This window comes from Achromobacter colocynthidis (assembly GCF_057334535.1).
On record NZ_JBHFIZ010000038.1, the window covers coordinates 245,643 to 301,603 of the forward strand.

A 55,961-nucleotide genomic window follows, 5' to 3' on the forward strand; every position below is an offset into this window, starting at 1 on the left:
GCCCTGGCGCCCCCCCCCCCCCCACCACGCCGCAGGAATCGTCATGACCGCTGCAACACACGCTGCAAACACCGCTGCCCCCAACGCCGCCGCCGCCCCCAACGTGCTGCTGGACGTGAACGGCATCGAGGTGATCTACAACCACGTGATCCTGGTGCTCAAGGGCGTGTCCCTGCAAGTGCCGGAAGGCAAGATCGTGGCCTTGCTGGGCGCCAACGGCGCGGGCAAGACCACGACGCTGCGCGCCGTTTCAAACCTGCTCAAGGGCGAACGCGGCGATGTCACCAAGGGCCATATCCAATACCGAGGCCAGCGCATCGAACGGCTGTCGCCCTCGGAACTGGTCAAGCGCGGTGTCGTGCAGGTGATGGAAGGCCGGCACTGCTTTGCCCACCTGACCATTGAAGAAAACCTGCTGACGGGCGCCTACACGCGCAACATGAACCGCGCCGACACCGCCGCGGCGCTGGAACGTGTGTACCAATACTTCCCGCGCCTGAAGCAGCGGCGCACCAGCCAGTCCGGCTACACCTCGGGCGGCGAACAGCAGATGACCGCCATCGGCCGCGCGCTGATGGCCAACCCCAACATGATCCTGCTGGACGAACCCTCTATGGGATTGGCGCCGCAGATCGTGGAAGAAATCTTCGAAATCGTGCGCGACCTGAACCAGCGCGAAGGCGTGAGCTTCTTGTTGGCGGAGCAGAACACCAACATTGCGCTGCGCTATGCCGACTACGGCTACATCCTGGAAAACGGGCGCGTGATGATGGACGGCGCCGCGCAGGACCTGGCCCAAAACGAGGACGTGAAGGAGTTCTACCTGGGTATTTCCAGTGGCGAACGCAAGAGCTTTCGCGAAAACAAGTTCTACCGCCGCCGCAAACGCTGGCTGGCCTGATCCCTGGAGCGGCCGCGCCGGCACACACGGCGCCGCCGCCGGCAACGACACCGCAGTACGGCACACGAGAGGGTGCGATCCCATGTCCGAGTTTTTCGATGTCCTGGAAACCCGAGCGCCCGAGCAACGCGAGCGCGAGCTGATGGCCGCCTTGCCCGCCGCGATTACCCGGGCGATAGCCCGCGCGCCGGCCATTGCCGAGCAACTGCGCGGCGTCGACCCCGCCACCATTACATCGCGCGAGGCGCTGGCGCGCCTGCCGGTCTTGCGCAAGCATGAACTGCTGGAACGCCAGCAGCACAGCCGCGACGACGCCGCCGCCCCCTCCGGCCCCGGCAAGACCTTCGGCGGCTTCTCGGCCATCGGCTGGGGCGAGGCGATGCGCGTCTTCCCCCCCCCCGGCCCCATCTATGAACCGGAAAGCGCGCGCGCCGACTACTGGCGTTTTGCCCGCGCTCTGTACGCAGCGGGATTTCGCGCCGGTGAGCTGGCCTACAACTGCTTTTCGTATCACTTCACGCCGGCCGGCTCCATGATGGAAACGGCGGCGCACGCCGTGGGCTGCACCGTGTTTCCGGGCGGCACCGGCCAAACCGAACAGCAGGTGCGCGCCATTCAGGACCTGGCGCCCAGCGGCTACACGGGCACGCCCAGCTTCCTGAAGATCATCCTGGAAAAGTCGGACGAACTGGGCGTGAAGCTGGATTCATTGCAGCGCGCACTGGTGTCGGGCGAAGCCTTCCCGCCGTCGCTGCGCGACTGGCTGGCGGCGCGCGGCATCGAGGGCTATCAAGCCTATGGCAGCGCCGACCTGGGCATGATCGCGTTCGAAACGCCCGCCCGCCAAGGGCTGGTGTTGGGCGAAGACATCATCGTGGAGATCGTGCGCCCCGGCACCGGCGAACCGGTGCCCGACGGCGAGGTCGGTGAAGTCGTCGTGACCACCTTGAACCCGGACTACCCGCTGGTGCGCTTCGGCACGGGCGACCTGTCGGCGGTCCTGCCCGGCATTTCGCCTTGCGGGCGCACCAACACGCGCATCAAGGGTTGGATGGGCCGGGCCGATCAAACCACCAAGGTGCGCGGCATGTTCGTGCACCCGTCGCAGGTGGCGGACGTGGCGCGCCGCCATCCGGAAATCTTGCGGGCGCGGCTGGTCATCAGCGGCAGCACCGGGTCGGACCGCATGGTGCTGAAAGTGGAATCGCGCGTGCGCGGCGACGATCTGTCCAAGCGCATCGCGGACTCGGTACGCGATGTGACCAAGCTGCGCGCGGACGTCGAATGGGTGGACGCCGACGGCCTGCCCAACGACGGCAAAGTCATCGACGACGTGCGTACCTACGAATAGGAGCGGCGCCGCCGCTTTACAGGCAGGAACAGCGCAGCCCTTCTGCAAGCCGGCGGGCCAGCTTGGCCTACCGGCTTCTGAACGCTTCAAGCGCGGAATAGATCGCCATGCCGACCAGCATGGCGGCCACGAAGATCGACGCCTGCGGCACGCCCGCCGCCGCGGCCACCAGCGCCGGCCCCGGGCAGAAGCCCGCCAAGCCCCAGCCTGCCCCAAACGCCAGACTGCCCAATGCCAGGCGCAGGTCGATGCGGGTAGCGGTAGGCCAGCGCAGCGGCTCACCCGTCAGGCTGGCGCGGCGACGGCGCAGCACGGCGAAGCCCACGGCTGTGATCAGCACCGCGCCCCCCATCACAAACGCCAAGGACGGGTCCCATGTACCCGCCAGGTCCAGAAAGCCCAGCACCTTGGCCGGGTTGGCCATGCCGGACACGATCAGGCCCAAGCCAAAGACCAGACCCGACGCGAAAGCGATCAGTGCAGTCATGTCATACCCCCATCAGATGCCGCGTGGCATAGACCATGGCAAAGCCCGCCGCCATGAAGAGCGCGGTGGCGGCCAGCGAGCGCGGCGATCCGCGCGACAGCCCGCACACGCCATGGCCGCTGGTGCAGCCCGACGCGTAGCGCGTGCCGATGCCCACCAGCAGGCCCGCCACGATCAGGCGCGGCGTGCCGGCCTCGACCACGATGGCGGGCGGCGCGCTGCCCAAGGTGTATAGCCAAGGGGCGGCACACAGCCCCAGCAGGAACGCCAGCCGCCACGCGCCGTCGCGTTGCGGCGGCAGCAGGCCGCCCAGGATGCCGCTGATACCGGCGACACGGCCCGCGCCCGCCATCAGCAGCACGACGGCGGCGCCGATCAGCAGGCCGCCAAGCGTGGCTGTGACAGGAGTGAAGGAAGACCAGTCCAGATTCATGTGAGTGACTCCATCGCGCGGCCGCAGTACAAACTGGATAGCGTTTTCATGACCTGGCTGACTTCGAAGCTGGCCATCCGGTAGTAGACGTACTTGCCCTCGCGGCGCGTGGACACCAGGCCTTCATCGCGCAACACACCCAGTTGCTGGGACAAGGTCGGCTGGCGGATGCCGGTCAGCGATTCCAGTTCACCCACGTTGCGTTCGTTCTGCACCAACTGGCACAGCAACAGCAAACGATCTTCGTTGGCCAGCGCCTTCAACAGCGTGCAGGCCTGGGCGGCGGATTCTCGCAAGGCGGCAAGCTCGCATTCGGTCAAGGAGGCGTTCATGGCGGTAGGCTGGAAATGAAAAAATCGAGCAATCATTATATTTACAGATAAACTATTCAGCAATATTATTTAAATACATAGATTGATATTCACGGGCCGCCATGAATCCACATATCCAAGCCTTTTTCGACGCCGTCACCGCCACCGTTACCTACGTGGTGCACGACGGCAGCGCCTGCGCCATCATCGATTCCGTGCTGGACTACGACCCGAAGTCCGGGCGCAGCGGCACCGCCAGCGCGGACCGGGTGGTGGACTACGTGCGGGAGCACGGGCTGGACACGCAATGGCTGCTGGAAACGCATGCCCACGCCGATCACCTGTCCGCCGCGCCCTATCTGCAGCGCAAGCTGGGCGGCGTCATCGCCATCGGGCAAAGCATCCGCACCGTGCAGGGGGTGTTCAAGCAGATCTTCAACCTGGAGCCCGAGTTCCAGCTTGACGGCTCGCAGTTCGGCCGCCTGTTCGCCGACGGCGAAACCTTCCAGATCGGCAAGCTTGAGGCCACCGCCATCCATGTGCCGGGCCACACGCCGGCCGACATGGCCTACCTGATCGGCGACGCAGCCTTTGTGGGCGACACGATGTTCATGCCCGACGTGGGCACCGCGCGCTGCGATTTCCCGGGCGGCAACGCGCACGAGCTTTATCGTTCGATCCAGCGCCTGCTGAGCCTGCCCGGCGATACCCGGCTCTTCATGTGCCACGACTATCCGCCCAATGGCCGCGACGCCAATTGGCAGACATCGGTGGCCGAGCAACGCAACGCCAATATCCATGTCCGCGACGGCATCAGCGAAGACGACTTTGTCGCCATGCGCACGCGGCGCGACGCCACGCTGTCCATGCCGACGCTGATTCTTCCCGCCATCCAGGTGAACATCCGCGCGGGCCATTTCCCGCCGCCCGAAGACAACGGCGTGCGCTACCTGAAGATTCCGGTCGACAGCTTGTAGGCCCCCACGGGGCGCGTTCCGTACTTGCGCGGCGCGGGCGAATCCCTCAAGATCGGCCGTTTCCCAGCCGACCAGGCAGATCCCCATGTTCGCAGAAGCCGAAGCCGACCCCAGCCTGTCCAAGGACGAGTTCAAATCGTTGGAGACGCGGCTGCGCGTCGCCCTGCTCAATGCGCAATACCAGCGCCTGGAAAAGGCGGACAAGACGCTGCTGGTGGTGGTGGCGGGCATCGACGGCGCCGGCAAAGGCGCCACGATCAATCTGCTGAACGAATGGATGGACCCGCGCCACATCAAGACCCTGGCGTATGGCCCGCCCGAAGGCGAAGAGCTGGAACGTCCGCCGTTCTGGCGCTATTGGAAAGACCTGCCGCCCAAGGGCAGCACCGGCATCGTGTTTGGGTCCTGGTATGCGCCGCTGGTGATCGAGGCGGCCCGCAAGAAGCCCAACCAGGAGTACATCGACGCGCATGCCGCCGCCATCCGCCACTTTGAGGCCATGCTGGCCATGGAGGGCGTGCAGATCGTCAAGCTGTGGTTCCACCTGTCGGCCGAGGCCCAGCATGAACGCGCGCAGCGTCTGCTGGCCAGCCCCGAAACCTCGTGGCAGGTCAGCCCGGTGGATTTGAAGGTCTACAAAAAATACGACCGCGTGCGCAACGCCGGCCAGGTGGTGCTGAACCACACGGACAGCGGGCATGCGCCCTGGGTCGTCATCCCCAGCGCCGACGAGAACATGCGTTCGGCGCGTACGGCCGAGGCCGTGCTGGCGGCCATGCGCCAGCGCAGCGTGCCGCGCATCCCGCAATCGTTTCTGGCGCATTCCCGCCCCGCCCGCATCGTCGACCGCCTGGGCAAGCTGGATTACGACGCCAAGATCGACAAGGACGACTACGAATCCGAGCTTGGCCTGTTGCAAGGCCGGCTGGCGCGCGCGGCACGGTCCCAGAAATTCCTGGATCGTTCGCTGGTGCTGGTCTTCGAAGGCCAGGACGCCGCCGGCAAGGGCGGCGCCATCCGGCGCGTGACGCACGCGCTGGACGCCCGCCAGTTCGACATCACGCCCGTTTCCGCGCCCAACAGCTACGAGCTGTCGCGCCCCTACCTGTGGCGCTTCTGGCGTCACCTGCCGCGCCACGGCCGCATCGCCATCTTTGACCGGTCCTGGTATGGCCGCGTGCTGGTCGAGCGCGTGGAAAAGCTGACCGCGCCCGCGCAGTGGCGGCGCGCCTATGGCGAGATCAACGACTTCGAGGAACAACTGGTGGCAAGCGGCGCGATCGTGCTGAAGTTCTGGCTGGCGGTGACGGCCGACGTGCAGCTTGAACGCTTCAAGGAACGCGAAAAATCGCCCTTCAAGAACTTCAAGATCACGCCTGATGACTGGCGCAATCGCGAAAAATGGAAGGACTATGCGGCCGCCGCCAACGAGATGCTGGCGCGCACGGACATCGGCCATGCGCCTTGGCATCTGGTGTCGGCCAACGACAAGCGGTACGCTCGTGTGCAGGTGCTGCGACACATCGTCCAAGCCTTGGAAGACCAGCTCTGAACCCGAACCCGAATCCAAATCCGCCAGGAGATCCCGCGCAATGAGCACCCTTGAAATCCGCCCTGTCGTGGCCCCCGCCTTTGACGTCTGGCTGCCGTTGTGGAAGGGCTACCAGGAGTTCTACCGCGTCAACATCGATGACGCCATAACCCGCAACACCTGGGCGCGCCTGCTGGACCAGGCCGAACCCATGCATGCCGCGCTGGCCTACAGCGGTGGCCGCGCCATCGGCATGGTGCACTGGATTTTTCATCGGTCCACCTGGACGGCGGGCGACTACTGCTACCTGCAAGACCTGTACGTGGACGCGGATGTGCGCGGCACCGGCGCGGGCCGCGCGCTGATCGAACACGTCTACGCCGAAGCCGCCGCCGCGAACGCTTCGCGGGTGTACTGGCTGACTCACGAAACCAACGCGTCCGCGATGCAGTTGTACGACCGCATCGCCGACCGCTCCGGCTTCATCCAGTACCGCAAGGTGATGGCATGAGCGCTCGCGACCCGAACTGTCCGCTATGCCTGGAGGACGGCGGCTCGCTACTGTGGCGCGGGCCGCACCTGCGCGTCATCGAGGTCAACGACGCGGACTATCCGGGTTTTACCCGCGTGATCTGGAACGGTCATCTGGCCGAAATGACCAGCCTGTCCACGCATGGCCGCGACCTGCTCATGCGCGCGGTGTACGCGGTGGAAGAGGCGCAGCAGTCGGTGCTGGCGCCTGACAAGATCAATCTGGCGTCGCTGGGCAACATGGTGCCCCACTTGCACTGGCATGTGATTCCGCGGTGGCGCGGCGACCGCCACTTTCCGGACCCGATCTGGGCCGCGCCGCGTATCGCCGCCGGCGCGGAGCCTGCGGAATGGACCGATCGCCAGGCGCGCACGCAGGCCCTGCTGCCGCGCTACCGCAATCGCGTGGTCGAAAGCATGAACGCGCTGCTCATGCATTGAGTGTTGGGCCGGGCGGCGGGCCTTGGTAAACCGGTTCGGTCCGTTCTGCCCATTCGGCCCGCTACGCCCATACGCCCATTACGTACCTACGCTGACCGCGCCTCGCGGCTCGGGCGTCCTCGTTCAGCCAGCCACGACGTATAAGCGTGCTCGACCTGCCCCGCGATGCGCTCGGCGGAAAACAATCCTTCGCCGCGGATGCGTTCCCGGCCCGCGTCGCCCATCTGGCGCCGCAAGACCGGGTCATCCAGCAGCGATGCCAGCGCCGCCGCCAACGCGGCGGGATCGCGCGGCGGTACCAGCAGGCCGGTCACGCCAGCTTGCATGGTTTCAGGAACGCCGCCCACGTCGGTACCAATGACGGGCAAGCCCATGGCCGCGGCCTCGATGAACACGGTGCCCAAGGCCTCGCGGTGTGTCGCCAGCGCAAAAACGTCAAACGCCATCAACACATTGCCGATGTCGTGGCGCCGACCGGTGAAATGCACCCGCTGCGCCAGGCCCAGCGCCGCCACCTTGGCCTGTAGTTGCTCGAAGAGCGGCATGCCGTCGCCCACCAGCACCAGGTGCGCGGTCGGAAAGCGGGCGGAAATCTGTTCGAACGCGTCGATCAGGTCGCCATGGCCCTTTTCGGCGCGCATGACGGCCACGCAACCCACCACCAGCGCATCTTGCGGCAAGCCCAGTTCCTGCCTCAGGCTTACGCCTTCGCGCACCTGCGGCAGCACCACCGGCGAATGGATCGTCGCAACGGATTCCGGCCGCGCGCCGCCATCCAGCAATTGCTTGCGCACATACCGGCTGACGGCGATGACGCGATGCGCCAGCCAGGTATAGGCATAGAGCGAATTGATGGGCTTGGCCAGATGCCGCGTGCGCACGATCAGCGGCGTACCCGCCAGCCGCGCGCCCAGCGCCGCCAGCACGGTGTCGCGGCGGCTGTGCGTGTTGAGGACATCGAAGCGCTCGCGCCGCAACAAGCGGCCCCACGAACGCCACGCCACGCAGGAAATTGCCGGGGCCGTCCATCACGATGCGGTGCACCGTGAACCCCGCCTCGCTCAGTCGGTCACCCAGTTCCGCGCCGGGCTGGCAGACCAGTTCCAGATGGTGGCCACGGTCGCGCATCGCGACCATCTCCTTGTAGATGCAGAACTCCTGCCCACCGAACGAGGTGGCAGCCTCCGTATGCAGGATGCGCAAACGGGCGCCGGCATTGCCGGTCGGCGAATCAAAGACAGGTGGGGTCATCAGAGCGTGGGTTTCCCGGGCGAGTCGGAATTATTCCATGCGCGGTCACGGGCCAAGAGATAGGCCTCCAGATAGGCCACGTCGTCGTGCTCAAGCGGTGAAACGCCATGCGTGCGGCAGTCATCGGCGCACTCGGACGCCGCCAGCCTCTGCTCGGCCCACACCTGGATTCGGCCGGTGCAAGACAAATCAAAGCGCGCGCCCTCACGCCGCCACGTCAACAGGCGCATGCTGGGCGTCAGGCGCAGCACTTCGTACGTGCCGTGCGAGGCGGATACGGGCGGAGGCGTCAGCGCGCTACCGATGTCCACTAGGCGGCGGACGCTGGAGTCTGCTGGCTGGTACATCAACACAGAAAGAGGATTAAGCGGCATGGGAGGCTAGCGAAGGTTGCCAGCCGGCTGATGCTGGCCAGGATCGGGTCAAGATGTTCAAGAAAAATCTGGATCTAGAAATTAATTGACACTTTTATTACAAACAGACGCACGACGGATCGGAATTTAGTTGAAATCCGGCAAGATGTCATCCGTACCGACCGCAGGTAAAGGCCTCAAGACGTGCCGCCCATCGCACCGACGCTTCCGCCCCCGTTGCACGCCGTTTACTCAGAAATTCCTGAGAAAGAATGGAATTTCGCCGACGTTGGCATACAGTTGCTCCGCTTTTACCAAGCCCGCGCCGCCGTGCGCGCGCCTGCCTGACAGGCTATTCAGGTAAAATTCAGCACAATTTCCGATGTTAACAAATCACACAAAGGACGCCCATTGACCCAGCAGGCCACGCCCCACCGCCCCGTTTCCTTCCTCCAGGCGTTCCTGCGTTCAGAAGCGTTGGGCGGTTATGTGCTCATGGCCGCCGCACTGGTCGCCTTGATCATCGCCAATAGCCCGGCCGCACCCGTTTACTTCGATGTGCTGGGGACCAAGCTAGGCTTCGAAGCCGGCCCCGTCGTGCTCAAGGAAACGGTGCTGCATTGGATCAATGACGGCCTGATGGCGGTGTTTTTCCTGTTGGTGGGCCTGGAGATCAAGCGCGAGGTCATGGACGGCCAACTGCGTGGCGTCGGCCGCATCGTGCTGCCGGGCGTTGCCGCCATCGGCGGCATGGCCGTGCCTGCGCTGATCTATGTGCTGATCAACCTGGGCAGCCCCGAGACCCTGCGCGGCTGGGCCATTCCCGCCGCGACCGACATCGCGTTCGCGCTGGGCATCCTGGCCCTGCTGGGCAGCCGCGTTCCGACGTCGCTGAAAATCTTCCTGACCGCGCTGGCCATCCTGGACGACCTGGGCGCCATCGTCATCATCGCCTTGTTCTATACGTCCGAATTGCAGGTGTTCGCGCTGGGCATGGCGGGCGCGCTGCTGGCCTGCCTGTTCTGCCTGAACCGCGCCGGCGTGCTGCGCCTGACGCCTTACCTGCTGATCGGCGCCGTGCTCTGGTATTTCGTGCTGAAGTCCGGCGTGCATGCCACCTTGGCCGGCGTCGCGCTGGCGCTGACCATCCCGCTGCGGCCGCGCAACCAAGGCAAGCCCGAAGCGCATTCCCCCCTGCATGACCTGGAGCACGTCCTGCACAAGCCCGTGGCGCTGCTGATCGTGCCGATCTTCGGATTCGCCAACGCGGGCGTGTCGTTCGCGGGCATGGGCTTGTCCAGCTTGGCGCAACCCGTGCCCATGGGCGTGGCGCTGGGCCTGTTCCTGGGCAAGCAGTTGGGCGTGTTCGGCTTCGCCTGGCTGGCCATCAAGAGCGGCATCGCCAGCCTGCCGCGCCATGCCACGATGAAGCAGGTGTACGGCGTGTCGATGCTTTGCGGCATCGGTTTCACCATGAGCCTCTTCATTGGCGCCCTGGCCTTCACCGATGCCGCCACCGTCGACGCCACCAAGATCGGCGTGCTGACCGGCTCATTGCTTTCCGCCGTGCTGGGCTTCCTGCTGCTGCGCATGAGTGGTGCGCCGGCAGCGGAAATTGCCGCGACCGAGGCCGCGCGTTAAGGCCCGAGGCTGGTGCGCGCTATGCCAAAATCGCGCCCATGCCGATTGATAACCGCCTGACTCCCCACGCCCTTGCCGCCCAGACGGCTGAACTTCCCGCCGCCTGGGCTGCGGCTTTCACGCCGCGCGCCGTGGCCGACGCACTGGCATCCGCCACCGCTCACGTGGAAAAGCGCCTTGCCGACGGCGCGGTCGTGTACCCCGCCCCGCCGTTTCGCGCCCTGCACGGCCTGGCGCCATCGGATGTGCGCGTGGTGATCCTGGGGCAAGACCCCTACCACGGCCCCGGCCAAGCCCAAGGCTTGGCATTCTCGGTGCCCGACGACTGCAAGCGCCCGCCCAGCCTGCGCAACATCTTCAACGAAATCGCGCAGGAATACCCGGGCACCGCCCTCCCCGCCGGCAACGACCTCAGCCCCTGGGCGGAACAGGGGGTGTTGCTCTTGAACACCTGCCTGACGGTGGAAGACGGCCAGCCCGCCTCGCACGCCAAGCGCGGCTGGGAAACGGTGACCGATGCGCTGATCTCATTGGTTGCGCGCGACCCCGCGCCCAAGGTGTTCATGCTGTGGGGCGCGCACGCCCAGGCCAAGCGTTTGTTGCTGCCGGACAACAATGGCCACCTGGTGTTGATGTCCAACCACCCCTCGCCGCTGTCCGCCCGCAGGCCGCCCGTGCCTTTCCTGGGCTGCGGGCACTTCCAGATGACCAATGCATGGCTGGTGAACCAAGGGAAAAACCCTATTGATTGGGGACTGGACAAAAAAGTAATTCCCTTGCAAGGCGAATTCGGGTTATGATCGCCGCACTGCACAAAACGAGTTCGGCATTTACCGCTTTGATTTAGCGGCATTTTTTGCAGTCCGCCGGGCCACCTAGCCCGGGCCCCATGCCGAACTATCATCGATTCCTGACCTCCTTTCCTTTCGCCCTGCGTTCCAATCTGTACAAGAGAACGCGCCACGCGCACGGTTGATTCGGTCGGCACGATGCTCCATCAACCGTCGCCTGGATCCGGCCGCCTAATCCCCTGGCCCGACCAAGCACTGCGTCGCATTGTCTGCGGCAAGGGAAAGTAATGTCTTTCGAAAACCTGGGTCTTGCACCCGCTCTGTTGTCGGCCGTTCAAGAAGCTGGCTTCAATACCCCCACCTCGGTCCAAGCTGCCGCCATTCCGCAAGCGCTGGCCGGCCACGACCTGATGGTGTCCTCGCAAACGGGTAGCGGCAAAACCGCCGCCTTCATGCTGCCGGCCCTGCACCGTATTGCCCAGATGCCCGCCAACAAGGGCGTCGGCGTGCAAGTGCTGGTGCTGACCCCGACCCGCGAACTGGCCCTGCAAGTCACCGAAGCCACGGCCACCTACGGCCGCAAGCTGGCTGACCTGCGCACCGCCACCGTCGTCGGCGGCATGCCCTACGGCGCCCAATTGAAGGCCCTGTCGCGTCGCGTTGACGTGCTGGTCGCCACCCCCGGCCGCCTGATCGATCACCTGCAATCGGGTCGCGTCAAGCTGAACACCGTGCACACGCTGGTGCTGGACGAAGCCGACCGCATGCTGGACATGGGCTTCATTGAAGACATCGAAACCATCGTCAGCCGCCTGCCGGAAGACCGCCAGACGCTGCTGTTCTCGGCCACGCTGGACGGCACGATTGCCAAGCTGGCCGCGAAGATGATGCGCGACCCGCAGCGTATCGAGATGGCCGGCGCCAAGGAAAAGCACACCAACATCACGCAAAGCCTGCTGTACGCGGACGACGCCGGCCACAAGATGCAGTTGCTGGATCACGTGCTGCGCGACGCCAAGCTGGATCAAGCCATCGTCTTCACGTCCACCAAGCGTGGCGCTGACGATCTGGCCGATCGCCTGGCCGACCAAGGCTTTGCCGCCGCTGCCCTGCACGGCGACATGAACCAGCGCCAGCGCACCCGTACGCTGTCGCAACTGCAACGCGGCCAACTGCGCATTCTGGTTGCCACCGACGTTGCCGCCCGCGGCATCGACGTGCAAGGCATCAGCCACGCCGTCAACTTCGACCTGCCGATGCAAGCCGAAGACTACGTGCACCGTATCGGCCGTACCGGCCGCGCCGGTCGCAGCGGCCTGGCGTTCACGCTGGCCACGCACTCCGAGCGCCACAAGGTTCGCCGTATCGAGCACTACATCGGCCAAACGATTACGCCGGAAACCATCGCCGGTCTGGAACCCAAGCGCACGCCGCGTCCGTCGGCCGGCGGCAGCGGCGCCCCGCGTGGCGGCAAGCCGTTCGGCAAGCGTCCTGGTGGTTTCGGTGGTTCGCGCCATGAAGGCGGCGGCTACCAAGGCAACCGCGAAGGCCGTTCGTTTGGCGGCCCGCGTGAAGGCGCCGCTCCCCGTGGCGAATTCAAGCCGCGTGAAGGTGGTTACCAAGGCAACCGCGACAGCGCCCCGCGCGAAGGCGGCTACCAAGGCAATCGCCCCTTCGGCGACCGTCCGGCCCGTTCGTTCAGCGATCGTCCCAGCTTCGGTGATCGTCCCCAACGCGAAGGCGGCTACCAGGGCAATCGCCCGTTCGGCGACCGTCCCCCGCGTGAAGGCGGCTTCCGTGGTGGTGACCGTGATGCCCGTCCGAGCTTCGGCGGCGACCGTCCCAGCTTTGGCGACCGCCCCCAGCGCGATGCCCGCCCGTTCAGCGAGCGTGCTCCCCGTGAAGGCGGTTTCCGCGGCGCTGACCGTGACGCCCGCCCCAGCTTCGGCGATCGTCCCGCTCGTGAAGGCGGCTTCCGTGGCGGCGACCGTCCGGAAGGCGGCTTCCGCGCCAAGCCCTCGTTTGACAAGCGCCCCGGCGGCCCCGCCAAGCGCTTTGCCAAGCCGGCTGATCGCCGCGGCTAATTTGCCCGCTTGATCGCTTGATCCCCACCAAACCCCGCGCCTGTCGCGGGGTTTGTTTTTGGGGCGGCCCCAAACTGAAGCGCCCAACAACGCCCAGCGTCGCCGTTCTTTTTTTGGGAAAATGCGCCCATGACCACGCCTTCCTCGACCATGCAACGCCCCGCGCCCGCCAACCTTCCCCCGCTATCGCCCGCCGCCCAGGCGCACAGCGACGCCACCGCCGCGCATTTGCGCAAGACGATCACCGCCAATGGCGGCTGGTTGCCGTTCGATCACTGGATGGCGGAGGCGCTGTACGCCCCCGGGCTGGGCTACTACGCGGCCGGCAACGTCAAGCTGGCCGATGCGGACGACGGCGCCAAGACGCCTGCCGGCGACTTCGTCACCGCGCCGCAACTGACTCCGCTGTTCGCCCGCACCATCGCCCGCCAGGCGGCCCAGGTGCTGCGCCAAACCCAAACGCAAGCGGTGCTGGAATTTGGCGCGGGGACCGGCGCACTGGCTGAAGGCGTGCTGCACGAGCTGGACGCGCTGGGGCTGGACCAGACGCAATACCTGATCCTGGAAGTGTCGGCCGACCTGCGCGCGCGTCAGGCCGAAAGGCTGGCGTCGTTCGGCAACCGCGTGCAATGGCTGGATTCACTGCCCAACGCGTTCGCGGGCTGCGTGCTGGCCAACGAGGTGCTGGACGCCATGCCCGTTTCCCTGTTTTGCTGGAGCGAGGACGGCGCCGTGCTGGAGCGCGGCGTGGCGCTGGACACGCAGCAGGGCTTTGTCTGGAGCGACCGGCCCGCGCCGGCCGCACTGGCGCAGGCCGTGGCGGCGCGCATGCCGGCGTTGCCCGGCTACGTGTCCGAAATCAATCTGCAGGGGGAAGCCTGGATTGCCGCCATGGGCAGTTGGCTGGAGCGCGGCGCGGCGCTGCTGGTGGATTACGGTTTTCCGCGCAGCGAGTTCTACCATCCGCAACGCGCGGGCGGTACGCTCATGTGCCATCTGCGCCATCACGCGCATGGCGACCCCTTCACCGCGCCGGGGTTGCAGGACATCACCGCGCACGTGGATTTCACGGCCATGGCGGATGCGGCGCTAGAGGCCGGTTTGCAGGTGTTGGGTTACACGTCGCAGGCGCGCTTTCTGATGAACGCCGGGCTGATGGATCTGCTGGCGCAACTGGACCCCTCGGATGCGCAGCAATACGCGCAGGCGGTCGCGCCAGTGCAAAAGCTGCTGTCCGAAGCCGAAATGGGCGAACTTTTCAAGGTGCTGGCCGTGGGCCGGGGCATGACGGAACCGCTGGCCGGGTTCTCGCGCGGCGACCGCCTGGGCAAGCTGTAGCCGCCGTAGCCGCCGGCCTCAGCCCGCGCGCAGCCTATCCAGCCGCGCGCGCCGGACGCTGTCCTTGATGCGGGCCGGGTCGCCCGCGCAGGCCTTGGCGATGGCGCCGGCATCCACGCCGCGCACGGCGTCCACTCGCGACTGCCAGACGGCCATGTCCACGGGCCGCAAGATCGACGCCGTCTTCAACAGATCAAAAAACCGGTCGGGCTTGCGCAGTGCATCGGCGCGCTCCATCAGCGCCAACTGCGCTTCCGTGGACGCGTCACTGGCCATGACCGCGCCCGTATCACTTTCCACCGCATCCAGGCCCGCAAGCACCTCCGGCAGCAGACGTGCGTAGTCGTTGCATTCGGTGGGGACGCGCATGCGCCGACCCAGCGCCTCGCGCTCCGGCGTCAAACGGCACAGCAAGGCGTAGCGCCCCGCCAGCGACAAGCCCTGCTCCGCCGCCCGGTCCACGTTGGCGCCGGCTTCCTTGACCCCTTGCAGTTCGGGCATCACACGGGCCAGCGCGCCGGAATCTTGCAGCACGTCCAGCATGCGCGACGGCTTCTTCGCCATGAGGCCGCGCGACAGTTCTTTCCAGACGCGCTCGGCCACCAGCGCGTCGGCCTCGCCTTCCTGGACCATGCGCTGGCAAAGCGCCAGGGTTTCGGGCGCCACCGTGAAATCATCGAAGCGCGCCGCGAAGCGGCCCAGGCGCAGGATACGGACGGGGTCTTCCTGAAACGCTTCCCCCACATGGCGAAACACACGGGCGCGCACATCGGCCGCGCCGTCCAGCGGGTCGACCAATTCGCCGTCTTGCGTCTGGGCGATGGCGTTGACGGTCAGGTCGCGGCGGCGCAGGTCTTCCTCCAGCGTCACGTCGGCGCCGGTATAGAAGGTAAAGCCCTTGTAGCCCCGGCCGGACTTGCGTTCGGTGCGCGCCAGCGCGTATTCCTCTTTGGTGCGCGGGTGCAGGAACACGGGAAAATCGCCGCCAACGGGAATGAACCCACGGCGGACCATGTCTTCAGGCGTGGCGCCCACCACGACCCAGTCATGGTCGCCGGGCCGCAGGCCCAGCAGCGCATCACGCACCGCGCCGCCCACGATATACACCTGCAAGCCGTCGATGGCCGGGTCTTGCGTCGGGTCCTGCATCATCGGGCCGCGGTACTCTCGGCGCCCAGCGGCGTGATGCTGCCCAGACGCTCTTTCAGGGACTGCGACTGGCCGCTGAACATCGCCGCGTAGTACACCGCGTTGGACATCACGTTCTTCACGTAGGTACGGGTTTCGTTGAACGGGATGGTCTCGGCAAAGATGGCGCCTTCAATGGGATGCGAGAAGGTCGCGCGCCAATTTTGCGGACGCCGGGGCCCCGCGTTGTAGCCGGCGCTGGCCATCATCTGCGACCCATCCAGGTCGCGCAGCACCATGTTCAGGTAGTTGGTGCCCAGGACGGTATTGGTGTCGAAATCGTTCACGCTGGACGGCGTGAAATCCGTCATGCCGATCTTGCCCGCCACCCACTTGGCCGTGGCCGGCATCAACTGCATCAGGCCGGACGCACCCACGTGCGACCGCGCATCCATGATGAAACGCGATTCCTGGCGGATCAGGCCATAGACCCAAGCCGGGTCCAATGCGATGGCGTTGGCCTTGGCCGTGACGCGGCCTTCAAACGGCGCGATGAAGCGCTGGGTGAAGTCGAACTCTTTTTCCGTGCGGTCGGACGTGTTGACCACGCGGTCGTAGATGTTCTCGGCGCGGGCCAGTTCGGCGGCGGCCATCAGTTGGCGGTCGCTCAAGCCGCGCAGCGTGAAGTTCCATTCGGGCACCGCCTCGCCTCGCCAGCCCAGGCGGAACAATTGCACGGCCCGCTGCAAGCCGGGGTTGGCGCGCGCTTCGGCGATTTCGCTGTCGGTGATGGGCGCCGGGCGCGGCGGCACGTTGATGCGCCGGCCCAACTCTTCAGACGACAACTGGCCGTAGAAATCGAAGCGGTCGGCAATGCTGGCGTACAGGGCGTTGGCGTCATCCTTGCGGCCGGTGGCCGCCAGCCCGCGCGCCTTCCAGTACACCCACGACGGGTCGTTGCGCTGCGACGCCGGCATCTCGTCGATCGAGGCAATCACCCACTTCCAGTCAATCTTCGGCTGACGCAGCGCGGCGCGCACCTTCCAGCCGGCGTTGTATTCCGTCATGCGGATGTGGCCGGCCTCGTGGTACCAATCGTCGGCGCGGCTATCCATCCGCAGCGCGGCGACCAGCGCATATTGCCCGCGCACCCAGGCCAGATTCGGCTTGGACATGGACTTGGCCCATTCGCGGCGCAGGTAGGAATCGGCCACGCTGACGTCCGAACGCGCCAAGCGGGCCAGCGCGATCGTCACGAGCTCTTTCTCGTTGCGGCCCACCGGCATGCGGTCTTGGCGGGTCAGCCACTTCATCGGGTCCTTCATGAGGACGTCGTAGGTTTTCAGATCGCGCGGCTCGAACATGTATTGCACAAGCTTGCGCGCGTCGGACGTCTTGTCGGCCTCGATGGCATCGCGCAACTGCGGTTCCAACTGTTCCCACCCCAGCACGCCGTCCGCCACCAGTTGGTCGTACAGCGCCCAGCAGGCGCTGCCCGGCGCGAACACCGACATCGCCTGCTCGGCGGTGGCGCGCTGGCCGCTCATGTGCTTGGCGTCAAGGATGGCGCATTCGATCTGGGCGTTGCTGTTCTTCACGGGCGCCAGCTTGCGCACGGTGTCGAAGTCGCCGCTGCGGGCGGCGGCCAGCAGCCAGTCGCCGCGCAGGCGGTCAGCCAGATAGGCGTCGCCGTTGCTGCTGATGAAGCGTTGCAGGTCGGCGGTGGGCCGGGCGCTGGCGGGCACCGTCCAGAGTTGATAGCGCAGCAGCCAGTATTCGGGGTACATGCCCAGGATGTCGGGCTTGGCCTGCGGCACCAGCGCGCCCAGGATGGACCATTGCTTGCGCGTCATGGCCTCGCGCGCGGCAACCACGGCGGTCAGCGCGGGCGTATCGGCGGTGGGCGGCAGGCCGGCCAGCACGGCCGGCGGCACGGCAATGACGGGTTGGGCGGGTTGGGACGTTTGGGCGGCGGTTTGGGCTTGCGCGCTGATGGCGGCGTTGCGCTGCTGGGCATCAACCGGCGCACAGGCGGCGGTGAACAGCGCCAGCAAGGGCAACCAGCGGCGCAGCCCAGCGCGGGGGTCCGGCGCGAACGCGCCTTGCGGGGATTTCCGGCGAGTTTTCTGATACCGTCCAGATTGCTGCGCTTGTGTCATGCCGCGTCCCTCATTTACCGTCATACCCAGGCCTTGCCGCACGCCTGTATGCACATCGGCACGCTGCTTTGCAGGGCGCCTTGCACGCCGCCTTGCACGTCCGATGCCAGCAGCTTTGCTTTCATCTTCGCCTTCATTGTTCACCCCCATTACAGCCACTGCATGACTACGCAAAATACTCCAGAGGATACCGCAGTCCAGCACCGTACGCGATTGCGGAAACTGCGTGCCGAAATGCCCGAAGACCAGCGCAGCCGCGGCGGTTTGCTGATGCGCGCGCGGCTGTTCACCTGGCTGAACGTGGCCCGCGACGAGGCCGTGCGCGCGGGCCGCCCGGCGCCCGCCACCGTGGCCGCGTTCTGGCCCCTGGAAGGCGAACCCGACCTGCGCCCGCTACTGACGCAATGGGTGGAAAACGGCGTGGCCGTGGCGCTGCCCGTGGTGCGCGAGCGCAATGCCCCGCTGGCCTTCCTGCCCTGGACCCCCGATGCCGAGCTTCGCGCCGGCCCGTACGGCATCCAGGAACCCGTGGCCGGCCCCGACGTGCTGCCGGACGTGGTCCTGGTACCCACGCTGGGTTACACGGAACACGGCGACCGCCTGGGTTACGGCGCGGGCTACTACGACCGCACGCTGGCCGCCTTGCGCGACCGGGGCCACCCCTTCATCACCATCGGCATCGCCTGGAGCTGCGGCGAGCTGGACGCCGACTACCAGGCCGCCCCGCACGACTTCCCGCTGGACGCCGTGCTGACCCAGGACGGCTGGGTACCCGAGGCGCCACTTTCGCATGGAACCACGGGCGGCACCACCCTGCATACGTTCCGCATGAACTGACGCACCAGAACCGCCCGGCGGCGCGCACCAAAGCGGTGCCATCAACCGCCGAGGGGATGGTGTTTCAGCGCCCTTGAGAGGATATTTCCCCAAAGGCGTGTCCCCAAAAGCTGGCACGCGGGTTGCTTATTAGTTTGTGACCGGCCGAGCATTGGCCGGGTTGACCGCGTGCAAGCCGGCCACCCACAAGCCGGCAGCAAGCACAGCATCGGAGGAGCCATGAAGGACAGAACATCCCGTCCCGCCGCTTATGACGAAATGCGCCAAGGCGCAGGCGGCATCCGCTCCCAGTACCAGGCGTTCGAACGCTGGCACCAAGAGCAATCGGCTGAAGCCATGGCCGTGCGCCGCCTGGAAGCCGACCTGAGCTTTCGCCGGGTCGGCATTACTTTTTCGGTCGCGGGCGACGCCGCCGGCACCGAACGCCTGATCCCGTTCGACCTGATCCCCCGGATCATTCCCGCCGACGAATGGCGGCACCTGGAAGCCGGCCTGAAGCAGCGCGTGCGCGCGCTGAACATGTTCATCCACGACATCTATCACGGCCACGACATCGTGCGCGCGGGCATCGTGCCGGCCGAACAGGTCTTCCTGAACGCCCAGTACCGCCCCGAAATGCAGGACGTGGACGTGGCCGAGGACATCTACTGCCACATCGCCGGCGTGGACATCGTGCGGGCCGGCGCGGGCGAATTCTATGTGCTGGAAGACAACCTGCGCGTGCCATCGGGCGTGTCCTACATGCTTGAAAACCGCAAGATGTCGATGCGCTTGATGCCCGACGCCTTCAGCCGCATCAAGGTCGAACCCGTGGCGCACTACCCCGACCTGCTGCTGGACAACCTGCGCGAAGTCGCCCCGCATGGTGGCGACGACCCCACCGTGGTGGTGTTGACGCCCGGCATGTACAACTCGGCCTACTTCGAACACGCCTTCCTCGCGCAGCAGATGGGCGTGGAGCTGGTCGAAGGACAAGACCTGTTCGTCGAACAAAACACCGTCTACATGCGCACCACGCAAGGCCCGCGCAAGGTGGACGTCATCTACCGCCGCCTGGACGACGACTTTCTAGACCCGCTGTCGTTTCGCGCCGATTCCGCCCTGGGCGTGCCCGGACTGCTGTCGGTGTATCGCGCCGGCCGCGTCACGCTGGCCAACGCCATCGGCACCGGCATCGCCGACGACAAGTCCACCTATCTCTACGTGCCCGACATGATTCGGTTCTACCTCAGCGAAGAACCCATCCTGTCCAACGTGCCGACCTGGCGCTGCGGCCGGCCCAGCGAGCTTTCCCACGTGCTGGCCAACATGCACGAGCTGGTGGTGAAGGAAGTGCACGGCGCCGGCGGCTACGGCATGCTGGTGGGTCCGTCGGCCAGCCATGCCGAGATCGACGCCTTCAAGGACCGCGTGCGCGCCAACCCCAGCAACTACATCGCTCAGCCCACGCTGGCGCTGTCCACCGTGCCCACCTACGTTGAATCCGGCGTGGCGCCGCGCCACGTGGATCTGCGCCCCTACGTGCTGTGCGGCAAAGACATCCGCACGGTGCCCGGCGGCCTGTGCCGCGTGGCGCTGACCGAAGGCTCGCTGGTGGTCAACAGCAGCCAGGGCGGCGGCACCAAAGACACCTGGGTTCTGGAGGACTGAACATGCTGAGCCGTACCGCCGACAACCTGTTCTGGATGTGCCGCTACATTGAGCGCGCTGAAAACACCGCGCGCATGCTGGACGTGAACCTGCAGATGTCGCTGCTGCCGCAAGACACGCAAACGCGCGAAGGCTCGTGGCTGGGCGTGCTGCGCATCTCTGAACTACAAGGGCTATATCAAAGCAAGTACGCGTCCATCTCGCCGCACGACGTGCTGCAGTACATGGTGCGCGACCCGGAAAACGCCTCGTCCATCTATTCCTGCATGCGCGCCGCCCGCGAAAACGCGCGCGCCGTGCGCGGCAGCCTGACCACCGAAGTCTGGGAAACCTACAACACCACCTGGCTGGAACTTCTCAAGCACCTGCATACCGGCCTGTTGGAACGCAACCCCGGGGAATTCTTCGAATGGGTGAAGTTCCGCTCGCACCTGGCGCGTGGCGTCACCATCGGCACCATGCTCGAAGACGAGGCGCTGTACTTCCTGCGCATCGGCATGCATCTGGAACGCGCGGACAACACCGCCCGCATGCTGGACGTGAAGTTCCACGAACGCGGCAGCAACGGCACGATGGAGCCCCGTGGCGAACCCACCGGCACCGCCGCCTTGCAAAGCGAGTTCTATCGCTGGTCAGCGCTGCTGAGTTCTGTGTCCGGGCTTGAGATCTACCGCAAGGTGTATCGCGACGTCATCACGCCCGATCGCGTGGCCGAATTGCTGATCCTGCACCCCGACATGCCCCGTTCGCTACTGGCGTCGATGCGCGCGGTATCCGAGGACCTGGCGCGCGTATCGAACCAGCGCTCGACCGAAACCCAGCGGCGCGCGGGCATGCTGTGCGCCGAGCTGCAATTCGGCCGCGTCGAAGACATCCTGGATAGTGGCCTGCACCAATACCTGGACCATTTCCTGGACCGCATCAACGACCTGGGCAACCGGATCAGCCAGGACTTCCTGGTTCCGCTGTCGGCATAACCTGGAGACAGCACCATGAAACAGTTCATCACGCACATCACCCACTACCGCTACACCGCGCCGGTCACCTACAGCATCCAGACCCTGCGCCTGACACCGCGCGACGACGAGCACCAGCGCCTGCTGCGCTGGAACATCGAAGCACCGGGCGCGCTGGAAAAGCAGGTGGACGCCTACGGCAACATCACGCACACGCTGACCTTGAACCGGCCCCACACCGATATTGAATTGCGCGTCGTGGGGCAGGTGCAGGTGGCGCCGTTGACGCGCGGCCTGCTGGGTGGCGAAGACAGCCGCCTGCCGGTCCACGCCTATTGCGTGCAGACGTCGTTGACGCAAGCCGACGACACGATTCTTGCCTTTGTGCGCAGCGTGCTGCCCAACGGCATCACCACCCCGGACGACATCCTGGCGCTGGCCAACGCCATCAGCGACCGGGTCGCCTACGAGCCCGGCACCACCGACCTCACCACCGCCGCCAACCAGGTCCTGGCAATGGGCCACGGCGTATGCCAGGACCACGCCCACCTGTTCCTGGCCTGCGTGCGCGGCCTGGGCGTGCCCGCCCGCTACGTCAGCGGCTACGTGCACACCACCACCGAACACTCGGCCAGCCATGCCTGGGCCGACGTATGGCTGGCCGATATCGGCTGGACCAGCGTCGACATCACCAACCGCCAGTTCGCCTCGGACAGCCATTGCCGGCTGGCCGTGGCGCGCGACTATGACTCGGCCTCGCCGGTGCGCGGCGTGCGCAGCGGCGGCGGCGAGGAATCCATGGAGATCAGCGTGCAGGTGCAGACGTCCGGCCAGCAATAACCGCCGCGCCCGCGCCGCAATACAATGCGGCGTGGTTTCTCCAAATTTTCGATCATGACCTACTGCGTAGCCGCCCGCCTTGACGCTGGCCTGGTATTTCTCTCTGACTCCCGCACCAATGCGGGCGTCGACCAGATCAGCGTTTTCCGAAAAATGACCGTCTTCGAACGACCGGGCGAGCGCGTCATGGTCATGATGACTTCCGGCAACCTGGCGGTCAGCCAGGCCGTGCTGCATGCCCTGGCCCGCCAGCACGAGGAAGGCGGCGACACCATCTGGACCGCCACCGACATGTTCGAGGCCACCCGCTGCGTGGGCGCCGCCGTGCGCGAGGTTTATCAGCGCGAAGCCCCTGCCCTGCATGAGCAAGGCGTGGACTTCAACGTCAGCATCATTTTCGGGGGACAGATCGGCGCCGAACGCTGCCGCCTGTTCCAGGTTTACGCGGCCGGCAATTTCATTGAAGCCGGCCAGGAATGCCCGTACTTCCAGATCGGCGAAGCCAAGTACGGCAAGCCCATCCTGGACCGCGTGCTACGCCCCGACACGTCGCTGGACGAAGCCGCCAAGTGCGCGCTGATTTCCATGGACTCGACCTTGCGGTCGAACATTTCCGTGGGCCTGCCGCTGGACTTGCTTGTGTATGACACCAACGCCCTGCGCGTGACGCACTTTGCCAGCATCGACGAAAACAACGAATACTTCCGCATGATCCGCGGCACCTGGGGCGAACGCCTGCGCCAGGTTTTCGCCGAGATCCCCGACCCGCTCTGGACCAACCCGGACGACCCCAGCTCACTGGTGCCCTTGAGCCGCGTGCACCAGCCGCTGCGCATTGAACCGGTGAACGCGCCCGAACCCAGCTACCCCACGCCGCAGGTGCTGGCGCAAGATCCGGGCAAAGACCAGGCGAGTTAAAGACCCGCCGCATTACATAGCGGCGGCTGTCTCGCCCCGAGTTGAGCAAGCGCGCGTAACCCCCTGGGTTGCCCCCCGCGTTTCCCCCCCTTTCCACTTGCTGAAACCCGGCTTGTGAAACGGCGAATTCTCATCCTTGGCTACACGGGCCACACTGGTTGCGGCCTGCATTGCGCATGATCGTTGACGCATGCGGGCACGAGAAAAAACCACAAGGAGCGAGACATGCCCAATTACTTCGGGCGCGCGGCAACGCGCGCAGCCTGGCCCGTGCTGGCCCTGTCATGCCTTGCCTGGGGATCCGCCAGCGCGCAGGGCGCCTACCCCAACCACCCTATTTCGCTGGTGGTGCCGTTCGCGGCCGGCGGGCCGACCGATGTGGTCGCGCGCAGCCTGGGCGCGTCCATGGCCAAGACGTTGGGGCAAAGTGTCGTGATCGAAAATCGCACCGGCGCGGGCGGCACACTGGCCTCGCAGCACGTGGCGCGCGCCGCGCCCGACGGCTACACCTTCCTGATCCATCACAACGGCATGGCGACCGCGCCGGCGCTCTACCGCAAGCTGTCGTACAACCCGCTGACGGACTTCGCCTACGTTGGCCAGGTGGCGGACGTGCCCATGACCTTGCTGGGCCGCAAGGACTTGCCGGCCGACGGCATGACGGGCTTTATCAAGTACGCGCGCGAAAACGGCAACAAGATCAACCTGGCCAACGCCGGGCTGGGCGCCGTATCGCAGTTATGCGGCATGCTGCTGCAGGAAGCGCTGGGCGTGCAATTCACCACGGTCCCCTATGCCGGCACGGCCCCCGCCATGACGGCGCTGCTGGGCGGCCAGGTGGATGTGCTGTGCGACCAGACCACGCAGACCATCCCGCAGATCAAGGCCGACCGCGTGAAGCTGTTCGGCGTCACCACGCTGGACCGCATCAAGACGCTGCCCGATGCACCGACCTTGCAGGAAGCCGGCTTGAAGGGGTTCGAGGTAAAGGTCTGGCACGGCGTCTATGCGCCCAAGGGCACGCCGCCCGAAGCCATCAACAAGTTCAACGCGGCGCTGCGCGCGGCGCTGAAAGACCCGACGTTCACGCAGAAAATGGCAGAACTGGGCGCCGACATCGTGCCGGAATCGAAGCAGACGCCAGAAGGCCTGCAAACCTGGCTGCAATCCGAAATCAACAAATGGGGCGTCGTCATCCGCAAGGCAGGCGTCTACGCGGATTAAACCCAGACCGTGAATGATGGGTTGCGCGCGGCGCGGCATCGTGTTCTTTTGCCGGGTCGCGCGCGCTTCACCCATCCTACGCAAGCTTTACAGCGCCAGTTCCTTCCACACCGCAAGCGGTGCTTCTGCCTGGTTCAGCGTATAAAAATGCAAACCCGGCGCGCCGTTGTCCAGCAGGGTCTGGCACAACTCGGTCACCACATCCACGCCAAAGGCGCGGATGGACGCTTTATCGTCACCAAACTCCGCCAACCGCAGGCGAATCCAGCGCGGCACTTCCGCGCCGCACATTTCCGAAAAGCGCAGCAGTTGCGTGTGGTTCGTGATGGGCATGATGCCCGGCACGATCGGCACGTTCACGCCCTTGGCCTGGGCCCGGTCGACGAAGTCGAAGTAGGCGTCGGCGTTGAAGAAGTACTGCGTGATGGCGGCATTGGCGCCGGCCTTCACCTTGGCCACGAAATGATCCAGGTCAGCCGACGGGTTGGCGGCTTGCGGGTGCATTTCGGGATAGGCGGCCACTTCGATGTGGAACCAGTCGCCGGTTTCCTCGCGGATGAACGACACCAGCTCGCTGGCGTAGCGCAGCTCGCCCGCGTCGCCGCCCATGCCCGAGGGCAGGTCGCCGCGCAGGGCGACCACGCGCCGCACGCCTTCGCTTTTGTACGTCTGGAGTATGTCGCGCAGATCCTGGCGCGTGGCGCCCACGCAAGACAAGTGAGGCGCCGCATCGCAACCCAGGTTGCGCAACGTGCGCACGGCGTCGGCCGTGCCGGCGCGCGTGGAACCACCCGCGCCGAAGGTCACGCTGACGTACTTGGGCTGAATGGCCAGCATCTGCTTGGCCGCGCGCACCAGCCGCTCTTGGCCGGCCAGGTCGCGCGGAGGAAAGAACTCCAGGCTGAAAGCAGGGGAAGTCGAGTCAGACATTAGGGGATCAGTTTGGTAAGCAGGCCAGAGATGATGCTGTACAGAATGGCACCGCCCACGGCCCACCAGAACCCGTTGACCTGGAAGCCCTTCAGCACGGAGCCGACGAACCAGAACAACAAGGCGTTGATGACGATAAGGAAGAGCCCGAGCGTGACGATCGTGATGGGCAAGGTAAGCAACACCAGCACCGGCTTGACCAGCATGTTGACCAGGCCCAGCACCAACGCCGCGATCAGCGCTGAACCGAAACTGGCCACGACGATACCGGGCAAGAGGTAGGCGACGGCCAGCAGGGCCACCGCGTTCAGGATCCAGACGAGTATCAGTGCCACCATGTTCGAACTCCTGTGTTGACGCGCCGCGGCCTGGTTTTAACTGGGTGAAAACCAGGTTCACCCGCGGCTTGGAAACCCGCGCCAACATGGCGCGGCATTTCCTATTGTGCTTTCAACCAATCAATAGCGGTAGTGCTCGGGCTTGAAGGGGCCTTCGACCGGCACGTTGATGTAGTCGGCCTGATCCTTGCGCAGCGTCGTCAGCTTCACGCCCAGCTTCTTCAAGTGCAGGCGGGCAACCTTTTCGTCCAGGTGCTTGGGCAGCACATAGACTTCGCCCGACTTGTAGGCTTCGTTGCGCGTGAACAGTTCGATCTGGGCGATGGTCTGGTTGGCGAACGACGACGACATCACGAACGACGGGTGGCCGGTGGCGCAACCCAGGTTCACCAGGCGGCCTTGGGCCAGCAGGATGATGCGCTTGCCGTCCGGGAAGATCACGTGATCAACCTGCGGCTTGATTTCTTCCCACTGGCAGTCAGCCAGGCCGGCAACGTCGATTTCGTTATCGAAGTGGCCGATGTTGCAGACGATCGCCTGGTCCTTCATGGCGTTCATGTGCTCGCGCGTGATGACGTGGTAGTTGCCGGTGGCGGTAACGAAGATGTCGCCATGGACAGCGGCTTCTTCCATCGTCACGACCTTGAAGCCTTCCATCGCGGCTTGCAGGGCGCAGATCGGGTCGATTTCGGTAACCCAGACTTGGGCGCGCAAGGCGACCAGCGCCTGGGCGCAGCCCTTGCCCACGTCGCCGTAACCGGCCACGACGGCGATCTTGCCGGCAACCATCACGTCGGTGGCGCGCTTGATGCCGTCCACCAGCGATTCACGGCAGCCGTACAGGTTGTCGAACTTGGACTTGGTGACCGAGTCGTTGACGTTGATGGCGGCAAAGGCCAGCTCGCCCTTTTGCGACATCTGGTACAGGCGATGCACGCCGGTCGTGGTTTCTTCCGTCACGCCCTTGATCTGCGCCAGGCGGGTGGAATACCACTTCGGATCACGCTTGAGCGTTTCCTTGATGGCGGCGAACAGGATGCGCTCTTCGTCGCTGCCCGGGTTGGCCAGCACCGAGATGTCTTTCTCGGCCTTGGTGCCCAGGTGCAGCATCAACGTGGCGTCGCCGCCGTCGTCGAGGATCATGTTGGCGTGCTGGCCATTGGGCCATTCGAAAATCTTGTGGGTGTACTGCCAGTACTCTTCCAGCGTTTCGCCCTTGACGGCGAAGACCGGCGTGCCGGACGCGGCGATGGCGGCGGCGGCGTGGTCTTGCGTGGAGAAGATGTTGCACGAGGCCCAGCGCACTTCGGCGCCCAGGGCCACCAGCGTTTCGATCAGCACGCCGGTCTGGATGGTCATGTGCAGGCTGCCGGCAATGCGCGCGCCCTTGAGCGGCTGCGCGGCGGCGAATTCTTCGCGGATGGCCATCAGGCCGGGCATTTCGGTTTCGGCGATGGCCAGTTCGCGACGGCCCCAGCCAGCCAGCGACAGGTCGGCAACCAGGTAATCGGAGAAGGATTTATCAGTAACAGCGTTCATGGTGTGTAGGCTCCACGTGAATATCGAACGGCGCACGATATGGCCGGACAACGCGAATACACCACGACAGTCGAGTGCTCGCCTTTCCCGCCATATGCGACAAAGGTGAGCGCCGTTGCTGTAGCGACGCGCAAGGCGCGGCGCTTGAACAAGGATTCCTGAGCCTGGCGAGCCGGGGTCCACGTGCTGTTGCACATTGCCGTTGCACTTACCGTGCATGGCGGGAACCGCTGGGTCGTCGCAACGCTCCTCAGGATTGCCGGGCATTGTACCGGTTCGGCACGGTGCGCGGAATTCCGTCCCTGAAAAAAACCAGGGAAAGATCAGTTCATCATTCCGCCCGCGCCGACGCGGCGCGGGAAGGGGATGCCGGCACTTGCGGCGGCACGGCCACCAGCGGCACCAGCGCATCCAGCAAGCTCGTCGCCACCGTGTCCCAGCTGCGGGTCAGCGCATGCGCCCGCACTGCGTCACGGTCCAGCGGCAGCGCGGCGCGGCAGGCTTGGGCCAGGTCGTCGTCCAGGCAGCCGGTGACGCCCTGGTTCACCACCGCCAGCGGCGCCTCGCTGCGAAACGCCGCCACGGGCGTGCCGCAAGCCATCGCCTCCAGCATCACCAGGCCGAACGTGTCGGTCAGGCTGGGAAACACGAACACATCGGCCGCGGCGTAGAACGAGGGCAGCGCGTCGTCCTGCTGCATGCCCAGGAAGACCGCATCGGGAAAGCGCTTTTTCAGCCGCGCCTCGTCCGGGCCCGCCCCCACCACCACCTTGCTGCCCGGCAAGTCCAGCGACAGAAAGGCATCCAGGTTCTTCTCGCGCGCCACGCGGCCCACGCTCAGAAAGACAGGGCGCGGCAGATGCGCGAATGCCTGGCTTCGGGTCGGCTGGAATTTGCGCGCGTCCACCCCGCGCGACCAGACCTGCAAGTTGCCCAGGCCACGACGCACCAGCACATCGCGCACCGTGGGCGTGGGCACCAGCACGCATTGCGAAGGCCGGTGGAACCAGCGCAGGTAGCGCCACGGCAAGGCGGCGGGGATGCCCATCCGCGCTTGCAGGTAGTCGGGGAACATGGTGTGGAATGACGTCGTGAATTGCCAGCCGCGCGACAGCGCCATGCGGCGCGCCGCCAGCCCCAGCGGGCCTTCGGTGGCAATGTGCAGCGCGTCGGGAATGGTTTCGCCCAGGATGCGGCGCAACTGCCGCCTGGGTTGCAGGCACAGACGTAGATCGGGCTCGGACGGCGCCGGCACGGTTCGGCTGCCCTCCGGGCTCACCACGATCAGCTCGTGGCCCCATTCATGCAGAATCTGCCGCATGGTCGTCCAGGTGCGGACGACGCCATTGACTTGCGGATGCCAGGCATCCGTAACCAGGACGATGCGCATGATAGGGCCGGAAGTGCGCCGCGTTTGCGGCGATACCGCGATTTAGCCCGTGCCATGTGACAGGGCCACGACACCAGGCCACGTTGGCCAGACCCGAAACAGCGGGGAAAAAAAATGGCCGGTAGACCCGGCCCGCCCCGCCTTAGTTGTTGCGCCGGGGATACCCCTGCGCCTTGATGCGCACCCAGACGTCGCGCTTTTCCTCTTCCGACATGAACACCCAGTTGGCGACTTCCATGGCCGTGCGGCCGCAGCCTCGGCAGATGTCGTCGAACAGGGTCGAGCACACGGCCACGCAGGGGGAGTCGGTTGCCTTGAAGACGCGCTGGGCGTCTTCAGGGTCGGGCAGTTCGGAAAGATCAGCGAAGTAACGATTCATGGGGCGAAGGTTACCACCCGGGCTGTGTCCCTTTATGGATAGCCCTATCGCCCACCAAGGCTAGCTTGACGGCGGCCGTTCAGCGCCATCCGAAGAACGCGCCGGCCTCTTGCAGCACGGCATCCGGGCATTCTTCGGCCAGGTAATGCGCCCCCGGCAAGGGGCCGCCCGAGACCTCGTCGGCAATCGCCTGCCATAGCGCCAGCACGTCGAAATTCTTGCCCACCGCCCCGCGCTCGCCCCAAAGCGCCCGCACCGGCATGCGCAGCCGCTCGCCCGAGGCGCGGCCGGCGCGGTCGTGCTCCAGGTCTATCGTGGCCGACGCGCGATAGTCTTCGCACAACCCGGTGGCCCAACCGGGCAAGCGGGCCGTGCGTTCGTATTCGGCCATCGCCTCGGTGGAAAAATGCACCAGGCCGCCGGGGCGTCCACCCATCACCGAACGCAGGTAGAAAACGGGGTCGTGCTCGATCATGGTTTCCGGACCGGGCGCGGGCTGAATCAACCAGAACCAATGGAAGTACGCCTGGGCGAAGGCGCGCGTGGTGCCTTCGTACATGTCCAGCGTCGGTGCGATATCCAGCAGCATCATGCGCGACACGGCGCCGGCATGGTCCAGCGCCAGCCGATGCGCCACGCGCGCGCCACGGTCATGCGCCAGCACCTCGAAACGCTCGTGGCCCAGCGCGCGCATCACCCCCAGCATGTCGGCGGCCATCTCGCGCTTGGAATGCGCGGCGTGGTCCGGCGAGGCCACGGGCTTGGTGCTGTCGCCATAGCCGCGCAGGTCGGCCGCCACGCAGGTGCGATGCCGGGTCAGCTCCGGCCACACGCGGTGCCAGATGGCGCTCGTTTGCGGATGGCCGTGCAGCAGCAGCAAGGGCGGACCCGACCCGTCGATGCGCGCGGCGATCTCAATGCCATTAGCCGGGATGCGGCGCACGGGCAGGTCGAAAAATGCGGTCATGGGTAGGGTCTCCTTGTGCGTTTATTGTCGAGCAGAATCCAGGCGGTCGCGGACCGTGCGCGCCACATCCTTCATCCACGGATGCCGCGCCCAGTGGGCGGCCTCGAAGAGCTCCACGTCAGGCAATTGCAACAGCGACGCGCCCACCAGGTCCTGGCCTTGGGCGAACATACGGCGGTGCCGCTCCGGCAAGGTAAAGCCCGCCGTCCAGCCGTCGGCGGCGCGGACCTGGCCCGCCATCACGTCGATGGCCACGCGGTGGTTCCCGGGCGCTTGCGTATTGGACACCCGCGCGAGCAAAGCGTCGACATCGGCGGGCGGCAGGCTGACCAGCAGCAAGCCATTGTTGACCGCATTGAAGTAGAAGATTTCGCCAAAGCTGGGCGCGATCACCGCGCGGATGCCGAACTGCTGCAAGCCCCACACCGCGTGCTCGCGACTGGACCCGCAGCCGAAGTTCGGGCCGGCCACCAGCACGGAGGTGCCCGCGTAAGCGTCCTGGTTCAGCACGAAATCCGCGCGCGGGGCGCCATGCTCGTCAAAGCGCAGGTCATACAGCAGGCCTCGGTCCAGCCCCGCCTTGTCGATGATGCGCAAGAACTGCTTGGGCATGATCTGGTCGGTGTCCAGGTTGGAGAACGGCAACGGCGCGGCGATGCCTTCAATCAGCGGATTCATTGGGTTTGGCTCCAGTCACGGACGTCAACAATGCGGCCGGCCAGCGCGGCGGCGGCGGCCATCGCCGGGCTCATCAGGTGCGTGCGGCCTGCCCGCCCCTGGCGTCCTTCGAAATTTCGGTTGGTGGTGGACGCGCAGCGCTCGCCCGGGCGCAGCACATCGTCGTTCATCGCCAGGCACATCGAACAGCCCGGTTGGCGCCATTCGAAACCCGCCTCGATCAGCAACGCCGCCAGGCCTTCGGCTTCGGCCTGCGCGCGCACCGCGCCAGAACCCGGCACGACCATGGCGCGCACGCCCGCCGCCACCTTCCTGCCCCGCACCAGTCCGGCCACCACGCGCAGGTCTTCAATACGCCCGTTGGTACAGGACCCAATGAACACGCGGTCCACCGGCACCCCGGCGATCGGCGCGCCGGGTTCCAGGCCGATATAGTCCATGGCCTTTTGCAGCGCCAGCCGGGCGAGTTGATCGGGTTCGGCTTGCGGGTCGGGCACACAACCCGTGACCGGCACCGCTTGATCGGGGCTGGTGCCCCAGGTGACGAACGGCGCGATGTCGGCGGCATGGAACACGTGTTCGGCGTCGAACACCGCGTCGGCATCGGTGCGCAGCGTGGCCCAGTACGCGCGCGCTTGCGCCAGCATGTCGCCCTGCAACTGCGGCGCGTGCGCGGTGACGTAGCCGTCGGTCGTGGCGTCCGGCGCGATCAGCGCGGCGCGCGCGCCGGCTTCCACCGTCATGTTGCACAGGGTCATGCGGGCCTCGGCCGACAAGGCGTCGATCGCCTCGCCGCAGAATTCCACCGCATGGCCGCGCGCGCCTTGCGCGCCGATGCGATGCACCAGATAAATCACCAGGTCCTTGGCGGACACGCCCGTGCCCAGTACGCCGTCGACCCGCACGCGCATGTTGCGCGCCACGCGGTACACCAGCGTCTGCGTGGCCAGGATGTGTTCGACTTCCGACGTGCCGATGCCAAAGCCCAACGCGCCCAGGGCGCCATAGGTGGTGGTGTGGCTGTCGCCGCACAGCACCACCATGCCGGGCAGGATCATGCCGTGCTCGGGCGCGATCACGTGCTCGATGCCCTGCAACGGGTCGGTCGTATCGAAGAGCGCGATGTGCTGCGCGTCGCAATTGCGTTTCAGGTTCACGGCCTGGCGCGACGACGCCTCATCGGCAATCACGCGCAGCGCCGACGGCACCGGGTGCGTGGGAATGATGTGGTCTACCACCGCCATCTGCTGCCCCGGCCGCAACACGTCGCGGCCGCGCGCGGCCAGTCCGCTGAAGGCTTGCGGGCTGGTGTATTCGTTCATGATGTGCAGATCCACGTACAGCAGAATGTGCTCGTCGTCGATGCGGGCCACCTCATGGCTGGCCACCAGTTTGTCGTACAGCGTCATGCGGGGCATGTCTTGCTTCCTTGAATTTGAGCGCCCGCGACAGGCGCGGGCGCGTCTTGCAATGGCTTCAATCAGGCAGTCAGTTGGCCTGAATACCGGCGTCCTTCACCACCTTGGCCCAGCGCGTCATTTCGGCGGCCACCATGTCGTCCGTCTTCGCGGGCGTCGACACCAGCGGCTCGAAGCCCTCTTTCTGCATGCGCGTGCTGAGCTCGGTCGATTGCAGGGCTTCGGCCAGCTTGGCGTTCAAGGTGTCGATAACCGGTTGCGGCGTGCCGGCCGGCGCGCTGACGACAAACCAGGTGTTGAACTCATAGCCCGGCAGGCCGGACTCGGCGATGGTCGGCACATCGGGCAACAGCGGCGAGCGCGTCGTGCCGGTCACGCCCAGGGCGCGCAGCTTCTTGCCGTCCACCTGCGGCTTGGCGGCGGACAACACCGGAAAACTCATCTGCACCTGGCCGCTGATGGTGTCCACCATGGCCGGACCGCCGCCCTTGTAGGGCACATGCAGGATCTGCGTCTTGGACACGGACTTGAACAATTCCGCCGCCATGTGGAAGGTGCTGCCGGTGCCGGCCGACCCAAAGCTCAGGTCATTCGCGGGGCGGGCGCGCACATAGGCCAGCAGTTCGCTGACGTTGGCCACGGGCAAGGCGTTCGTCACCGTCAGCACGTGCTGCGACGTGCCCACGGTGCCCACCGACCGCAGGTCTTTGCCCGTGTCGAACGGCATGGTCTTGAACAGTGCCGGGTTGATGGCCAGCGACATGGTGTTGATGCCCAGCGTGTAGCCGTTGGGCTGGGCGCGCGCCACGGCGGACATGCCGATGTTGCCGGACGCGCCGGCCCGGTTTTCGATGATCACGCTCTGCCCCAGCGCGCGGCCCCAGGCCTCCGAGATCAGGCGCGCGGCGATATCCACGCTGCCGCCAGGCGCAAAGGGCACGATCAGCGTGATCGCCCGATCAGGAAAGGCGTCGGCGGCAGTGGCCGGCGCGGTCCAACAGGCTGCAACGGCAAGGGCCGCGCACAGGGCGCCGGCTACGGGTTTGATGGTCATGCGGATGTCTCCTCGGTTGGCCGCGTGGTGGCGCAGTGGCACTGCGGCTCTATAGTGGAGCGGCCAGTTTATAGGCCGCTTGGGTCTTTATAATTCGCGGAAAAACTAAATCTTTATTAGATTTAATTTATAAATTGCCAACGCCTGGGGACTGCCATGGACGCCCTTTCCGATCTTGCTTTCTTTTCGCTGGTGGTCAAACACGGCAACCTGTCCGCCACGGCGCGCGAACTGGGCCTGACGCCGCCCGCCATCAGCGCCAGGCTGGCCCGGCTGGAGCAGCGCCTGGGCGTGCGGCTGCTGAACCGCACCACCCGGCGCGTCAGCGTTACCCAGGAAGGCGAGCTTTATCTCGCCGAAGGCGGGCGCATCCTGGCTGACCTTGAGGCGCTGGAACGCTCGGTGTCCAGCGCCCGCGCACAACCTCAGGGGCTGCTGCGGCTGAACGCCACGTTCGGCTTCGGCCGCGCGCACATCGTGCCGGCCGTCTCGGATTTCGCGCGCCAGTATCCCGATGTGGAAGTGCAGATGCGGCTGACGGACAGGCCCTTGAACCTGATCGAAGAAGGCTTCGACGTGGCCGTGCGCTTCGGCGACCTGCCCGACGCCCGCCTGACGGCCCGCAAGATCGCGTCCAACCGGCGGCTGCTGTGCGCGTCGCCCCGCTACCTGGACACCTACGGCGAACCCCGCACCCCGGGCGAACTGCAACGCCACCGCTGCATCGTGGTGCGCGAAAACGAGGTCGCCTACGGCACCTGGCGGCTGGAATCCGGCCAACGCACGGAAACCGTGAAAGTGCGCGGCCCGGTCAGTTCCAACGACGGCCAAAGCGCGCTGGAATGGGCGCTGGACGGCCACGGCATCGTCATGCGCTCGGAATGGGAAACCGCCGCCTACCTGCGCGACGGCCGACTGCGCGAAGTGCTGACCGACTGGCGCACGCCCGCCGCCGACATCCACGCGCTGTACCCCGAACGCCTGAACCTGCCGGCCAAGACGGTGGCGTTCGTGGATTTTCTGTCACAGCGCTTCGCGCGGTATTTGAAGGGGCCGGGCGGCGGAAATGCGGGCTGGTAATTGATCTTCGATGTAGCCTCAGGGCTACAAATTAGCTAGAATTAGCCAATTCTGATGCCCAGGGGCTACAAAATGACCACACTTGGCGATGTCGCGGAGATGCTGCGCTCGGCCCGCAAGGAAAGCGGCTTGTCGCAAGAGGAAATGGCCCGGCGCGCGGATGTCGCCCGAACCACGCTGACGCGCATGGAAAACCTGGCACGCAACGACATGAGCGTATCAGCGCTGGTGCGGCTGCTGGACGCAGCCGGCTACGATCTTAAAGTTGTCAAAGCTGGCCACCAGCGGACCTTGGAAGACATTTTGGCCGAACAACGGCGCGGGGAATAAGCCATGAAACTGGACGTCCACGTTCTCGGACGCCACGTCGCCAAGCTTTATCGCGAGGCAGACGAATACGTTCTCGATTATGTCCCTGACGCCCCCGACGACGCCTTCGTCAGTCTTACGATGCCAGTGCGCGAGGCGGCGTGGCGATGGCCCCGCGACTTGCACCCGTTCTTTCGCCAAAACTTGCCTGAAGGGCATCTGCTTGGCGTAATCCGCGAGCTGTTTGGCCCGCTCATGGATGGCACGGACTTATCCCTGCTTGCCGTCGTCGGCGCATCCGGTATTGGGCGCGTAGCCGTTACAGCGGAAGGCGCAACTCCTGGCGTGCCGTTACCGCCTCTGAATATCAAGGACCTGTTGACGGCCGAGAACACGGCGCCCCGCTTCGACGCGCTGGTGCGCGCGTATGCACGCAGCGCCATCTCAGGCGTGGTGCCCAAATTCCTGGCTCCCGACGGGGGTAGCCAAGGCGCCGCCGACCCGGAAAAAGCCACGTTGCGGACCCCGCAACACATCATCAAAGGGTCCGACGAGAGGACTCCCTATTTGGGATTCAACGAGTTCTTCACGCTGCGCGTATTGCGGCGCCTGAATGTCGTGCCCGTCGTCAATGCCCAGATGTCCGACGATGGCCGTGTGCTGGTCGTTGACCGCTTCGACGTCGATGCTGCCGGCCAGCCGATAAGCGGTGTGGAAGACGCTTGCAGCCTGCTCGGCCTGCCACCGCACGAAAAGTACGCCACGACCACCGAGCGCCTCTACAAGGCCACCCGCGAGTACGTTCCTTCGGCATCGCTGCGTGCGCAAAACCTGCACTTCGCTTGGCATCTGACCGTAGCCTGGACGCCGCGATTTCCGAGGCAGGCTACGAAGCCGCCGACGCACCCTTGGACACATCCCGCGTCATCGGACGGTCCGAAGGGCTGGCCGCGCGTTAGCCGGCCGCGCCTAAGCCGGCCGCGCCTAGCCGGCCGCGCCCAAGCACGCATAGCCGCGTCGATCCACAGCTAGCCCTCGTGCGTTAAATCTCATCAATCGCCGTACTCGCCGCCGTGCCCGCCGGCGCGTCGCCCGCGCCGATGGCGTAGCGGTCGCGCGTGGTGACGTAGAAGCTTGCGCCGAACCTGCCCACCGGGAAGTAATCCTGCAAGCGCACGCGCCAGGTTTCCGTGTCGATCAGGCCGTCGCGCGCGTGCAGCCAGCGCACCTGGCCGATGAAGATCTGGCGGCTGGCGGTTTCCATGGTTTCGTACAGCGTGCATTCGAACGCGACGGGGGCCTGCACGATGCGCGGCGGCTTGACGTGGTGGCTGGGCGCGGCGTCCAGGCCCGCGTGGGCCAGTTCGCTGACGTCGGCGGGCAGGCGGTCGCCGCAGCGGTGCATTTTTTCCGCCATGGCTTCGTCGGTCAAGTGCACCACGAATTCCTTGTCGCGGGCGATGTTGCGCGCCGTGTCCTTCAAGCCGCCGTCTTCCAGGCGGTTGATGCTGACCATGACGATGGGCGGATCTTCGCCCAGCATGTTGAACATGCTGAACGGCGCCGCGTTGACCACGCCGGTTTCGGACAAGGTGGTGATCAGCGCGATCGGGCGGGGCACGATCAGGCTGGCCATCAGCTTGTAGCGCTGGTATTCGGTGATTGCGTCGAAGTCGATTTCCATATCAGGCCAGTCCCAGCATCTGGGCAAGGGTTTGCGCGGGCTGCGGGCGCTCAAGGCTGATGCGCCGCTCCAGGTCCGCCAAGTGGTTGTCATTGATCTTCACGGCCTGGGCCACGTCGCCGCGTTCCATCAGGTCCACGATCAGCACGTGTTCGTCGTGTTCGCACGCGGCGTTGCCGGGCGGTTCGTACAGCGCCACGATGAGCGAGCAGCGCGACACCAGTTCGGCCAGATAGCCGTGCAGGATGGCGTTGCCGGAAAGCTCGCCCAGCCGCACGTGAAACGCGCTGGCCTGGCGCGCCCACGCGGGCTGGCCGGCGCGATGCAGCAAGGCGTGTTCATCGCGCAACTGCTTGCGCAGCGACGCATAGTCGGCCTTGGTGGCGCGCGCCACGGCCAAGGGCAGCAGCGCGGCTTCCAGCGCGCGGCGCGCCTGGAAGATCTGGCGCGTGTCTTCGGGCGTGGGTTCGGCCACCACGGCGCCCCGGTTGTGGTGCAGGTCCACCACGTGCTCGTGCGCCAAGCGCTGCAAGGCTTTGCGCGCTACCGAGCGCGACACGCCGAACAGCTCGCAGATCGCGGCCTCGGGCAGCTTCGTGCCGGGCGTCAGGCGCTGGCTCATGACGCTTTCATATACCGCTTCGCAGATGCGGCGTTCCATGTCGCTGTCGGGCGAGCCGTCGCCCGCGCTGGCGGCGCCCGCTACGGCGGGTTCGACGGCAATCGGTTTACGGGCAGCGGGCTTGGCGCGGGGTGTTGCGGGGCTTCGGGTTGGCATGCTGGACTCGGGGATAAACGTGCAAGACGGGCATTACGGGCATTACGGGCATCGGCGCGGTTCGAACGGGCGGATTGGCCCGTCAGAGCGCGGCGATCACGCCGGACGGCAGGCTGTCCACGTGACGGCAGATTTCTCCGGGCGTGGTGAACCAGATCTCGCCCCGGTCGCGCGCGGCCGCCAATGGCGCCAGCGCCCGTCGCAGATGCCGCAGGCGATACGGTTGCCCAACAATATAGGGATGCAGCGCGATGCCCATCACCAGCGGCTGGCGCAGCGCCTGCGCGCGCATCTCTTCGAACTGGTCAAGAATCATATCGGCAAAGTCGCGCGCGTCCATCTTGCGGCCCATGATCATCGGGATGTCGTTGAGTTCCTGCGGGTACGGAATGGCCCATAGCTCGCCTGCGCGCGTGCGCATGCGCATGGGCTGGTCGTCGTGGCACCAGTTGAGCGTGTAGCGGTAGCCGGCTTCGGCCAGCAGGTCGGGCGTGGCGCGGCTTTCCGATATCCAGGGTGACAGCCAGCCCGCGGGCGCCTCGCCGGCGTGTTGGGCAATGCGGTCGCGGCAATGCGCCAGCAGCGCGCTTTCCTCGGCTTCGGGCAAGCCGCCCTGCCGATGCGCGTTGCTGTAGCCGTGGCCGATCAGTTCGTCGCCACGTGCCAGGAAGGCGTCGATCAGGTCGGGGCAATGGTCATACAGCGCGGTGTTGATCAGCACGCCCGCGGGCAAGCGCAGTTCGTCAAACAATTCCAGGCAGCGCCACGCCCCCACGCGGTTGCCGTATTCGCGCCAGGCGTAGTTCAGCACGTCCGGATGCGGCGAAGCCGGCCCCAGTTCCGCCCCCAGCCCTTCGCCAAAGGCGAAATGCTCGATGTTGAAGCCCAGGTACACGGCCAGCCGCGCCCCGTTCGGCCAGGTGTAGTCCGGCCGACCGGCAATCGGTTGATAGGCAAAGCGGCCGTGGCAAGCCAGGGCCTCGGGGGTCCAGGCAGCGGCGTCGTCACGCCCCGGATTAGTGCCTGCAAGCAAGGTTGGGTTCATTTTGGTGCAAATCCTGATGCATGATTGTTAACAAAATTCTTGGTTCTTTGGAAACAAAACTCGGCTCTGACGCATACAAACCACGCCCAAAGACGCCACATCTCCCCTCGTGGCAGCGCGATCCCGGCAATCAGCAATGCGGTGGACGCAGGTGGCATGGATCTTGCATGGGGTAGGGAAGCAGCCCTTAACCCCATGCAAGATCCGTTCCACTTTTTTCAGGAGTGTCTCGATGGTCCCGACCCGCCGTTCCTTCATGCTTCGCGCCACCGCCGCCGCCCTCTTCACGGCCGGCCTCGCCCTGCAACCGGCGCTTGCCGCCGACCCCATCAAGATCGGCCTGATCACCGCGCTGTCGGGTGAATCCGCCCGCGCGGGCGAAGCGCTGACGCGCGGCATGACCATCGCCATCGACGAGATCAACGCCAAGGGCGGCCTGTTGGGCGGCCGCAAGATCGAGCTGGTGCGCCGCGACGACGAAGGCAACCCCGCCAAAGGCATGGCCGCCGCGCGCGAGCTGATCTTCAAAGAGAAAGTGACGGTGCTGTTCGGCGGCCTGGACACCCCGGTGTCGATGGCCATCGTGCCCATCGTGAACCAGGAAAAGGTGCCGTTCATGGGCCCCTGGGCCGCCGGCACCGCCATCACGCACAACAAGGGCAACCCCAACTTTGTGTTCCGCGTGTCGGCCATGGACGAAATCGTCGACAGCGCCATGCTGCAGTACGCGCAAAAGACGTTTCAGACGACCAAGCCCGGGCTGATCCTGGTGAACAACCCGTGGGGCGAATCCAACGAAAAAGGGCTGAACGCCGCAATGGCCGCCGCCAAGGTCACGGCGGCGGGCACGGAAAAGTTCCAGCCCAACGACCTGGACGTGGTGCCGCAACTGAGCCGCCTGAAGGCCGCTGGCGCGGACACGCTGTTCATGGTGGGCAACGTGGGCCCGTCGGCACAAGTGGTGAAGTCGCTGGACCGCATGGGCTGGAAGGTGCCGATCGTGTCGCACTGGGGTCCCGCGGGCGGGCGCTTTACCGAATTGGCCGGCCCCAACGCCAAGAACGTGCACTTCGTGCAGACCTACAGCTTCTTCGGCAAGCAAGGGCCGGTGGGCGAGAAGGTCTTGCAGGCGCTGAAGACCAAGTATTCCGACATCAAGGGCCCGCAAGACATCACGCCGGCGGTGGGCGTGGCCAACGCCTATGACGGCATGCAACTGGCCGCGCTGGCCATCGCGCAGGCCGGCTCGACCGATGGCGACGCGGTGCGCCAGGGCTTCTACAAGATCGGCAAGTACGACGGCCTGATCAAGACCTACGAACAGCCCTTCACCCCCACGTCGCACGACGCGCTGCGCGAAAACGACTACGTGTGGACGCACTTCGTCGACAACCGCATCCTGCCCGTCAAGGGCGCGCAATAAGCCGATTGCATCACGCGGGAGACGCGCATGTTGTTGATGTCCGCCATTGTCAGCGGCCTGGGTCTGGGAAGCATGTACGGGCTGATGGCCCTGGGCTTCTACCTGACCTACGCCGTGTCGGGAACGGTGAATTTCGCCCAGGGCAGTTCCATGATGCTGGGCGCCGTACTGACCTACACGTTCGTCCAGACCCTGGGCTGGCCGCTGGCGCCCGCGCTGTTGGTGGCGCTGGCGCTCTGCGCCCTGTATGGGCTGGTGGTCGAGCGGCTGGCCGTGCGGCCGTTTGCCAGCCGGGGCTCCAACGCCTGGCTGATGTCGACGGTGGCGCTGGGCATCGTGCTGGACAACGTGGTGATGTTCACCTTCGGCAAGGAACCGCGCAGCCTGCCTTCGCCTTTGGCCCAAGCCCCGCTTGAAATCGGCGGCCTGGGGCTGGGCGTCTACCCGCTGCAACTGCTGATTCCACTGGTCGGACTGACGCTGGCCGCCGCGCTGCACACCCTGTCGCGCCGCACGCGCTGGGGCGTGGCGCTGCTGGCCGTGGTGCAGAACCCGAACGCCGCGCGGCTCATGGGCATCCCCGTGCGCCGCGCCATCATGGCCGCCTTCGCCGTGTCCACGCTGTTTGCGGGCGTGGCCGGCGCGCTGGTGGCGCCGCTGTTCAACGTGCAGGCGGACATGGGCACGCTGTTCGGCTTGAAGGCCTATGTGGTGGCCATCCTGGGCGGCATCACCAGCGCCTGGGGCGTGATGATCGCGGGCCTGTTGTTTGGGGTGGTCGAAGCGCTGATCACCGTGAACCTGGGCTCTGGGTACACCCACATCATCAGCTTCACGCTGGTGATCGTCATGTTGGCCGTGCGTCCGAATGGATTGTTCGGCCGCGCCGATGTCAGGAAGGTCTGATGAATAAGCGACTTGCATCGCGCCGGCTGTGGCTGGCGCTCTACGCGCTGCTGGCCGTGGCCGCCCTGGTTCTGGCGGCTACCGTCAACGGCTATTACGTCTTCGTGCTGGGTAACGTGGCGCTGCTGGCGTTGGCCGGCATTGGCCTGAACGTGCTGCTGGGGTTGACCGGGCAGATGTCGTTCGGCCACGCGGGCTTCTACGCCATCGGCGCCTACACCGTGGCCATCCTGACCGGCCAGGCGGGTTGGAGCTTCTGGCTGGCTTGGCCCATGGCCGCATTGGTGGCGGGCGCCTTCGGCCTGCTGCTGGCCCTGCCCGCGCTGCGCGTGAAGGGGCCGTACCTGGCCATGATCACCATCGCCTTCGGCTTTATCGTTGAACACGCGCTGATCGAAGGCGGCGACATCACCGGCGGGCAGAACGGCCTGATGGGCATCGCGCAGCCCGCGCTGGGCGGCATCGGCGGCGACCGGGGCGTGGCGATGCTGGCGATCGTGACCGTGTTCGTGGCGCTGGCGGCGTACGCGCTGCTGTCGCGCGGTACCTGGGGCGCCGCCATGCGCGCGGTGAAAGACAGCGAGACCGCCAGCGAATCCATCGGCATCAATCCCTTGATGGTCAAGACGGTGGCGTTCATGGTGTCGGCGGCGGTGGTGGGCTTGGCGGGCGGGCTGTACGCACCGCAGACCGGCATGATCACGCCGCACAACTTCAATTTCATGCAGTCGATTCTGTTCGTGCTGGCGGTGACGCTGGGCGGCGCGGGATCCCTCGCCGGGCCCTTGCTGGGCGCGGTGGTGGTGGGCCTGCTGCCCGAACTGCTGTCCAGCCTGGAGGAATACCGCCTGCTGTTCTTCGGCGTGTTCCTGCTGGTGGTGCTGTGGGCGGCGCCGGACGGCGTGGCCGGCTTGCTGTCGCGCTGGCGTCGCAACGCGGCGGGCCAGGCGCTTGCACCGCGCCATGGCGGCGGCATGTCGATGGGCGGGCGCGCCGGGCGCGTGCTGCGCGCCGATGCGCTGACCATGACGTTTGGCGGCGTGCGCGCCGTGCAGTCCGTGTCGTTCAACGTGCCGCCCGCCGCCGTCACGGCGCTGATCGGCCCCAATGGCGCGGGCAAGTCCACCGTCATCAACATGCTTAGCGGCTACTACCAGCCGACCAGCGGCGCGGTGTCGCTGGGTGACACGCCGCTGGCCGCCTTGCCCGCCTATCGCGTAGCGCGCGGCGGCATTGCCCGCACTTATCAGACCTCGCAGTTGTTCGACACCTTGACCGTGGAAGACAACGTGGCGCTGGGCATGGTGCGCGGCCGCCTGGGCGGGCTGCTGGGATCGCGCCGCTACCTGGCGCCGGACGTGCGCGAACGCGCGCGTGCGCTGCTGGGGTTCTGCGGCTATGAAGGCGCGCTGAACGTGCCCGCCGCCGACCTGCCGCACGTGGACCGACGGCTGGTGGAGATTGCGCGCGCGTTGGCCACCGACGCCGACATCCTGCTGATGGACGAGCCGGCCGCGGGCCTGTCGCGCGAAGACAAGACGCGTCTGGCCGGCCTGTTGCGGCGCATTGCCGAAGCGGGCGCGGGCGTGCTGCTGGTCGAGCACGACATGGCGCTGGTGATGGGCGTGTCCGATCACGTCGTGGCCATCGACGCGGGCCGCGAACTGGCCAAGGGCAACCCCGCCGAGATCCAACAGTCGCCCGCCGTGCGTCAGGCGTATCTGGGCGATGACAGCGCCCGGCGCGCGCCGGCCGCGCGGCAACGTCCGGAAGGCGCGCCCGTTGCGCCCGAGGTACTTGGCGTGGGCAACCTGGTCACTGGCTACGGCGCCAACCCCGTGCTGCACGGCATCGACCTGCAAGTGCGCCAGGGCGAGATGGTGGCGCTGCTGGGGGCCAATGGCGCGGGCAAGTCGACCTTGATGCGCACGCTGGCCGGGCTGCATCGGCCCGCGCAAGGCGGCATGCATTTGCAAGGAATGGAACTGAACAACCTGGCCGCCGACCGTATCGTGGCGCGCGGCCTGGTGCTGGTGCCCGAAGGGCGGCAGGTGTTTCCCGGCTTGAGCGTGCTGGACAACATCCGGCTGGGCGCCTTTCTGCACCCCCAGGACCGCGAGGCCCGCGTCGAGGAAATGCTGACGCGCTTTCCGCGCCTGCGCGAACGCCTGCATCAGCGCGCCGGCCTCTTGTCGGGTGGCGAACAGCAGATGCTGGCGATTGCGCGCGGGCTGATGTCCAAGCCGGTGATCCTGCTGCTGGACGAACCCTCACTGGGCCTGGCGCCCAAGATCATCGACGAGCTGTTTGAAGCGCTGGACCGCCTGCGCGCCGAATCCATGACGATTCTTCTGGTGGACCAGATGGCGGCGCTGGCGCTGTCGTTGGCGGACCGGGCCTATGTGCTGGAGTCCGGGCGTGTGGCGGCGCAGGGGTCGGCGGCGGAGATTGCGCAAGACGGCGCGTTGGCTCGCGCGTATCTGGGCGCATGAAGCGATGCACCCGCCGAGGTAACAACCGCCGAGCGGTTCCTGGCAACCAAGCCCGCCCCGCAGCCCCGGCTGCGGGCGCGGACGCAACAAGAACGCAGACAAGAACGCGGGCGGGCCTGCCTTGGGCGCTAGGCCGCGTCCGCTTCCAGGCGCGCCCCCGCGCGCACAATGCCGCAACGCTTGTGCGCACGCATCACCACGCCGACTTCGCTGTTGAGTACGCCGTCCAGCTCGCCCAGGCGGCGTGTCACCACTTCCCACAGATGCAGGCTGTCGCGGCACAGCACGTGCCAGAACAGTTGCGATGCGCCGCTGGTGCCGAACAGGCAGCGTGTATGCGGGTCCAGCGCCAGATGCGCGGCCAGCGCGTCAACGGCTTGCGGCCGCACCTGCACTGAAATCACCGCTTCCAACGGAAAGCCCACCAACGCGGGCTCAACTTCCACCCGAAAGCTCAGCGCGCGACGCTCAACCAGATGCTGCAACAAGCGCTGCGCGGTGGGTTCGCTGACGCCGGCGTGTTCGGCCAGTTCGGCCAGGCTGGCGCGCCCGTCACGCATCAGATGCGCCATCATGCGCTGCTCGGGCTCGCTCAGCGCAGCGGGCGGCTGCGCGGGCGCGGCCTCGGCGGCGGCCACGGCCGGCTGCGCCTGGATGCGCCACTGGCCCGCGCGCCGGAACGGCCGCAACACCAGTCGCGCTTCCACGTGTTCCACGCCGTCAATGGACGGCAACACCCGCGTCACCACGTCCGGCATGTCGGCGGCGTCGGCCAGGGTCAGTTCGGCCATCAGGTCGGCCGTGCCGGCCAGCGTTACCACGAGTTGGCTGATGTCCAGCCGCGCCAGTTGTTCCGCCACTTCCGGCACCCGGCCCGATCGACAGCGCACCCAGGCATGCAGCACCACGCCCTGCCCCATGGCCAGCGGATCGGGTTCGGCAATGACGCGCAGCGCATCGGCGTCCATCAGGCGGCGAATGCGGCGCGCCACGGTCCGTTCGGCGATACCGGTGGCCGCGCCCAACTCGCGCCAAGACGCGCGGGGGTCTGCCTGCAACGCGATCAGGCAGGCCAGGTCGGTGTCATCCAGCACTGGCGTTAAGGGCTTACCCTTACTTGACGTGGCTATATTCATTAATCTAACGTTCGCGCATTGAGAAAAACACAAATTTAAACTGTTTTTTTGACCAAAAATAAACTCTTACCTGAGGACGACATGAGCAGCCCATCCGCGACCTTGCGCAGCAAGCAAGGGGCAAGCGCCGCGCCCGCCAGCGCGGCGCCCGTATCCCGCGCCCGCACCATTCTGGCCGGTAGTGTAGGCAATGCGGTCGAGTGGTTCGATTGGACCATCTACGCCTCGTTCGCCATCTTCTTTTCCAGCCAGTTCTTTCCGGAAGGCAATGAAACGACGGCGCTGCTCGCCACCTTCGGCATCTTCGCCGTGGGCTTCTTCATGCGCCCAGTGGGTGGCTGGGTGCTGGGCATCTTTTCCGACCGCTACGGCCGCAAAGCCGCGCTGGGCCTGACGATTCTGATGATGGCGGGCGGTTCCCTCATCATCGCCATCACCCCCACCTACGCCACCATCGGCTTGGCGGCCCCGTTGCTGCTGACCGCCGCGCGCCTCTTGCAAGGGTTGTCGCTAGGCGGAGAGTATGCCTCGGCCACGACCTTTCTGGCTGAAATGGCGCCGCCGGAAAAGCGCGGTTTCTATTCCAGCTTTGTGTTCTTCAGCGCCGCCGTGGGCATCCTGGCCGCGTCCGCCGTGGGTTGGATCCTGACGTCCACCCTGACGAAGGCCGACATGGCCTCCTGGGGCTGGCGCATTCCGTTCCTGCTGGGCGCGTTCGGCGGCTTGGCGGGCATGTGGATCCGCCGCTCGATTCCCGAAACCGAAGCGTTTTCGCACGCCAAGCAAGCCGGCATCGAAAAGCAGCCGCTGCGCACGCTGCTGCGCGACCACCCGCGTGAAGTGCTGCGCATCGTGGGCTTTTCGGTGTTGACGACGTTTGCGTTCTACATCTTCGTGGCCTACGTGCCCACCTACGCCATCCGCCAGGGGGGCGCCGACCCCAAGACCGCGTTCGCGGCCAACACCGTGGCCTTGATTGTCTTCATGCTGGTGCAGCCGCTGTTCGGCATGCTGTCCGACCGCATCGGCCGCAAGCCGCAATTGATCTTTTTCGCGGCCGGCTACCTGGTGTTCTTCTACCCGCTCATGACCACGCTGGGCCCGTCGTTCGGCTCGATCCTGGCCGTGGAACTGTTCGGCCTGGTGCTGTACGCCATGTACACGGCGATTGCCCCGGCCATCATGTCGGAACAATTTCCCACCAGCGTGCGCGCCGTCGGCATCGGCACGCCGTATAACCTGGTGGTTGCGCTGCTGGGCGGCACCACGCCCTACCTGCTGACCTGGCTGCAAAGCAAGGGCATGGAACGCTGGTTCTTCTATTACGTGCTGGCCGGCGCCGTGATCACGTTGATCACCTTCATCCGCATGCCCGAAACGCGCGGGCAGACGCTGAAGTAACTGGTGAAGTAGCTGCTGAAGACAGCATTGAAGTCGCTGCTGAAATCGCTGCTGAAAGCATTATTGAAGCCGCTGCTGAAGTCGCCGCTGAAGCCATCTCTGAAATCGCTCCAGCACGCGCCGTATAAACGCTTTCCGGACCCGTCAGGGCCGGAAGGCTTTTCCTTTTCTTGAAGAGAGCCATGCCAGCACAAGACCCCACCGACCTGCATTTTCGAGACGCCCGCGAACTGGCCCGCGCCATCCGTGACCGTGAACTGAGCTCGCGCCAGGTCACCGCCCACTTCCTGGACCGCATCGAACGCGCCGCGCCGCTGGCGGCCTTCAGCGAGGTCACCGCCGAACGCGCGCTGGCCCAGGCCGACGCGGCCGACCGGTTGCAGGACGCGGGCATACTGCTGGGGCCCTTGCATGGCGTGCCGGTGGCCGTGAAGGACAGCATCCAGTGGCAGGGCACGCCCACCACCGGCGGCTCGCAGGCTCGACGTGGCGTGATCAGCACGGAAACCTCGGCGGCGGTACGCGCGCTGGCGGCGGGGGGCATGGTGATTCTGGGCAAGACGCGCATGACGGAATTCGCTTTTGGGCTGTCGGGCCAAAACCCCACCCAAGGCACGGCGCGCAACCCGTGGGACGCCAAGGTCGCACGCGCGCCCGGCGGTTCTTCAAGCGGCGCTGGCGTGGCGGTGGCGGCTGGCCTGACGCCCATCGCGCTGGGTGGCGACACCGGCGGTTCGGTGCGCGCGCCCGCGGCGCTCAATGGGGTGGTGGGCTACAAGCCATCGTCGGGCCTGATCAGCCGCGCGGGCTGCCTGCCACTGTCGGACACGCTGGATGTGCTGGGCCCCATCGCCCGCAGCGTGGCGGACGCCCGGCTGCTGGCGCAAGTACTGGCCGGACCCGACGTGGACGACCCCGCCACCTTGGCGTTGCCCGCGTCCTGCGTCACCGCGCTGCGCCATCCCGTGGCGCGCCGAATGGCCGCTGACGCTCTCGCCTCCTCCACCTTAAACGTTCCCATCTCTGTCGCCGTCTTGTCGCCGCAAGCCTGGCCCACGCCGCTATCCGACGCCGCCCTGCAGGTCTGGCATCAGATGCAAGAGCGCCTGGCGCATGCCGGCCTGACGCCCACCCCCTGGCATCCGCCCGCGTCCTTGTCGTTTGCCCGCATGGCGGACGACAACTCGCTGGTGCTGGCGTACGAGGCCTATCGCTATTTCGGCGCGCTGGCCGAAGACCCCGCCGCGCCCTTGTGGGAAGTGGTGCGCGCGCGCATCGCGGCGGGCGGCCGGATCGCGCAGGCAGACTACGAAGCCGCGCTGAACCGGCGGCAGGCCGACATGGCCGCATTCGCCGCCGCCATGCAAGGGCTGGACGCCCTGCTGATGCCCGCCTGCGACCAGGCCGCGCAGCCGCTGGACGCCGAAGACGTGCGCCACGTGGGCCTGGGCAAGCTGCTGCGCCCCGCCAATTTCCTGGGTGCGGCTGCCATCACCCTACCCGCCGGTTTCGACGCCGAAGGCATGCCCATTGGCGTGCAACTGCTGGCCCCCGCAGGCCACGACGCCCCGCTGCTGGACTGCGCGGCAACGCTTGAACGAGTGCTGGCACCGACACAACAAACGCCCGACATGTCACCGTGGGACTTGTAGGATGGGTGCAGCGCGCAACGCAGGTCATTAGAAAACCGACAAAGTTCGCGCGAAACCCATCAAGCAACGGTGGAATTTTGAAGAGCGGCGGCAAGAACTCAAGGGTTTTGAAGTGGCGTCGTCGATAACGTCCAAGGGTTCTGAAGTGGCGTCGCCGCAAGCGCGCAAGGGTTCCGTAGCCGGGCCATCAAAACCACCGCGGTTTTTAACCATTGCGGCGTCATGCCATCGGCGGGTGATGGGTTGCGCGCGATCGGCGGTGGCGCAGTGGTGGAGAGTTTTGCGCGCTTCACCCATCCTACGTGCCCAGCGCTATCCCCCATAAAAAACGCCCCTGCCATTCTTCATGGCAGGGGCGTTCTTCATGAAGATCCGCTGTTTTACAGCGCCTTCTTCAATTCCTGAACCTTGTCCGTGGCTTCCCACGAGAATTCCGGCTCGGAACGGCCAAAGTGGCCGTAGGCGGCGGTTTTCGCGTAGATCGGGCGCAGCAGGTCCAGCATGTTCACGATGCCCTTCGGACGCAGGTCGAAGTGCTCGCGAACCAGCTTGGCGATCTGGTCGTCGGGAATGACGCCCGTGCCTTCGGTGTAGACCGTGATGTTGATCGGTTCGGCCACGCCGATGGCGTAGCTGACCTGCACCTGGCACTGGCGCGCCAGGCCGGCGGCCACGATGTTCTTGGCCACGTAGCGGGCTGCGTAGGCAGCCGAACGGTCAACCTTCGACGGATCCTTGCCCGAGAACGCGCCGCCACCGTGCGGGCAGGCGCCGCCGTAGGTGTCGACGATGATCTTGCGGCCGGTCAGGCCGCAATCGCCTTGCGGGCCGCCGATGACGAAGCGGCCGGTCGGGTTGACCAGGAACTTCGTTTGCGGCGTGATTAGGCCTTCGGGGAAGCTCGGCTTGATGATGTCTTCGATCACCGCTTCGCGGATGGTCTCTTGCGTGACTTCCGGCGCGTGCTGGGTCGACAGCACCACGGTATCGACTTCCGCCGGGCGGCCGTCGATGTAGCGGAAGGTCACTTGCGACTTGGCGTCCGGGCGCAGCCACGGCAGGCGGCCGTCCTTGCGCAGTTCGCTCTGGCGCTGCACCAGGCGGTGCGCGTACCAGATCGGGGCGGGCATCAGGTCGGGGGTTTCGTCGCAGGCATAGCCGAACATCAGGCCTTGGTCGCCCGCGCCCTGGTTCAGATAGTCTTCCGAGCTGCGGTCGACGCCTTGGGCGATGTCGGGCGATTGCTTGTCGTAAGCAACCAGCACCGCGCAGCCCTTGTAGTCGATACCGTATTCGGTGTTGTCGTACCCGATGCGGCGGATGGTGTCCCGCGCAACCTGGATGTAGTCCACGTTGGCGGTGGTGGTGATTTCACCAGCCAGCACGACCAGGCCCGTGTTGCACAGCGTTTCGGCTGCAACGCGCGCGTTGGGGTCCTGCGTGAAGATGGCGTCCAGGATCGAATCAGAAATCTGGTCGGCAACCTTGTCGGGGTGCCCTTCGGAGACGGATTCGGAAGTGAAGAGAAAATCGTTATTGGCCACAGATGCGTCCTTAGTGTCCGGCCTTGCCGGCGCATAGGTTCACGAGGCGCGTTGCACCCCGGACTGCATGACATACGCTATCTGGGCGCGACGCTTTAGCGGATTTGGCAAAGGCCGCGCAAAGCGCTTTACCCTTGCCGTCGCCCCGCAAGTTGTCGGTTAACTCGGCGACTGGACGGATTTTAAGCGAAAATGCCGTTCTTATGCTCGCGGCGGGGGTATGAACATATTCCCGAACACCGGCATAACCCTGCCCGTCCTTTTCTATTTGCCGCATGCTGCTCGCCCTGTTCCGACTTTTTGCCGCCCTGCCGTTACCGGTTGCGCACGCCCTTGGCCGCGCGGCGGGCCTGGCCGTGTACGCCTGGCCCGGCAAGTATCGGCGGCGCCTTCAGGCCAATGCCGCGCAAGCCGGCTACCCCGGCGCGGCGTTCGCCCGCCAGGCCGCGGCCGAAACCGGCGCCATGATTCTTGAGAACCCGCGCGTCTGGTTCAAGAACGAGGAAAGCCTGGCCCAAGTGGTGTCGGACGATAACGAGGTGGTCGACAAGGCCCGGGCCGAAGGGCGCGGCATCCTGTTCCTGACCCCGCACCTGGGCTGCTTTGAAATCACCGCCCGCTATCTGGCCCGCCAGATGCCCATGACGGTCATGTTCCGCCCCCCGCGCAAAGACGTGCTGGCCCCGCTGCTGGAGACGGCGCGCAACAGTTCCGCCGTCAACGCCGTTCCGGCCACCATGCAAGGCGTGCGGGAATTCGTGCGCGCGCTGCGACGCGGTGAATCCGTGGGCATGCTGCCCGACCAGGCGCCCAGCGTAGGCGACGGCGTGTGGGTCCCGTTCTTTGGCCGGCTGGCCTACACCATGACGCTGCCCAGCAAGCTGGCCACGCAAACCAACGTTCCCATCATCCTGACCGCCGGCGAACGCCTGCCGCGCGGCAAAGGCTGGCGCATCCACTACGTGCGCGTGCCCGAACCGCTGCCGGCCGACCCCGAAGCCCAGGCCGCACTCATCAACGCCGCGATGGAAACGTTGATTCGACGCTGCCCCCAGCAGTACCTCTGGAGCTATAACCGCTACAAGACGCCGCGCGGGGCGCCCCCGGCCCCTGACGCCAATGCCGCTGCCGCTGCCGCTGCCGACACTGACACCGATGCCAATGCCGATGCCGATGCAGACACCGACAGCATTCGGCAGCCCCGCTGACCGTTCCCGCCCGGCCCTTTCCCCGAAACGATGACAGATTCAAAGACGCGCACGCTGGTTTCCCTGTTGAAGTGGTTCGGCCGCATCAAGCCATCGACCCGCCAGCGCATCGGCGCCGTGCTGGGCTGGCTGGCGCCACGGCTGGCGAAGTCACGAGCGCGCATCGTGCGGCGCAATATTGAACTGTGCTTTCCCGACCAGCCGGAATCGGTGCGCGAGCAGTGGGTGGCGGACCACTTCCGGGCCTTGGCGCAATCCATCGTGGACCGTGGCGTGCTCTGGTACGGCACTCCCGAGGCCATCAAGGACATGGTCACGCAGACGGGCGCCGAACGCATCAACGAACTCACCGCCCAGGGCCGCCCCGTGATTTTGCTGGCGCCCCACTTCATTGCGCTGGACGCCGCCGCCACCCGCCTGACCATGGAAGTGCCCAGCGCCGCCACCATGTACACGCCGCAAAGCGACCCGCACATTGATGCGGTCGTGGCGGCCGGCCGGGCCCGCTTCAACGAGGTGTTTCTGGTCAGCCGCAAGGACGGCGTGCGCGACCTGATCCGCCACCTGCGCGCGCCGCGCCCGATCTATTACCTGCCCGACATGGACTTCGGCCGCCAGGGGTCCGTGTTCGTGCCGTTCTTCGGCGTGCAGGCCGCCACGCTGCTGGCCACCGCCCAGCTAGCCCAGAAATGGAACGCCGCCGTTCTGCCCATTGTGGGCTTCTGGAACCCCGAGACCGGCCGCTATCACATAGACGTCCTGCCTCCGCTTGAGGATTTCCCCGGCACGGCGTCCCTGGAAGACGCCACCGCCCGCCTGAACCGCGAGCTGGAATCCTGGGTGCGCCGCTGCCCCAGCCAGTACTACTGGGTTCACCGCCGCTTCAAGACCCGCCCGCCCGGCGAAGCCAAGCTCTATTGATCCCGCCCTGGCTTCCCGCGCCCGAATAATGGGCGATAATCCAGCGATGAACTGGAACTTCACCAAAATGCATGGCGCGGGCAATGATTTCGTCGTGCTCGACGGGGTCCGCCAGACCATCGAAATGACGCCCGAGCGCGCCCGCGCCCTGGGCGACCGGCACTTCGGCATCGGCGCCGACCAGATCCTCCTGGTTGAACGCGCCACCCGCCCGGATGCTGATTTCCGCTACCGCATTTTCAATTCCGACGGCAGCGAAGTCGAACACTGCGGCAACGGCGCGCGCTGCTTCGTGCGCTTCGTGCACGAACAAGGCCTGTCCGACCGCAACCCGCTGCGCGCCGAAATCGCCACCGGCATCCTCGTGCTGGATGAAGGAGACGACGAGCAAGTCACGGTCGACATGGGCAGCACCCGTTTCGAGCCCGAAGCCCTGCCCTTCGACACCACCGGCTTGACCTCGCAACGCGAAGGCGAAGACACCCTCTGGGAGCTGGACATCGACGCGCCCGCCGGTGTGCCCGGCAAAGTGCTGCTGTCCACAGTGGCCATCTCCAATCCGCATGCGGTGCAGGTGGTGGACAACGTCGACACCGCCCCCGTCGCCATTCAAGGCCCGCTGATCGAAACCCATCCGCGCTTTGCACGCCGCGTAAACGCCGGCTTTCTGCAAGTGATGGATCGCCACAACGTCCGCCTGCGCGTCTTCGAACGCGGCGCGGGTGAAACCCTGGCCTGCGGCACGGGCGCCTGCGCCGCCGTTGCGGCCGGCATCCGACGCGGCTTGCTGGAATCGCCCGTGCGCGTGCAAACCCGTGGCGGCGTGCTTACCGTTGCCTGGAACGGCGACCAACTGCGCATGACCGGCCCCGCCGAATCCGTGTTCACGGGGCAAGTCGACATCGACAAGCTCGTCTTCTCCATGGCGCTGAACCGCTGACCCTATGACTGATACCGCTTTCACCGCCCAAGACATCGCCGCCTTCCTGCAAGACCATCCCGGCTTCTTTGACGAGCACGCCGACGTGTTCGCCACCATGCAGGTACCGCACCCGCATGGCTCGCGCGCCATTTCGCTGGGCGAACGCCAAATCCTGACGCTGCGCGAACGCAACCGCGAACTGGAATGGCGCTTGAACGAACTGGTGCGCAACGCCACCGCCAACGAAAGCATCGGCTCGCATCTGGCCAAATGGTGCAGCCGCCTGCTATCGGAAAACGACGCGCAGCGTGTGCCCGGCGAAATCGCGCTTGGCCTGGCCGAACAGTTTGAACTGAACCACGTGGCGCTGCGCTTGTGGAACCTGTCCGAGCTGGCGCCCACGGGCTACGGCGAACCCACTTCGCAAGACGTGCGCACGTTCACCGACAGCCTGAAGACGCCGTACTGCGGCACCGATACCGACTTCGAAGCCGCGGGCTGGCTCGACAGCAAGCCCAAGTCGCTGGCATTGGTGCCGCTGCGGCTGGAGGCCGACGGCCCCGCCGTGGGCTTGCTGGTGCTGGGCTCGGACGACCCCGAACGCTTCACGCCTGAAATGGGCACGACGTTTCTGGAATCCATCGGCCAACTGGCTTCGGCGGCCTTGCATCGCCTGAATCCCGCGTCGCCGAAGGCCTAGCGCAAACCAGGGTGGGCGGACAAATGACCCAGACCACGCAAGACGCGCCCCCGCCCGACCCTGCCCCCGGCGCCGAGGCTTTGCCCGACCCGATGCGCGCCTGGTTGCGCCATCTGGAAACCAACCGCCGCTATTCGCCCCACACGCTGGACGCCTATCGTCGCGAGCTGCATTTCCTGAATCAGCTTGCCGACCTCGCCCGGCTGCCGTTGGACAAGATTGCCAACGGCCATATCCGCCAATTCGTCGCTCGGCTGCATGCCGAAGGCAGAGGCCCACGCAGCCTGGCCCGCACCTTGGCGGCCTGGCGCGGCTTCTACCAATGGTGGGCCCCCGCAATCAACCTGGCCGGCAACCCCGTGGCTGGCGTGCGCGCGCCCAAGGCCCCGCGCGGCCTGCCCAAGGCCTTGTCCGTGGAGCAGACCCAAGCCCTGCTTGACCGCCCCACCGCCAAGGTCGCGAACGAACCCGCCGCGCTACGCGACCAGGCCATGTTCGAACTGCTCTACTCCAGCGGGCTGCGCTTGTCGGAACTGGTGGGCTTGGACCTGCGCTACACACGCACGGCCGATTACGAATCGCGCGGCTGGTTGAAGCTGGACGAAGCCGAGGTCGAGGTGCTGGGCAAGGGCGGCAAGCGCCGTTCCGTGCCGGTGGGCCAGGCCGCCGTTGCCGCCTTGCAGAAATGGATAGGCGCGCGCCCGCAATTGGCGCCGCCCGCGCCACAGCCGGAGGACGCCGCCGCGTTATTCCTGGGCGCGCGGGGCAAGCGTATCTCGCCCCGCATCGTGCAATTGCAATTGGCGCAGGTTGCGCAAGCAGCGGGCTTGCCCACGCATGTGCATCCGCACGTGTTGCGCCACAGCTTCGCCAGCCATGTATTGCAGTCGGCGCAAGACTTGCGCGCCGTTCAGGAAATGCTGGGCCACGCCAATATCTCGACCACCCAGGTCTATACCCGGCTGGATTTTCAGCATCTGGCCAAAGCCTACGACCAGGCGCATCCCCGCGCGGGGCGCAAGTCCTGAAGCGGGCTAGCCGCCTCCGGCCACCATGCCGCCCAGCAGCATGACGCCCAGCAACAGCACCGCCACCGCCGCCAGCGCTTCCACCCCGTAGCGCACGCGCGCCGCGCCCGTGCTCGACAAGCGTTGACCGATGCGCGTGGCCGCGCCGCCGGCGGCCACGGCCAGGCAAGCCAGCGCCGCCACGGTCAAGCCCGTGCCCAAGCCCATCGCCAATGCCGACGCCACGCCGGCCAGGAAGAAGCCCTGCGACAATGCGAACACCAGCACAATCAGCGCACCGCTGCACGGACGCAGCCCCACCGCCAGAATGGCCGACGCGGCGCGCCGCCAGTTCAACTGGCCGGCAACCTGATCAGGCGCCGGCACATGCGCATGGCCGCAACCGCAATCATCGTCGTGGTGGTGATGGTGATGCTGGTGGTGATGCTGGTGGTGATGCTGGTGGTGATGCGCATCGGCAGCAGCATGCGGCCCATGCCGACGCCGCAGCAATGGCCTGACCGCCTTTACCCACACCAGCCACGCGCCCAGCAACGTCACCAACCCATACGACGCCAGTTCCAGCCAACGCGTCGCCTCGTTCATCGTGGCGGCGGTTGCGTTGAACACCAGCGCCAGCACCGCCACCATCGCGATCGCCACCACCGCCTGGATCAGCGCGGACGCCAGGGCCAACAGCGCACCGTTGCGTGCCGTCTGCCGATTGGCCACCACATAGGAAGAAATCACCGCCTTGCCGTGCCCAGGGCCCAGCGCGTGAAACACGCCATAGGCAAACGACAGGCCAATCAAGGTCCAGGCCGCGCCGTCGTCGGCCTGCCAGGCGCGCACCGCGCCCGTCAATTGACGGTAGAAATGGCTTTGCCAGACGGCCACTTGCCCAAAGAAACTGGCCAGCCAGCCCGGCCCGCCCATGCCCGTGCCGCTTTCCGGCACGCCAAAAGGATGCGCACCCTGCGCCGCGGCCACGCCCATGCCGCCCAGCAGCGGCAGCAGCAACAGCACCAACGCCGCCGCCCGCCAGCCAAGGCGCCAGGAAGCCAGCGTTACGGGCATCGCACCTCGATGCGGTGCGTCAGCCCCTTGGTGATGGCGAAAAGTTCGTCCGGCAATGCATCCGGGTCGGCCGGGATCGCGGCCAGTTGCTGCATGGTCTTCCAATCCAATTCCTTGGGCTTGCGGTAGGCAGACGTACACGCCGCGGCATCCGGGCCGCCCAGCGACACCGCGCCTTTCTCGTCAAAAGCGTACGCAACAAAATAAGTAGGGTCGTAGATATCCACCTGCGCGCCGTCGGCGCCCACCGGCATGGGCGTGGCCAAGGGCAAGGTGAACGACAGCGTCAGGCGTGTGGTCTTGGGATTCCAGTCGACCTTGGCATCGCGCGGCGCCCCGAACGTTGCGGTCTTGCCGCCCACGGTGACGCGGGTGAAGTAGTGCGAAATCGGTTCACCCAGCGCCTTCATCCAGTCATCCGCCATGCCCTTCAAGGTGGCGGCGGGCAAGGAACCGCCCTTGCCTTTCGGCAGGCCCTGCGTGGCATAGGCGCCGAACATTTCATCGAACAACCAGACCTGGCGAACCGCCGTGATGCGGTGCTGCGCGTCGACATCGATGACCGCGCGCGCGTCGATCCACATATGCGGGTGCGCGCTGGCGGACCCGGCCGCCAGCAGTGCCGTCGCGGCGGTCAGGGCTGCAAGGCCGCGGCGAGCTGACGTACGTTCCATTCAAACATTTCCAGATAGGTAGCGCCGGGCTGTCCGGGCTTGGACAGCGCATCGGAATAAAGCGTACCACCCACCTTGGCGCCGGTCTCGCGCGCAATCTGCTGAACCAGCTTGGGGCTGGAAATATTCTCGACGAACACCGCCGGCACCTTGTCGCGCTTGACCTGTTCGATGATGCGGGCAATTTCACCGGCCGACGGTTCGGCATCCGTGGAGACGCCCATCGCGGGGATGAACGACACGCCGTAGGCATCGCCGAAATAGCCAAAGGCGTCGTGCGACGTCACGACCTTGCGGCGCGCTTCCGGAATGGCGGCGAACGTCTTCTTGGCAGCAGCGTCAACGGCTTCCAGGCGCGCGATGTAGGCGCCCGCGCGCTGGCGATAAGCGTCGGCATGTGCCGGATCGGCGGCGGCCAGGCCCTCGGCCACGTTGCGCGCATAGATCACGCCGTTGGCCAGGTTCTGCCAGGCGTGGGGATCCGAGTCGCCGTGATGATGGTGATGACCTTCCTTGTGGTCATGGTCATCGTCGTGGTCATGGTCGTGGTCGTGGTCGTGGTCGCTATCGTGATCATGCTCGTCATGCTTGCCATCGCCACCTGATTGCGCGAACTTGCGCGGCGTCACGCCTTTGCTGGCCACCACCGTCTGGCCGGCAAAGCCGGACGCCTTCGTCAGCTTGGGCAGCCAGGTCTCGAAATCCAGGCCGTTCACGAACAACACTTTCGCGGCGGACAGCTTCTTGGCGTCGCCCGGCGTGGGCTCGTATTCGTGCGCGTCGCCATCCGGCCCCACCAACGTCGTCAGGCTGACGTCATCGCCCCCCACTTCGCGCACGATGTCGCCCAGGATAGAAAAGCTGGCCACCGCCTTCAGGGGTTCAGCGGCATGCGACGCCCCGAACACGGCCGACAGGCACAGCCCGGCCATTGCCAACAAGGCGCGGCGACGCAGCGGCAACATGGAACGCATAACGAATCTCCTTATGAAGTCAGGCTTGGCGCATGCGGCGCGGCGCCCGCAGCAACCCGCCTTGCGGGCCGCCGACGATGGAAAACAGGTAACAGGCGCCCGCCGCCAGAATGATCGATGGCGATGCGGGTACGTTGAAGTGGTAGGACACCAGCAAGCCGCTAACGGAGGCCAGCACGCCGAACCCGGCCGCCAGCGGAAT

The 55,961-nt window shown here is 66.0% G+C and carries 53 protein-coding genes, 2 pseudogenes and 1 riboswitch (1 of these 56 only partly in view); of the genes and pseudogenes, 30 read left to right on the forward strand and 25 right to left on the reverse strand.

All coding sequences use genetic code 11. The annotated features are described in order from the left end of the window. The first annotated feature begins 43 nt into the window (after nt 1-43). Both ACE04A_RS25255 and ACE04A_RS25260 read left to right on the forward strand, forming a co-directional pair. On the forward strand, nt 44-901 hold the full coding sequence (locus ACE04A_RS25255) for an ABC transporter ATP-binding protein (protein WP_259251005.1): 858 nt from the start codon (nt 44-46) through the stop codon (nt 899-901). 82 nt (nt 902-983) lie between these two features. After that, nucleotides 984-2,252: a phenylacetate--CoA ligase family protein gene (locus tag ACE04A_RS25260; protein ID WP_485820653.1), complete on the forward strand. Its 1,269-nt coding sequence runs from the start codon at nt 984-986 to the stop codon at nt 2,250-2,252. Nucleotides 2,253-2,319: 67 nt separating this feature from the next. On the opposite strand, the gene ACE04A_RS25265 is transcribed toward ACE04A_RS25260, so the two are convergent. From ACE04A_RS25265 to ACE04A_RS25275, 3 genes are read right to left on the reverse strand one after another with little or no spacing between them, the layout of a single operon-like run. Beyond that, nucleotides 2,320-2,739, reverse strand: a complete 420-nt coding sequence (locus ACE04A_RS25265; RefSeq protein WP_448718313.1) for a DUF6691 family protein — start codon at nt 2,737-2,739, stop codon at nt 2,320-2,322. A 1-nt stretch (nt 2,740) separates the two neighbouring features. Continuing rightward, on the reverse strand, nt 2,741-3,172 hold the full coding sequence (locus ACE04A_RS25270) for a YeeE/YedE family protein (protein WP_485820654.1): 432 nt from the start codon (nt 3,170-3,172) through the stop codon (nt 2,741-2,743). Then, nucleotides 3,169-3,504, reverse strand: a complete 336-nt coding sequence (locus tag ACE04A_RS25275; protein WP_448718312.1) for an ArsR/SmtB family transcription factor — start codon at nt 3,502-3,504, stop codon at nt 3,169-3,171. The genes ACE04A_RS25270 and ACE04A_RS25275 overlap by 4 nt, the downstream gene beginning before the upstream one ends. Nucleotides 3,505-3,605: 101 nt before the next feature. Here ACE04A_RS25275 and ACE04A_RS25280 point away from each other — a divergent pair, with 101 nt between their 5' ends. The 4 genes from ACE04A_RS25280 (at nt 3,606) to ACE04A_RS25295 (ending at nt 6,963) form a co-directional block, all read left to right on the forward strand. Next, the gene (locus tag ACE04A_RS25280; protein WP_259251010.1) at nt 3,606-4,460 is read left to right on the forward strand and encodes an MBL fold metallo-hydrolase; all 855 of its coding nucleotides are present in this window, start codon (nt 3,606-3,608) and stop codon (nt 4,458-4,460) included. A gap of 85 nt (nt 4,461-4,545) precedes the next feature. Beyond that, entirely contained in the window at nt 4,546-6,012 is a 1,467-nt protein-coding gene (pap, locus tag ACE04A_RS25285) for a polyphosphate:AMP phosphotransferase (RefSeq protein WP_259251011.1), read from the forward strand. Between the two features lie 40 nt (nt 6,013-6,052). After that, nucleotides 6,053-6,502 (forward strand): GNAT family N-acetyltransferase, encoded by a 450-nt coding sequence (locus ACE04A_RS25290; RefSeq protein WP_485820655.1) that lies wholly within the window; start codon nt 6,053-6,055, stop codon nt 6,500-6,502. After that, nucleotides 6,499-6,963, forward strand: coding sequence for an HIT family protein (locus ACE04A_RS25295; RefSeq protein WP_259251014.1), 465 nt, complete (start codon nt 6,499-6,501; stop codon nt 6,961-6,963). Before ACE04A_RS25290 ends, ACE04A_RS25295 begins: the two co-directional genes overlap by 4 nt. A gap of 86 nt (nt 6,964-7,049) precedes the next feature. On the opposite strand, the pseudogene ACE04A_RS25300 reads toward ACE04A_RS25295, so the two are convergent. Then, nucleotides 7,050-8,214 (reverse strand): annotated as a pseudogene (locus ACE04A_RS25300) (glycosyltransferase). Beyond that, a complete protein-coding gene (locus ACE04A_RS25305; RefSeq protein ID WP_448718309.1) occupies nt 8,214-8,588 on the reverse strand; it encodes a hydrogenase in 375 nt (124 codons plus the stop codon). The pseudogene ACE04A_RS25300 and the gene ACE04A_RS25305 overlap by 1 nt, the downstream one beginning before the upstream one ends. Before the next feature lie 390 nt (nt 8,589-8,978). Here ACE04A_RS25305 and nhaA point away from each other — a divergent pair, with 390 nt between their 5' ends. The 4 genes from nhaA to ACE04A_RS25325 all read left to right on the forward strand — a co-directional run bounded on the left by nhaA (nt 8,979) and on the right by ACE04A_RS25325 (nt 14,421). Continuing rightward, nucleotides 8,979-10,208 (forward strand): Na+/H+ antiporter NhaA, encoded by a 1,230-nt coding sequence (nhaA, locus tag ACE04A_RS25310; RefSeq protein WP_448718308.1) that lies wholly within the window; start codon nt 8,979-8,981, stop codon nt 10,206-10,208. A 38-nt stretch (nt 10,209-10,246) separates the two neighbouring features. Beyond that, complete coding sequence (locus ACE04A_RS25315) at nt 10,247-11,008, forward strand: uracil-DNA glycosylase (RefSeq protein WP_485820656.1); 762 nt, start codon at nt 10,247-10,249, stop codon at nt 11,006-11,008. A 278-nt stretch (nt 11,009-11,286) separates the two neighbouring features. Next, the gene (locus ACE04A_RS25320) at nt 11,287-13,083 is read left to right on the forward strand and encodes a DEAD/DEAH box helicase (RefSeq protein ID WP_100853889.1); all 1,797 of its coding nucleotides are present in this window, start codon (nt 11,287-11,289) and stop codon (nt 13,081-13,083) included. Nucleotides 13,084-13,233: 150 nt separating this feature from the next. Continuing rightward, nucleotides 13,234-14,421: a class I SAM-dependent methyltransferase gene (locus ACE04A_RS25325; RefSeq protein WP_448718424.1), complete on the forward strand. Its 1,188-nt coding sequence runs from the start codon at nt 13,234-13,236 to the stop codon at nt 14,419-14,421. Between the two features lie 18 nt (nt 14,422-14,439). On the opposite strand, the gene ACE04A_RS25330 is transcribed toward ACE04A_RS25325, so the two are convergent. Beyond that, on the reverse strand, nt 14,440-15,570 hold the full coding sequence (locus ACE04A_RS25330) for a tRNA nucleotidyltransferase/poly(A) polymerase-related protein (protein WP_448718423.1): 1,131 nt from the start codon (nt 15,568-15,570) through the stop codon (nt 14,440-14,442). After that, nucleotides 15,570-17,708: a lytic transglycosylase domain-containing protein gene (locus ACE04A_RS25335; protein ID WP_485820657.1), complete on the reverse strand. Its 2,139-nt coding sequence runs from the start codon at nt 17,706-17,708 to the stop codon at nt 15,570-15,572. The genes ACE04A_RS25330 and ACE04A_RS25335 overlap by 1 nt, the downstream gene beginning before the upstream one ends. Nucleotides 17,709-17,870: 162 nt before the next feature. On the opposite strand from ACE04A_RS25335, the gene ACE04A_RS25340 reads away from it, so the two are divergent. The 6 genes from ACE04A_RS25340 to ACE04A_RS25365 all read left to right on the forward strand — a co-directional run bounded on the left by ACE04A_RS25340 (nt 17,871) and on the right by ACE04A_RS25365 (nt 24,133). Continuing rightward, nucleotides 17,871-18,545: a 5-formyltetrahydrofolate cyclo-ligase gene (locus ACE04A_RS25340; protein WP_448718307.1), complete on the forward strand. Its 675-nt coding sequence runs from the start codon at nt 17,871-17,873 to the stop codon at nt 18,543-18,545. Between the two features lie 219 nt (nt 18,546-18,764). Further along, a complete protein-coding gene (locus ACE04A_RS25345) occupies nt 18,765-20,195 on the forward strand; it encodes a circularly permuted type 2 ATP-grasp protein (RefSeq protein ID WP_100853887.1) in 1,431 nt (476 codons plus the stop codon). 2 nt (nt 20,196-20,197) lie between these two features. Beyond that, nucleotides 20,198-21,172: an alpha-E domain-containing protein gene (locus ACE04A_RS25350; RefSeq protein ID WP_259251026.1), complete on the forward strand. Its 975-nt coding sequence runs from the start codon at nt 20,198-20,200 to the stop codon at nt 21,170-21,172. Between the two features lie 15 nt (nt 21,173-21,187). After that, nucleotides 21,188-21,991 carry a transglutaminase family protein gene (locus ACE04A_RS25355; protein ID WP_485820658.1) on the forward strand — a complete coding sequence of 268 codons (804 nt, stop codon included), beginning with the start codon at nt 21,188-21,190 and terminating at the stop codon, nt 21,989-21,991. Nucleotides 21,992-22,045: 54 nt separating this feature from the next. Then, nucleotides 22,046-22,909 (forward strand): proteasome-type protease, encoded by an 864-nt coding sequence (locus tag ACE04A_RS25360; RefSeq protein WP_259251028.1) that lies wholly within the window; start codon nt 22,046-22,048, stop codon nt 22,907-22,909. Between the two features lie 225 nt (nt 22,910-23,134). Further along, complete coding sequence (locus ACE04A_RS25365) at nt 23,135-24,133, forward strand: tripartite tricarboxylate transporter substrate-binding protein (protein ID WP_259251029.1); 999 nt, start codon at nt 23,135-23,137, stop codon at nt 24,131-24,133. Nucleotides 24,134-24,220: 87 nt separating this feature from the next. On the opposite strand, the gene metF is transcribed toward ACE04A_RS25365, so the two are convergent. The 9 genes from metF to ACE04A_RS25410 form a co-directional block, all read right to left on the reverse strand. Next, nucleotides 24,221-25,063, reverse strand: coding sequence for a methylenetetrahydrofolate reductase [NAD(P)H] (gene metF / locus ACE04A_RS25370; RefSeq protein WP_259251030.1), 843 nt, complete (start codon nt 25,061-25,063; stop codon nt 24,221-24,223). Beyond that, nucleotides 25,063-25,398, reverse strand: a complete 336-nt coding sequence (locus ACE04A_RS25375; protein WP_050446250.1) for a phage holin family protein — start codon at nt 25,396-25,398, stop codon at nt 25,063-25,065. The genes metF and ACE04A_RS25375 overlap by 1 nt, the downstream gene beginning before the upstream one ends. Before the next feature lie 123 nt (nt 25,399-25,521). Beyond that, nucleotides 25,522-26,940, reverse strand: coding sequence for an adenosylhomocysteinase (gene ahcY / locus ACE04A_RS25380; protein ID WP_100853883.1), 1,419 nt, complete (start codon nt 26,938-26,940; stop codon nt 25,522-25,524). Between the two features lie 100 nt (nt 26,941-27,040). Beyond that, nucleotides 27,041-27,198: riboswitch (S-adenosyl-L-homocysteine riboswitch) on the reverse strand. A 73-nt stretch (nt 27,199-27,271) separates the two neighbouring features. Next, nucleotides 27,272-28,330, reverse strand: a complete 1,059-nt coding sequence (locus tag ACE04A_RS25385) for a glycosyltransferase family 4 protein (RefSeq protein WP_485820659.1) — start codon at nt 28,328-28,330, stop codon at nt 27,272-27,274. 142 nt (nt 28,331-28,472) lie between these two features. After that, nucleotides 28,473-28,709 carry a DUF1289 domain-containing protein gene (locus tag ACE04A_RS25390; RefSeq protein ID WP_050446170.1) on the reverse strand — a complete coding sequence of 79 codons (237 nt, stop codon included), beginning with the start codon at nt 28,707-28,709 and terminating at the stop codon, nt 28,473-28,475. Between the two features lie 79 nt (nt 28,710-28,788). Continuing rightward, nucleotides 28,789-29,676, reverse strand: a complete 888-nt coding sequence (locus ACE04A_RS25395; RefSeq protein WP_485820660.1) for an alpha/beta fold hydrolase — start codon at nt 29,674-29,676, stop codon at nt 28,789-28,791. A gap of 21 nt (nt 29,677-29,697) precedes the next feature. Further along, nucleotides 29,698-30,354 carry a 3-isopropylmalate dehydratase small subunit gene (gene leuD / locus ACE04A_RS25400; RefSeq protein ID WP_448718302.1) on the reverse strand — a complete coding sequence of 219 codons (657 nt, stop codon included), beginning with the start codon at nt 30,352-30,354 and terminating at the stop codon, nt 29,698-29,700. Beyond that, nucleotides 30,351-31,772 carry a 3-isopropylmalate dehydratase large subunit gene (gene leuC, locus ACE04A_RS25405; protein ID WP_259251034.1) on the reverse strand — a complete coding sequence of 474 codons (1,422 nt, stop codon included), beginning with the start codon at nt 31,770-31,772 and terminating at the stop codon, nt 30,351-30,353. Before leuC ends, leuD begins: the two co-directional genes overlap by 4 nt. A 70-nt stretch (nt 31,773-31,842) precedes the next feature. Beyond that, a complete protein-coding gene (locus ACE04A_RS25410; protein WP_279994282.1) occupies nt 31,843-32,826 on the reverse strand; it encodes a tripartite tricarboxylate transporter substrate binding protein in 984 nt (327 codons plus the stop codon). 156 nt (nt 32,827-32,982) lie between these two features. On the opposite strand from ACE04A_RS25410, the gene ACE04A_RS25415 reads away from it, so the two are divergent. The 3 genes from ACE04A_RS25415 (at nt 32,983) to ACE04A_RS25425 (ending at nt 35,247) form a co-directional block, all read left to right on the forward strand. Further along, nucleotides 32,983-33,906 (forward strand): LysR family transcriptional regulator, encoded by a 924-nt coding sequence (locus tag ACE04A_RS25415; protein WP_448718301.1) that lies wholly within the window; start codon nt 32,983-32,985, stop codon nt 33,904-33,906. 72 nt (nt 33,907-33,978) lie between these two features. Then, nucleotides 33,979-34,236, forward strand: coding sequence for a type II toxin-antitoxin system RelB family anti-toxin (gene relB, locus ACE04A_RS25420; protein ID WP_050446164.1), 258 nt, complete (start codon nt 33,979-33,981; stop codon nt 34,234-34,236). Between the two features lie 3 nt (nt 34,237-34,239). Continuing rightward, the gene (locus ACE04A_RS25425; RefSeq protein ID WP_448718300.1) at nt 34,240-35,247 is read left to right on the forward strand and encodes a type II toxin-antitoxin system HipA family toxin; all 1,008 of its coding nucleotides are present in this window, start codon (nt 34,240-34,242) and stop codon (nt 35,245-35,247) included. A 10-nt stretch (nt 35,248-35,257) separates the two neighbouring features. Here ACE04A_RS25425 and ACE04A_RS25430 read toward each other — a convergent pair whose 3' ends face one another. From ACE04A_RS25430 to ACE04A_RS25440, 3 genes are all read right to left on the reverse strand, one after another. Further along, complete coding sequence (locus ACE04A_RS25430; protein ID WP_050446162.1) at nt 35,258-35,899, reverse strand: flavin reductase family protein; 642 nt, start codon at nt 35,897-35,899, stop codon at nt 35,258-35,260. A gap of 1 nt (nt 35,900) precedes the next feature. Then, nucleotides 35,901-36,677, reverse strand: a complete 777-nt coding sequence (locus tag ACE04A_RS25435) for a GntR family transcriptional regulator (RefSeq protein WP_259251040.1) — start codon at nt 36,675-36,677, stop codon at nt 35,901-35,903. Nucleotides 36,678-36,759: 82 nt separating this feature from the next. After that, the gene (locus ACE04A_RS25440; protein WP_448718299.1) at nt 36,760-37,722 is read right to left on the reverse strand and encodes a polysaccharide deacetylase family protein; all 963 of its coding nucleotides are present in this window, start codon (nt 37,720-37,722) and stop codon (nt 36,760-36,762) included. A gap of 232 nt (nt 37,723-37,954) precedes the next feature. Here ACE04A_RS25440 and ACE04A_RS25445 point away from each other — a divergent pair, with 232 nt between their 5' ends. Genes ACE04A_RS25445 through ACE04A_RS25455 form a run of 3 tightly spaced genes read left to right on the forward strand, consistent with a single transcriptional unit; the run spans nt 37,955 to nt 42,543 of the window. Further along, on the forward strand, nt 37,955-39,145 hold the full coding sequence (locus ACE04A_RS25445) for an ABC transporter substrate-binding protein (RefSeq protein ID WP_259251042.1): 1,191 nt from the start codon (nt 37,955-37,957) through the stop codon (nt 39,143-39,145). A 27-nt stretch (nt 39,146-39,172) separates the two neighbouring features. After that, nucleotides 39,173-40,051 (forward strand): branched-chain amino acid ABC transporter permease, encoded by an 879-nt coding sequence (locus tag ACE04A_RS25450; protein WP_100853873.1) that lies wholly within the window; start codon nt 39,173-39,175, stop codon nt 40,049-40,051. Continuing rightward, entirely contained in the window at nt 40,051-42,543 is a 2,493-nt protein-coding gene (locus ACE04A_RS25455; protein ID WP_279994277.1) for a branched-chain amino acid ABC transporter ATP-binding protein/permease, read from the forward strand. The genes ACE04A_RS25450 and ACE04A_RS25455 overlap by 1 nt, the downstream gene beginning before the upstream one ends. Before the next feature lie 128 nt (nt 42,544-42,671). Here the strand turns inward: ACE04A_RS25455 and ACE04A_RS25460 are convergent, their stop codons facing one another. After that, nucleotides 42,672-43,679 (reverse strand): Lrp/AsnC family transcriptional regulator, encoded by a 1,008-nt coding sequence (locus ACE04A_RS25460; protein WP_448718298.1) that lies wholly within the window; start codon nt 43,677-43,679, stop codon nt 42,672-42,674. Between the two features lie 81 nt (nt 43,680-43,760). Between ACE04A_RS25460 and ACE04A_RS25465 the strand changes: the two genes are divergently transcribed. The 3 genes from ACE04A_RS25465 to ACE04A_RS25475 are packed head-to-tail and all read left to right on the forward strand — an operon-like array spanning nt 43,761 to nt 46,732. Then, nucleotides 43,761-45,080: an MFS transporter gene (locus tag ACE04A_RS25465; RefSeq protein ID WP_485820661.1), complete on the forward strand. Its 1,320-nt coding sequence runs from the start codon at nt 43,761-43,763 to the stop codon at nt 45,078-45,080. Nucleotides 45,081-45,107: 27 nt separating this feature from the next. Beyond that, entirely contained in the window at nt 45,108-45,254 is a 147-nt protein-coding gene (locus tag ACE04A_RS25470; protein WP_448718296.1) for a hypothetical protein, read from the forward strand. An 8-nt stretch (nt 45,255-45,262) separates the two neighbouring features. After that, nucleotides 45,263-46,732, forward strand: a complete 1,470-nt coding sequence (locus tag ACE04A_RS25475) for an amidase (RefSeq protein WP_448718295.1) — start codon at nt 45,263-45,265, stop codon at nt 46,730-46,732. Nucleotides 46,733-47,112: 380 nt separating this feature from the next. Here the strand turns inward: ACE04A_RS25475 and metK are convergent, their stop codons facing one another. Continuing rightward, on the reverse strand, nt 47,113-48,276 hold the full coding sequence (gene metK, locus ACE04A_RS25480; RefSeq protein ID WP_046802994.1) for a methionine adenosyltransferase: 1,164 nt from the start codon (nt 48,274-48,276) through the stop codon (nt 47,113-47,115). Between the two features lie 275 nt (nt 48,277-48,551). On the opposite strand from metK, the pseudogene ACE04A_RS25485 reads away from it, so the two are divergent. The 5 genes and pseudogenes from ACE04A_RS25485 to xerC all read left to right on the forward strand — a co-directional run. Next, nucleotides 48,552-49,394 (forward strand): annotated as a pseudogene (locus tag ACE04A_RS25485) (lysophospholipid acyltransferase family protein); the annotation flags it as partial. Between the two features lie 120 nt (nt 49,395-49,514). After that, nucleotides 49,515-50,405, forward strand: coding sequence for a lysophospholipid acyltransferase family protein (locus ACE04A_RS25490; protein WP_279994270.1), 891 nt, complete (start codon nt 49,515-49,517; stop codon nt 50,403-50,405). A gap of 28 nt (nt 50,406-50,433) precedes the next feature. Further along, nucleotides 50,434-51,345 carry a diaminopimelate epimerase gene (gene dapF / locus ACE04A_RS25495; protein ID WP_427968275.1) on the forward strand — a complete coding sequence of 304 codons (912 nt, stop codon included), beginning with the start codon at nt 50,434-50,436 and terminating at the stop codon, nt 51,343-51,345. A 4-nt stretch (nt 51,346-51,349) separates the two neighbouring features. Next, nucleotides 51,350-52,027: a DUF484 family protein gene (locus ACE04A_RS25500; RefSeq protein ID WP_259251058.1), complete on the forward strand. Its 678-nt coding sequence runs from the start codon at nt 51,350-51,352 to the stop codon at nt 52,025-52,027. Nucleotides 52,028-52,050: 23 nt separating this feature from the next. Next, a complete protein-coding gene (xerC, locus tag ACE04A_RS25505; protein WP_448718294.1) occupies nt 52,051-53,055 on the forward strand; it encodes a tyrosine recombinase XerC in 1,005 nt (334 codons plus the stop codon). Between the two features lie 6 nt (nt 53,056-53,061). Here the strand turns inward: xerC and ACE04A_RS25510 are convergent, their stop codons facing one another. The 4 genes in view from ACE04A_RS25510 to ACE04A_RS25525 are tightly spaced (at most 19 nt apart) and all read right to left on the reverse strand, a layout consistent with a single transcriptional unit that may run on beyond the window. Then, the gene (locus ACE04A_RS25510) at nt 53,062-54,111 is read right to left on the reverse strand and encodes a nickel/cobalt transporter (protein WP_448718293.1); all 1,050 of its coding nucleotides are present in this window, start codon (nt 54,109-54,111) and stop codon (nt 53,062-53,064) included. Then, nucleotides 54,102-54,785: a DUF1007 family protein gene (locus ACE04A_RS25515; protein WP_448718292.1), complete on the reverse strand. Its 684-nt coding sequence runs from the start codon at nt 54,783-54,785 to the stop codon at nt 54,102-54,104. Before ACE04A_RS25515 ends, ACE04A_RS25510 begins: the two co-directional genes overlap by 10 nt. Further along, complete coding sequence (locus ACE04A_RS25520) at nt 54,746-55,759, reverse strand: metal ABC transporter substrate-binding protein (RefSeq protein WP_448718291.1); 1,014 nt, start codon at nt 55,757-55,759, stop codon at nt 54,746-54,748. The genes ACE04A_RS25515 and ACE04A_RS25520 overlap by 40 nt, the downstream gene beginning before the upstream one ends. A 19-nt stretch (nt 55,760-55,778) precedes the next feature. Continuing rightward, on the reverse strand, nt 55,779-55,961 hold the final stretch of the coding sequence (locus ACE04A_RS25525; protein WP_485820687.1) for a metal ABC transporter permease. The gene runs 684 nt beyond the window's last position; 183 of the gene's 867 nt are visible here — the last part of the coding sequence; its start codon lies beyond the right edge, outside the window; its stop codon occupies nt 55,779-55,781.

Coding starts and splice junctions, on each gene's coding strand:
- ACE04A_RS25320 (WP_100853889.1), top strand. CDS start 11,287: ATGTCTTTCGAAAACCTGGGTCTTGCACCCGCTCTGTTGTCGGCCGTT.
- ACE04A_RS25325 (WP_448718424.1), top strand. CDS start 13,234: ATGCAACGCCCCGCGCCCGCCAACCTTCCCCCGCTATCGCCCGCCGCC.
- ACE04A_RS25345 (WP_100853887.1), top strand. CDS start 18,765: ATGAAGGACAGAACATCCCGTCCCGCCGCTTATGACGAAATGCGCCAA.
- ACE04A_RS25430 (WP_050446162.1), bottom strand. CDS start 35,899: ATGGAAATCGACTTCGACGCAATCACCGAATACCAGCGCTACAAGCTG.
- ACE04A_RS25260 (WP_485820653.1), top strand. CDS start 984: ATGTCCGAGTTTTTCGATGTCCTGGAAACCCGAGCGCCCGAGCAACGC.
- pap (WP_259251011.1), top strand. CDS start 4,546: ATGTTCGCAGAAGCCGAAGCCGACCCCAGCCTGTCCAAGGACGAGTTC.
- ACE04A_RS25415 (WP_448718301.1), top strand. CDS start 32,983: ATGGACGCCCTTTCCGATCTTGCTTTCTTTTCGCTGGTGGTCAAACAC.
- ACE04A_RS25500 (WP_259251058.1), top strand. CDS start 51,350: ATGACTGATACCGCTTTCACCGCCCAAGACATCGCCGCCTTCCTGCAA.
- ACE04A_RS25425 (WP_448718300.1), top strand. CDS start 34,240: ATGAAACTGGACGTCCACGTTCTCGGACGCCACGTCGCCAAGCTTTAT.
- ahcY (WP_100853883.1), bottom strand. CDS start 26,940: ATGAACGCTGTTACTGATAAATCCTTCTCCGATTACCTGGTTGCCGAC.
- ACE04A_RS25270 (WP_485820654.1), bottom strand. CDS start 3,172: ATGAATCTGGACTGGTCTTCCTTCACTCCTGTCACAGCCACGCTTGGC.
- ACE04A_RS25275 (WP_448718312.1), bottom strand. CDS start 3,504: ATGAACGCCTCCTTGACCGAATGCGAGCTTGCCGCCTTGCGAGAATCC.
- dapF (WP_427968275.1), top strand. CDS start 50,434: ATGGGCGATAATCCAGCGATGAACTGGAACTTCACCAAAATGCATGGC.
- ACE04A_RS25255 (WP_259251005.1), top strand. CDS start 44: ATGACCGCTGCAACACACGCTGCAAACACCGCTGCCCCCAACGCCGCC.
- ACE04A_RS25290 (WP_485820655.1), top strand. CDS start 6,053: ATGAGCACCCTTGAAATCCGCCCTGTCGTGGCCCCCGCCTTTGACGTC.
- ACE04A_RS25280 (WP_259251010.1), top strand. CDS start 3,606: ATGAATCCACATATCCAAGCCTTTTTCGACGCCGTCACCGCCACCGTT.
- ACE04A_RS25440 (WP_448718299.1), bottom strand. CDS start 37,722: ATGAACCCAACCTTGCTTGCAGGCACTAATCCGGGGCGTGACGACGCC.
- ACE04A_RS25305 (WP_448718309.1), bottom strand. CDS start 8,588: ATGCCGCTTAATCCTCTTTCTGTGTTGATGTACCAGCCAGCAGACTCC.
- ACE04A_RS25335 (WP_485820657.1), bottom strand. CDS start 17,708: ATGACACAAGCGCAGCAATCTGGACGGTATCAGAAAACTCGCCGGAAA.
- ACE04A_RS25340 (WP_448718307.1), top strand. CDS start 17,871: ATGACTACGCAAAATACTCCAGAGGATACCGCAGTCCAGCACCGTACG.
- ACE04A_RS25265 (WP_448718313.1), bottom strand. CDS start 2,739: ATGACTGCACTGATCGCTTTCGCGTCGGGTCTGGTCTTTGGCTTGGGC.
- ACE04A_RS25465 (WP_485820661.1), top strand. CDS start 43,761: ATGAGCAGCCCATCCGCGACCTTGCGCAGCAAGCAAGGGGCAAGCGCC.
- ACE04A_RS25510 (WP_448718293.1), bottom strand. CDS start 54,111: ATGCCCGTAACGCTGGCTTCCTGGCGCCTTGGCTGGCGGGCGGCGGCG.
- ACE04A_RS25360 (WP_259251028.1), top strand. CDS start 22,046: ATGACCTACTGCGTAGCCGCCCGCCTTGACGCTGGCCTGGTATTTCTC.
- ACE04A_RS25395 (WP_485820660.1), bottom strand. CDS start 29,676: ATGACCGCATTTTTCGACCTGCCCGTGCGCCGCATCCCGGCTAATGGC.
- xerC (WP_448718294.1), top strand. CDS start 52,051: ATGACCCAGACCACGCAAGACGCGCCCCCGCCCGACCCTGCCCCCGGC.
- ACE04A_RS25445 (WP_259251042.1), top strand. CDS start 37,955: ATGGTCCCGACCCGCCGTTCCTTCATGCTTCGCGCCACCGCCGCCGCC.
- ACE04A_RS25435 (WP_259251040.1), bottom strand. CDS start 36,677: ATGCCAACCCGAAGCCCCGCAACACCCCGCGCCAAGCCCGCTGCCCGT.
- relB (WP_050446164.1), top strand. CDS start 33,979: ATGACCACACTTGGCGATGTCGCGGAGATGCTGCGCTCGGCCCGCAAG.
- ACE04A_RS25475 (WP_448718295.1), top strand. CDS start 45,263: ATGCCAGCACAAGACCCCACCGACCTGCATTTTCGAGACGCCCGCGAA.
- ACE04A_RS25520 (WP_448718291.1), bottom strand. CDS start 55,759: ATGCGTTCCATGTTGCCGCTGCGTCGCCGCGCCTTGTTGGCAATGGCC.
- ACE04A_RS25330 (WP_448718423.1), bottom strand. CDS start 15,570: ATGCAGGACCCGACGCAAGACCCGGCCATCGACGGCTTGCAGGTGTAT.
- ACE04A_RS25410 (WP_279994282.1), bottom strand. CDS start 32,826: ATGACCATCAAACCCGTAGCCGGCGCCCTGTGCGCGGCCCTTGCCGTT.
- ACE04A_RS25385 (WP_485820659.1), bottom strand. CDS start 28,330: ATGCGCATCGTCCTGGTTACGGATGCCTGGCATCCGCAAGTCAATGGC.
- ACE04A_RS25460 (WP_448718298.1), bottom strand. CDS start 43,679: ATGAATATAGCCACGTCAAGTAAGGGTAAGCCCTTAACGCCAGTGCTG.
- metF (WP_259251030.1), bottom strand. CDS start 25,063: ATGTCTGACTCGACTTCCCCTGCTTTCAGCCTGGAGTTCTTTCCTCCG.
- ACE04A_RS25450 (WP_100853873.1), top strand. CDS start 39,173: ATGTTGTTGATGTCCGCCATTGTCAGCGGCCTGGGTCTGGGAAGCATG.
- ACE04A_RS25355 (WP_485820658.1), top strand. CDS start 21,188: ATGAAACAGTTCATCACGCACATCACCCACTACCGCTACACCGCGCCG.
- ACE04A_RS25390 (WP_050446170.1), bottom strand. CDS start 28,709: ATGAATCGTTACTTCGCTGATCTTTCCGAACTGCCCGACCCTGAAGAC.
- ACE04A_RS25455 (WP_279994277.1), top strand. CDS start 40,051: ATGAATAAGCGACTTGCATCGCGCCGGCTGTGGCTGGCGCTCTACGCG.
- ACE04A_RS25365 (WP_259251029.1), top strand. CDS start 23,135: ATGCCCAATTACTTCGGGCGCGCGGCAACGCGCGCAGCCTGGCCCGTG.
- leuC (WP_259251034.1), bottom strand. CDS start 31,772: ATGCCCCGCATGACGCTGTACGACAAACTGGTGGCCAGCCATGAGGTG.
- leuD (WP_448718302.1), bottom strand. CDS start 30,354: ATGAATCCGCTGATTGAAGGCATCGCCGCGCCGTTGCCGTTCTCCAAC.
- ACE04A_RS25490 (WP_279994270.1), top strand. CDS start 49,515: ATGACAGATTCAAAGACGCGCACGCTGGTTTCCCTGTTGAAGTGGTTC.
- ACE04A_RS25350 (WP_259251026.1), top strand. CDS start 20,198: ATGCTGAGCCGTACCGCCGACAACCTGTTCTGGATGTGCCGCTACATT.
- ACE04A_RS25315 (WP_485820656.1), top strand. CDS start 10,247: ATGCCGATTGATAACCGCCTGACTCCCCACGCCCTTGCCGCCCAGACG.
- ACE04A_RS25295 (WP_259251014.1), top strand. CDS start 6,499: ATGAGCGCTCGCGACCCGAACTGTCCGCTATGCCTGGAGGACGGCGGC.
- ACE04A_RS25515 (WP_448718292.1), bottom strand. CDS start 54,785: ATGGAACGTACGTCAGCTCGCCGCGGCCTTGCAGCCCTGACCGCCGCG.